Consider the following 42,290-nt stretch of genomic DNA (forward strand, 5'->3'; position numbering starts at 1 on the left):
GCTTAAGGACAATTTTAGTTTTTTTCAGCAGAAGTAAAAATCAAACCAAATAGACTGAAATGAAAAAACCGCCTCAAATTATGTTTTGAGACGGCTTCTCTTTTTAAAAACGGTAATTCGGAATTTAGGAGTTGTAAATTTTGTTGAATAAATCCTGATATTTTTCCATCACATTTTTACGTTTTAATTTGAGTGTGGGGGTCAGTTCTCCGCCCTCAATAGACCAAATTTCAGGAGTGAGTTCGAAACGTTTAATTTGTTCCCAATGACCAAATTTAGGATTGATACTGTCAATTTCCTGCTGGATTCGGGCAATTACTTTTTTGTTTTGAACGATGCCTTCGTGGGATGGATCTAAATCAACTTTATTTTTTTTTGCCCATTCGATAATAAAATCAAAATTTGGCTGAATAAACGCTCCGGGCATTTTTTGTCCTTCTCCAATAACCATAATTTGTTCTATGAAACGGGATTGTTTCATCGTGTTTTCAATCAGCTGAGGCGCGATGTATTTTCCGCCGGAAGTTTTAAACATTTCTTTTTTACGGTCGGTGATTTTCAGGAAACCGTCCTGATCTAAATTTCCAATATCACCAGTGTGAAAATAGCCGTCGGTGATGACTTCCTTAGTCAAAGCTTCATTTTTGTAATACCCGATCATCACATTAGACCCTTTACAAAGGATTTCGCCGTCTTCGGCAATTTTAACTTCCACATTGTCGATTACTTTTCCAACAGTTCCAATGCGGAAACCAAAATTTCTCATGTCATTTACAGCGATTACAGGAGAAGTTTCGGTAAGACCATAGCCTTCCATGACCGGAATTCCGGCTGCGGCAAAAATGCGGGAGAGACGGGGTTGCAAAGCGGCGCTTCCGGAAACCATAACTTCCAATTTTCCGCCAAGACCTTCCTGCCATTTGCTAAAAATGAGTTTTCGGGCAATTTTGAGTTGGAATTCATACCAAAATCCGTTAGCACCATAAGGTTCATATCTTGTGCCTAAATCAATCGCCCAAAAGAATAATTTTCGTTTGATTCCGGTTAATTCGGCTCCTTTGGCGTAGATTTTATCATATACTTTTTCAATTAGCCTTGGGACAGCCGTAATTACGGTAGGTTGAACTTCTTTGATGTTTTCGCCAATTTTTTCTATGGATTCTCCAAAATAGATGGAAACACCATAAAATTGGTACAAATACAAAACCATTCGTTCAAAAATATGACAAATAGGTAAAAAGCTCAAAGCCCTGCTTTTTCCTGCTTCAAAAGGAATTCTGGAAGCGCAGTTTAAAACATTAGATACGATATTTTGGTGCGAAAGCATCACGCCTTTAGGATTTCCTGTGGTTCCGGAAGTATAAATAATGGTGGCTAAATCTTCTGTTTGGATACTATTTTTTCGGTTTTCTACTTCTTCCTGATTGCTGCTGTCTTCACCCATTTGCAACAATTCTTTCCAGTTATTACAGCTCTCTATTTCATTAAAACTATAAATTGTTTTAAGATGAGGTAATTTGCTTTTGATGGCATTTATTTTTTTGAAAAGCTCTTCATCAGAAACAAAACAGTGGCTGGCTTCGCAGTGATTCAAAATGTATTCATAATCCTGTTCGGAAATCGTTGGGTAAATAGGAACGGTTTGAGCTCCGGTTTGCAAAACGCCAATATCAACAATGTGCCATTCGGGTCTGTTGTTAGAAGAGATGATAGCAATTTTATCGTCTTTTTTAATTCCCAAACGTAAAAGCGCTCTGGAAATAGTGTTGGCTTTTGCAATATATTCCTGCGTGCTGATTTTTACCCAAGCGCCATTTTGCTTAGAAGCTAAGGCGTCTGGAATGTTATTAAACTCATCTTGTTGATGATAGGGAAAATCAAAAATTCGGGTGATTGAGGTCATGAGAATGGTTTTGGATTGCTATGCAAAATAGGAAAAAAAAATGAGATTCTTTTTTTGAAAATTAAAAAAACGGGAGGATTTTATTTGTAATTAAAAGTGCCGCTAAGCAAGTGAATGAAATGATTTTTTAGATGAAGAATAATTATTTTTCCGTTCTAATTAAAAGTGATTTTACTTTTTGCCAACATTTTAATAATCATAAAAATGGATTTATTTGAATTATTTTTTTTAACTTAAAATCCGTTTTGCGATGATGTGGTTTTTTGATATAAAAGAATAATTTTTTTCTATTGTAAATTTTATTTCAATAGTTTTTTAATTGGTAATTTAGCTCAGCAACTTAAAAATAACATAAAATAAATTATTATGGAAAACTTAAAGGATTCAAATGGTATGGGCAAATGCCCGTTTTCAAGTGGTATCATCAAAGAAACTGCGGGCTCCGGAACGACTAATAATGATTGGTGGCCTAATCAGTTAAAATTAAATATTTTGCGTCAGCATGCTAATTTTTCAAATCCGATGGGAGAGGATTTTAATTATGCTGAAGCCTTTAAATCCTTGGATTTAGCAGCGGTAAAAAAAGATATTTTTGATGTGATGACTTCGTCTCAGGATTGGTGGCCGGCAGATTACGGACATTACGGACCGTTTTTTATCAGAATGGCGTGGCACAGTGCGGGAACCTATCGTATTGCTGACGGAAGAGGAGGAGGAGGTTCTGGTTCACAACGTTTTGCTCCTTTAAACAGTTGGCCGGATAATGTGAATTTAGACAAAGCCAGATTGCTTTTATGGCCTGTAAAACAAAAATATGGTAAAAATATTTCATGGGCCGATTTGATGATTTTGGCAGGAAACTGTGCTTTAGAATCGATGGGATTTAAAACTTTTGGTTTTGCCGGAGGGCGTGAAGATATATGGGAAACGGAACAGGATATTTATTGGGGAGCCGAAGGGAAATGGTTAGAGGACAAGCGTTATACCGGAGATCGTGAATTAGAAAATCCTTTGGCAGCGGTTCAAATGGGATTGATTTATGTGAATCCGGAAGGACCAAACGGAAATCCTGATCCTTTGGCAGCGGCCATAGATATCAGAGAAACTTTCGGTCGAATGGCAATGAATGACGAAGAAACCGTGGCTTTAATTGCCGGTGGACATACTTTTGGTAAAACTCACGGAGCTGCTGATCCTGGTCAGTATGTAGGGGTAGAGCCTGCTGCAGCTGGAATTGAAGAGCAAGGTCTTGGATGGAAAAATTCATTTGGAAGCGGAAATGGAGAGAATACAATTAGTAGCGGATTGGAAGGAGCCTGGACAACCACTCCAACCAAATGGAGTAATAACTTTTTCTGGAATTTGTTTGGTTACGAATGGGAATTATCCAAAAGTCCTGCAGGGGCACATCAGTGGAAACCGAAGCATGGCATGGGAGCCGATTCGGTGCCGGATGCGCACAATCCGTCTAAGCGTCATGCACCAACGATGCTTACAACCGATCTAGCCTTGCGTTTTGATCCTGTTTACGAGAAAATTTCAAGAAGATTTCATGAAAATCCGGATGAGTTTGCTGATGCTTTTGCCCGCGCCTGGTATAAATTAACGCATCGTGATATGGGACCTATTGCCCGTTATTTAGGTCCGGAAGTGCCAAAAGAAGAATTGATCTGGCAGGATCCGATTCCGGCAGTGGATTATAAATTGATTGATGCAAATGATATTGTTGCTCTTAAAGCTAAGATTTTGGATTCCGGACTGTCAGTATCCGAATTGGTCAGTACCGCCTGGGCTTCGGCTTCCACTTTTAGAGGTTCTGATAAAAGAGGAGGAGCTAACGGAGCGCGTGTTCGTTTAGCACCTCAAAAAGACTGGGCTGTAAATAATCCGGCGCAATTGACTAAAGTAATTGCTGTTTTAGAAAAACTTCAGGCGGAGTTTAATCAGGTGCAAACAGACGGAAAAAAAGTGTCTTTGGCTGATTTAATTGTTTTGGCTGGTGGTGCAGCTATCGAAAAAGCAGCTAAAAATGCCGGACAAAATATCGAAGTTCCTTTTACAGCTGGAAGAAATGATGCTTTGCAAGAGCAAACCGATGTGGATTCCTTTGCTGTTTTAGAACCCATTGCTGATGCTTTTAGAAATTATATGAAAACAAAATATACAGTTTCGGCTGAAGAATTATTAGTAGATAAAGCACAATTAATGACACTTTCGGTTCCTGAATTAACGGTTTTAATGGGAGGAATGCGTGTGTTGGATACCAATTTTGATCATTCTAAACACGGCGTATTTACCGAAACTCCGGAAGTGTTGACCAATGATTTCTTTGTGAATTTATTGGATTTCAATACGACTTGGAAGACGGTTTCCAATGCGCAGGATGTCTTTGAAGGGCGAGACCGTAAATCAGGTGCGGTAAAATGGACTGCAAGCCGTGTGGATCTTATTTTTGGATCTAATTCTGAATTGAGAGCCATCGCTGAGGTTTATGGCTGTGCGGATGCTAAAGAAAAATTTGTGAAAGATTTCGTGGCGGCCTGGACAAAAGTGATGAATTTAGACCGTTTTGATTTAGCTTAGTTATTATTTTAAAAGAAAATCCCGTTCCGATAGCTATCGGAACGGGATTTTTTTATTGGATTAAAATTTAGAAATTCGATTAAACGATTTTGTAAATTTTAGTGATGTCTTTTAATATTTCGTCAAAATCAATGTTTAGGTCAATTAATTTTCCGCTATGAATATCAAAAACCCAGCCGTACACTTTTAAGTTTCTTTCGCTGTTGGCTTTTTGAACTTCGGCAGTTTTAATTACATTGATACATTGTTCCTGAACGTTCAATTCAACCAATCTTTTGTATTTTTCATTTTCATCAGCAATCGCATCCAATTCTTCTCTGTGAATTCGGTAAACGTCTCTGATATTTCTCAACCAAGGATTCAAAATTCCCAAATCAGATTGTTGCATAGCTGCCAAAACTCCTCCGCAACCGTAGTGTCCGCAAACCACAATATGATTTACTTTCAAACTCCCAACAGCATAATTAATAACAGACATCGAATTCAAATCGGTATTAGGAACCATATTGGCAATGTTTCTGTGAACAAAAACTTCGCCTGGTTGTAATCCCATTACTTCTTCGGCAGTTACACGACTGTCAGAACATCCAATGTAAAGGATTTCAGGAGCTTGTCCTGCACCTAATTTGTCGAAATAAGTTTCATCAGCCTGTAATTGTTTAGCGATCCACTTTTTGTTGTTTTCAAAAATTTGTTTGATATCCATTTTCTTAATTTTTATTTCAAAGATAGTATCTAAATCTAATCTAAAAAAATTGCTTTTGTAATCTCACAAAAAAGATTACTTATTTGATATTGTTAACTAACCTTCCATTTTTGCCGAAAGTTCAAACCAGCGTTCTTCTTTTTCTTCTATTTTACCAATAATAATTTCTAATTCTTTTGCTTTAGCTTCAATATCCGTATCGGCAACTTTGCCATCTGAAAAAAGTTGTTCGATTTTGGTTTTGTCTATCTCTAAATCTTTGATTTCGCGTTCGATTTTTTGATATTCTTTTTGCTCGTTGAAAGTTAAATTTCCGGTTGGATTTTTTTGTTTCCAGTCTTTCTTTTCTGTTTTGGTTTCTTCTTTCGAAACCGTAACATCGGCACTATCTTCGTAAGCCCTGAAATCGGAATAGTTTCCGGGGAAATTTTCAATCACTCCTTGTCCTCTGAAAACAAATAAATGATCGACAATTTTATCCATAAAATAACGGTCGTGTGACACTACCAACAAGCATCCCGGATAATCCAAAAGGAAATTTTCCAGTACGTTCAGGGTTACAATATCCAAATCATTCGTAGGCTCATCCAGAATCAGGAAGTTCGGATTTTGAATCAAAACCGTACATAAATACAAGCGTTTCAATTCACCACCACTTAATTTTTCGACATAATCGTATTGCTTTTTGGCATCAAAAAGAAAGCGTTCCAACAATTGCGAAGCCGAAATAATCTTGCCTTTGGTCAACGGAATGTATTCGCCATATTCTTTAATAACATCAATAACACGCTGACCCGGTTTTGGATTGATTCCGCTTTGGGTATAGTAACCCACTTTTATGGTATCTCCCTTTACAACTCGTCCGGAATCCAAGGGTAAATTTCCAGTCAATAAATTTAAAAAAGTAGATTTTCCAGTTCCGTTTTTACCTATAATTCCAATGCGCTCGCCACGTTGAAAATCGTAATTGAAATTATCAAGAATAACATGGTCTTTGAATTTTTTCGAAATCTTATGAAGCTCAATAATTTTGCTTCCCATGCGTTCCATGTTGATTTCGAGTTCCACCACATTTTCTTTACGTCGACTTTGGGCTTTTTCTTTGATTAGATAAAAATCATCCTGACGCGATTTGGATTTGGTTGTTCGCGCTTTTGGCTGGCGACGCATCCATTCCAATTCTTTTACAAATAAGTTTTTTGCCTTGTCAATACTGGCATTTTCAGAGGTTATGCGTTCTTCTTTTTTGGCTAAATAATAAGAATAATTGCCTTTGTATTGGTATAATTTTCCGTTGTCTAATTCTAATATTTCATTACAAACGCGTTCTAAGAAAAAGCGATCGTGCGTCACCATGAAAAGAGTAATATTTTCTTTGGCAAAATAGGTTTCCAACCATTCAATCATTTCCAAATCGAGGTGGTTGGTAGGCTCGTCCAAAATCAATAAATCCGGACGATTAATTAAAATAATCGCTAAAGAAAGTCGCTTTTTTTGCCCTCCGGAAAGATTTTTGACTTTCAGTTTAAAATCTTCCAGTTTTAATTTGAAAAGGATTTGTTTGTATTGGGTTTCAAAATCCCAGGCATTGTGCTGGTCCATCGCATCAAAAGCCTTTTGGTAAGCTTCTTCATCCTCAGGATTTTCTAAAGCTTTTTCGTATTGCTCAATAACCTTTAAAGTTTCATTATCCGAAGCAAAAATACTTTCTTCAATCGTTAGTTCGTCTTGTAGATTATTATCCTGCGACAAAAACGCCATTCGTATGCCTTTTCTTAAAACTACTTGACCAGTATCGGGTTCTTCCAAACCATTGATAATGCTCATAATAGTGGTTTTTCCGGAACCGTTTTTGGCAATAAAGGCAATTTTTTGGTCTTTGTTGATTCCAAAAGAAATGTTATCAAAAAGGACTCTTTCTCCAAAAGATTTGGATATATTTTCGACAGATAAATAATTCACTTTCTACGTTATGCGTTAAAGATTAAGCGCTTTGGTATATTTCTAAACCAAAACTTTTGGCAAAAGTAAGTTATTCTGTTTCTATTTACGAATTATTTATAGAGATAGGAATTTAGAAAAGCTGATAAATCAATAAAGTGTATTTGCTGAGGAACATTTAAAATCGGTTTCCGGATTAGGGATTCATTCGTTAAATAATAATGAAGACCATCTGTAGTTGTGATTCCTTCTATTTGATGAAAAGGCATCTGAAGACTAATTCTTCGTTTATTTCCTGACAGAAAATCATGGTTTTTAAAATCATATAATAAATATAAAAATGGCTTTCCGAGCTTAGAATAGCCGCAAAGTGTGATTAGTTTTTTAGATTCTAAGTAAGTTGCTGCTGTAACTAAACCTTTTGTGTCAAGAGTTTGTTTTAATTGTGCAATATGATTTCCGGCTTGTTTGGGTATTGTGTAGATGCCGGTTTTATTTGATTTCCATTGTTTGCTGAACAAATAAATGCTGTCTTTGGAAACCACAAAAGCTTCGCAATCAAAATTGGTAGTATTAGGCTTTTGAATGCTAAAATCTTTTTGGTCGGAATAAGAAAAAACAATTGTATCAATGATTGGGGTGTTTGTCAGGAAAGACTTTTTTTCGATTCTTAATATGTGCAAATCAGTTCGATTGCCTTGATAATTGTTTCCAAAATCGCCTATATAAAGGTAACTGCTGTCTTGGGTGATTTCTTCCCAGTCGGTGTTGGTTGTCTTTTCTAGTTTGATTTTCTTTTTGATTTTTCCTAATGTATCCAATCCATAAATAGTGGTGTCGTGGTCGTCATTGTGTGTCCATAATAAATTATCGAAAGCAATTAGTCCCGAAGTTTCTTTTAAAGTATCGCTAAGTTTTTGAGTGGATTCGGCTTTGATTTTTACTTTTTTATATTGGCAACTGCCATCATTTAATGTGGCTTTTGGGTTGAAGTTTTTAGCCAGCGGATCGGTGCAGCCTGAAATTTGTGCCTGAATTAAAGAAGTTGTAATAAGGAAGGATATTAAAAACAGATTTCTCAAAGCGATTTTTTTTTTTTTAGAATATATTCAAAAGTAAATGATTTTGCGTGTTTCCTGTTTATTGGTAACCAAAAAGCTGTTTGAAATAAAAAAAACAATTTTTAGATTGGCAACCATAAGAATGTGTCTTTACTGCCGTTATTATGTTGGATTAAGTGAAATTATCGTAAAAAATAGCTCAGTTGCTAAGTTTGTATTTTTATCGAATTGGTAAAAAACAATAGGTTTCTGATTTGATTTTTGTTAAAATAGAGATTATTATTTTGAAAATGAGTTGCTTGTTATAATTAATACAGGAAAGATGCATTTTATCTAATTTATGTTTTAAGAATTTAGTAATTTCGCAAACAGAAATTAAAAAACCACCTTTTGGGTTAACAATATGGCAAGATTTGAATTAAAGCTTCCAAGAATGGGAGAAAGTATCGCAGAAGCAACCATCACCAATTGGTTGAAACAAGTAGGCGATAAAATTGAAGCCGATGAGGCTGTGCTGGAAGTTGCTACCGACAAAGTGGATAGTGAAGTGCCTAGCGAAGTTTCTGGTGTTTTGGTAGAACAATTGTTTTCAAAGAATGATTTGGTAGAAGTAGGACAAACAATTGCTATCATAGAAACGGAAGGAGAGGATGCCGGGAATGAAGAAAAGGAAGAAGAAGTAGCACCGGAAATAATAGCGGAAATTACTAAGGTAATGAATCCTGAAATTTTGGAGACCAAAGAGAATCAGCTTGTTCCATCTATTACCAATAGTGGTTCGGCGAAATTCTTTTCTCCTTTGGTTAAAAATATTGCTGCTGCGGAAGGAATTGATATGGCTGAATTAGAGCAAATTCCGGGGACAGGCAGCGAAGGCAGAGTGACTAAAAACGATATTTTGAGTTATGTCGAAAGTCGAAAGTCGAAAGTTGAAAGTGTTGAATTATTATCTCAACCAATAATTCAAAATCCAAATTCTGATATCCAACAATCAAAAACAGCTGTTTCGGTAAATGGCGGGGATGAAATTGTAGAAATGGACCGAATGCGCAAGCTGATTGCGGGTTATATGCTGTCTTCCCAGCAAACATCGGCACATGTTTATTCTTTTATAGAGGTTGATGTTACGAATGTTGTAAAATGGCGTGAGAAGCATAAAAATGAATTTGAGAAAAGAGAAGGTGAGAAACTGACTTTTACTCCAATTTTTATGGAAGCGGTAGCTAAAGCGTTGAAAGATTATCCGGGAATAAATATTTCTGTTGACGGGGATTATGTCATCAAAAGAAAAAATATAAATCTTGGAATGGCAGCGGCTTTGCCTAACGGGAATTTAATTGTGCCTGTAATTAAAAATGCAGATCAGTTGAATTTGGTAGGAATGGCTAAAGCGGTAAACGATTTAGGAAATCGTGCTAAACTTGGAAAATTAAAACCAGACGAAACAAAAGGCGGAACTTATACAGTAACCAATGTGGGTTCTTTCGGAAGTGTTTTTGGAACGCCGATTATCAATCAGCCGGAAGTGGGAATTTTAGCTTTGGGCGCTATTCGAAAAGTGCCTGCGGTAATAGAAACTCCGGAAGGTGATTTTATTGGTATTCGTCAAAAAATGTTTTTAACTCATGGTTATGACCATCGTATTGTTGACGGTGCTTTAGGAGGGATGTTCGTAAAAAGAGTAGCCGAATATTTAGAAGGATTTGATATTACAAGAACCATATAGTTTTTTGAAAATTTTATAAAAATACCCGATAGCTTTTGTAAGGCTGTCGGGTTTTCTTTTTTAAACTCTTGTTTAAATTAAATTCAAAACTTTATATTTGTCATTATATATTATAAAAATGGAATTAAAACTCAATAGACCTATTTGTTTTTTTGATCTTGAAACGACAGGGATTGATATTGGAAAAGACAGAATTGTAGAAATAGCAATATTTAAAGTTTTTCCTAACGGAAATAAAGAAAGTAAAACCTGGTTGGTGAATCCTACGATTCCAATTCCGCCTCAAAGTACCGCTGTACATGGAATTACCGATGAAAAAGTGGCTAATGAACCTACTTTTAAGGAATTGGCGCCACAGGTGTATCAGATGATAAAAGACAGTGATTTGGGAGGTTTTAATTCGGATCGTTTTGATATTCCGCTTTTAGCTGAGGAATTGCTTCGTGCCGGAGTAGATTTTGATATGAAAAACAGAGTTTCGGTTGATGTCCAGACGATTTTTCATAAAAAAGAAGAACGTACTTTGAGTGCTGCTTTAAAGTTTTATTGTGGGCAAAATTTAGAGAATGCGCATTCGGCAGAAGCGGATACGATGGCAACTTACGAAATTTTGAAAGCGCAATTAGAACGTTATCCGGATTTAGAAAATGATATGAAATCTTTATCTGAATTTACAACCCGTAAAAAAATAGCCGATTTTGCCGGAATGATCGCTTTTGATGAAAATAATGAAGAGGTTTTTACTTTTGGTAAACACAAAGGTGTAAAAGTAGATCTGGTTTTGGAAAAAGAACCCGGTTATTTTAGTTGGGTTCAAAATGCGGATTTTCCATTGTATACCAAAAAGGTTTTAACAGCCATAAAATTAAGAAAGTTAAATACGAAATAAGTAGAGAGTTGGAAGTTAGAAGAAGTCTGTTCTGGCTCTCAACTTCCAGCTCCCGACTCCTAACTCAAAAAAATGAAAATAATTTGTGTTGGTCGAAATTATGCTGACCATATAGAAGAATTGGAAAATGAACGCCCAAGTGAACCGGTAATTTTTATAAAGCCCGATTCTTCAGTGTTGTTGAAACAACATCCTTTTGTGATTCCTGAATTTTCGGAAGATGTACAGCATGAAGTGGAGCTTATTGTAAAGATTAATAAGGTAGGAAAGTATATCGATGCTAAATTTGCTCATAAATATTATGACGAAATTAGTGTAGGAATTGATTTTACTGCCCGTGATTTGCAAAATAAATTAAAAGAAAAAGGCTTACCTTGGGAAAAAGCAAAGGCTTTTGACGGTTCGGCGGTGATTGGTGATTTTTTGCCAAAAGCGCAGTTTAGTTCATTAGAAAATCTTACTTTTGAATTGAAGAATAACAATCAGACGGTTCAGGAAGGGAATGCGAATATGATGTTGTGGAAAATAGACGAGTTGATTGCTTATGTTTCGCAATATTTTACATTAAAAATAGGTGATATTATTTTTACCGGAACTCCAAAGGGAGTAGCAAAGGTACAGCCCAACGATGTTTTGGAAGGGTATTTAGAAGGACGAAAACTATTTAGAATACAAATAAAATAATGGCTTTAAATTACAACTTAGCAAAAGTATATGCAATCTCAGATAACGATCAGGAGTTTGTAAACGAAATTCTAACCTTGTTTGTAAATGATGTGCCGGAAGATTTGGCTCAAATAAAAGAAGGGATTAAGAAAAAAGATCATAAGCACGCCTATGCTTATGCGCACAAAATTAAGCCAACATTGGATTTGTTGGGGATGACGGTTGCTTTTGAAGAAATTCTTCAGGTGGAAGCCTGGACAAAAGCCGAGGGGAAACGCAAAGATATCGAACATACTTTTGATAGTATTAAAGCACAGGTGAAAGAAGCAATTAAAGAAATTAAGAAAGATTTCGATTTGTAATTTCTTTTCAAATACAAATGATATAAAAATCAACATTCAAGTTTTTTGAGTGTTGATTTTGTTTTATAAGCAATTCTAAATTATTGATATACAAAAAATGAAAGCAGCTATTGTTACCATTGGAGATGAAATTTTAATTGGGCAAATTATTGATACAAATTCCGGTTTTATTGCAAAATCACTCGATAAGATTGGGGTGGAAATTTGGGAAATGCTTTCTATTAGTGATGATAAACAGCATATTTTGGATACTTTTAAAGAATTACAAAATAAAGTTGATCTGGTGATTATCACCGGAGGTTTAGGACCAACCAAAGACGATGTTACGAAAAAAACATTTTGTGATTATTTCGAAGATGAATTGGTGGTTGATGAGGCGGTTTTAAAACACGTAACTCAGTTAATTGAAGGTTTTTTTAAACGTACCATTACTCAAATTAATAAAGACCAGGCTTTGGTGCCTTCGAGTTGTACGGTGCTTCATAATCAGGTGGGAACGGCTCCGGGAATGTGGATGCAGAAAGAAAATACGGTCTTTGTTTCGTTGCCGGGAGTTCCTTTTGAAATGAAATATTTGATAGAAAACGAAGTGATTCCTAAGGTTGTGAAAGAATTTAATCGTCCTTATATTATTCACAAGACAATCCTGACTTACGGACAAGGCGAAAGTATGGTTGCTGAACGTATTGAAGATTGGGAAAATAGTTTACCGGATTTTATCAAATTGGCTTATTTGCCTGCTCCGGGAAGAGTTCGTTTGCGTCTTACAGCCAGAGGAAAAGATAAAGAAGTACTGGAAAAGACTATTGATTCTTATGTCGCTTCTTTAAGTACGATCATTAATGATATTATTGTGGGTTTTGAAGAAGATGAAACTATTGAAGTTTTACTTGGAAAAAAACTCAAAGAACAGCAAAAAACAATTGCAACCGCCGAAAGTTGTACCGGAGGACAAATCGCAGCGAGTTTGTCTTCGGTAGCTGGAGCTTCGGCTTATTTTAAAGGGAGTGTGGTTTCGTATGCGACTGAAACTAAGATTAATGTATTAGGGGTTTCTGAAAAATTAATCAATGAACATTCGGTTGTAAGTGCTGAGGTGGCTAAAGCAATGGCTGAGAATGTAAAAAGGTTACTGAATACAGATTATGCGCTTGCTACAACCGGAAATGCCGGGCCAACAAAAGGGGATGAAAAAGCCGAATTGGGAAGTGTATTTATTGCTTTGGCTACGCCAAATGAAGTTGTTGTAGAGGAGTTTAACTTTGGTCAGCCCCGTGAAAAAGTCATAGACAGAGCCACTATTAAAAGCCTTGAAATGCTAAAGAAAGAAATTTTTAAAAATGTCTTATAATTTTTTTGTTAGAACCGTTTATTTTTCTTTTCTTTGCACCCTGATTTTGAATAACGATAAAAGTAAAGTATAATGTCAAGAGTTTGTGACCTTACAGGTAAAAGAGCGATGGTAGGAAATAACGTTTCTCACGCTATGAACAAAACTAAGAGAAAGTTTTCTGTAAACTTAGTTAAAAAGCGTTTTTATCTTCCAGAAGAAGATAGATGGATTACTCTTAGAGTAGCAGCATCTACGATAAAAACAATTAATAAAAATGGAATTGACGCTGTTTTGAAAAAAGCACAGTCAGAAGGATTTATTAAATAATTCTGTTTAATTCCTATAATAAATATATAGCAAGATGGCAAAGAAAGGTAATAGAATCCAAGTAATTTTAGAGTGTACAGAGCACAAAGCTTCAGGTGTTGCTGGTACATCAAGATACATAACAACTAAGAACAAAAAAAATACTCCGGACAGATTAGAGATTAAAAAATTTAATCCAGTTTTGAAGAGAGTAACTGTTCACAAAGAAATTAAATAATAATTAGCAATTTTGATTAAATCTCTAATCTGATTAGTATTAGAGATTTATTAAAATTCAAATAACATTTGAATCATGGCAAAGAAAACAGTAGCATCGTTACAAACATCTTCTAAGAGATTATCAAAAGCCATTAAAATGGTTAAATCTCCAAAAACTGGCGCATATACTTTCGTTGAAACTATTATCGCTCCTGAATTGGTTGATGAATTCTTGAAAAAGAAATAATTCATAAATGAATATATAGAAAAGCTACTTTCCTCAGGAAGTAGCTTTTTTATTTTCTATATTTACTCTTTGAAAGCGAAACGGGGCAATTATCCGATTGGCTTATTTTAAAACTGTACACACAATGAGTTTTTTTAAAAGAATATTTTCCTCAGAAAAAAAAGAGTCTTTAGATAAGGGGCTTGAGAAAACAAAAACAACTTTTTTTTCCAAATTAAGCAAAGCTATTGTTGGAAAATCTAAAGTAGATGATGATGTTTTGGATAATCTGGAAGAAATTCTGGTTACTTCGGATGTTGGGGTAGATACAACTCTAAAAATTATTACCCGAATCGAAAACCGTGTGTCAGAAGATAAATATTTAGGAACTTCTGAATTAAATCAGATTCTTCAGGAAGAAATTGCTTCTTTGTTATCCGAAACCAATAGTGGAGAAGCTACTGAATTTGTAATTCCAATTAATACCAAACCTTATGTTTTAATGGTGGTTGGTGTTAATGGTGTGGGGAAAACAACTACGATTGGAAAATTAGCTTATCAGTTTAAAAAACAAGGTTACAAAGTAGTTCTTGGTGCAGCTGATACTTTTAGAGCTGCTGCAATTGACCAGTTACAAATTTGGGCAGACAGAGTTGATGTACCTATTGTGAGACAAAATATGGGATCTGATCCGGCTTCTGTAGCTTTTGATACCTTACAATCAGCTGTGGCTCAGGATGCAGATATTGTTATTATTGATACTGCAGGGCGTTTGCACAATAAAATCAATTTGATGAACGAATTATCAAAAGTAAAACGGGTGATGCAAAAAGTGGTTGCCGATGCACCGCATGATGTTTTACTGGTTTTAGATGGTTCAACCGGTCAGAATGCTTTTGAACAAGCCAAACAATTTACCGCTGCCACCGAAGTAACGTCATTAGCGGTAACCAAATTAGACGGAACAGCTAAAGGTGGAGTTGTGATTGGTATTTCGGATCAGTTTCAAATTCCTGTAAAATATATTGGAGTAGGAGAAGGAATTGAAGATTTACAGGTCTTTAATAAATATGAATTTGTGGATAGTTTCTTTAAATAAAACATGAAAAATATAGCTCCAATTTATCTGTACATGATTAGTGTGGTTTGTTTTGTAGCGGCTAATCTTGTAAGAGACCAATACCTGAACTTGTATTATATTTTATTGATTGTTGGTATTCTTTCGTTTTTTATTGGTTTTAAAAATAGAAGCAAGAAAAGTTAATAATATTTAAGGCATTCATTTTTAGAAAAATAGTATATGAAAAAGCCTGCTATTAGTTATATTATAAACATGAAGATTCCAAAGATAATTCTTTGGTGCTATCTGATTTGGTATTTTTCTATTTTATCTATTTATTTTGAACCTTCATTAAGACTTTGGGCAAGTTCGCTCGGAATTTCCTTGATCATTGGTTTTGCACTTCTTTTATCGACAAACCAACAGGGTGTAAAACAGGATATTTGGATTAAAATTAGGCTTTTTCTATTTCCGTTTTGTGTTTCCAGTTATTCTGCTACGATTAAAGGTCACGATTTTATACTCCTTTTTCCAAATAACAGCAAACATCTTTTTATAGGGATAACCAATTGTTTGTTGTTTATTTTTTTTATTTGGATTACTAAGAGAGTTTATAAATTTTATGCCAAGAAGAAATATGAAGTTTATAACCAAATTTCTTGATTTTTATTTTCTTTCTGTTTCTTGAGGATTAATTATTTCTACTATTTACTGATACAAAGCATTTATTTTTTCCCATAAAACATTATCAAAATCTGATAAAGCCAAATTAACAATATCGGCTGCTTCCCCCATTCGGATAACTACCATTTTTTTGCTGGGAATTATATAAATTTTTTGGTCATTTTTGCCTAATGCCATAAACATGTCGTTTGGACCGTTTGGGATGATACTTCCAGAAAATTGTAATTGCGTTTGTGGCAAATGGTTTGGTAACTTAAAGTGTAACTCCTTTAAGGCTAAGGTTATATAAAATAGTTTAAGTTGGTCTGTGTTTTTTAGCTAAGTTAAGTTTAATACGCTTAACTTTGTTTGAGAAACAAAAGGTGTTTTTGTTTCGAATTTTTAGCCCTGATGGTAGCGGCATCCTTTTATGCCGGTGTTCGGCATGAAAGATATAGCGTCCCGATAGCTATCGGGAGCAGTACATGCTTCTAAAAAAAAATGATGATGAAAAATAGTTTAAAAATTCTTTTTGTATGCTTGTTTTTAGTGTCTTGTCAACAAAAAATAACTACGGAAGATATTCAAAAGTTAAATGGTTATTGGGAAATTGAGAAAGTGACTTTTGATGAAGGAGAGGATAAGGAATATAAAATGAATGAGAATTTTGATTATTTCAAAATTGCCAATAATGAGGGAATTCGTCGTAAAGTTCGTCCGCAGTTCAACGGAACTTTTCTGTTTAATGAGGATTATGAAAATGTAAAAGTACGTTTTGATAAAGATCATGTTTATTTAGATTATTCAACGCCTTATGCTAAATGGACGGAAGAGTTACTAAAGTTAACTGATGAGTCGATGCTGATTAAAAACGATCAAAATAAAGAATACGAGTATAAAAAAGCCGGACCAATTAATTTATCAGGAGAAGATGAAGCAGCCCAAAAGACTAAATAGTGAAAGTTCTATAGGAGATATTTTGAAGCAAATTATTCAGGGGAATAAATTGCAGTCGGGTATGGATGGGATTAATGTGAAAGAAGCCTGGCAAAATTTAATGGGAAACGGCGTTAACAGTTATACCCGAAATGTGGTTTTAAAAGGAAATACTTTGTATGTTGAGTTGACTTCGTCGGTTTTACGAGAAGAATTGAGTCACGGAAAATCGAAGATTATTAAAATGATTAATGAAGAATTACGTCGCGATGTAGTGAAAGATGTTGTTTTGAGATAGTGATTTATGATTTATGATTGTTGATTAACGATTTTAGATTTCATGTAGGGAAAAAAGAAAATCCAGTCTCGTTCTAAAAAACGAGACTGGATTTTCTTTTTTATAGATTTTTATCTGCTTTTTGGATTCTGAAATCTGCGTTCTAAATACTAGAACTGCTCTCTTCCTGCGAAGTGAAAATTACTTTCAATCATGGCATTTTCATCACTGTCGGAACCGTGAACAGCATTTTCTCCCATTGAGGTTGCGTATAATTTTCGGATAGTTCCTTCGGCTGCTTCGGCCGGATTAGTAGCGCCAATTAAAGTTCTGAAATCTGCCACTGCATTTTCTTTTTCTAAAATGGCAGCAACAATTGGTCCGCTGGACATAAATTTTACTAATTCACCGTAAAATGGTCTTTCGGCATGAACGGCATAAAACGCTTTTGCATCGGCTACTGTAAGTTGAGTTAATTTGAGAGATACTATTTTAAATCCTGCATTAGTAATCATAGCAAGGATGTTTCCGATGTGTCCGTTAGCAACAGCATCGGGTTTAATCATGGTAAAAGTTCTGTTGGTTGTCATTTTGTAATTTCTTTTTTATAAAAGTAGTTTTTTTAAAATGGATAGCACTTTGAATCTTTAATAAAAGCGTCATAAATCCCACTTCTTTTGTTAAATTTTACAATTCTATGATGTCGAATCGTTGTTCCAGTGGTTGGAGTTTTTCCGTTAATTTTGAAATAAGATGATCTCCGGCTTCCAGATAAAATTCTGAAAAATTAGCTTGGCGTTCCTGTAATCCCTGATTAGGAAATAATTCATTTTGTAAATCAGTTATTCGTGACAAGGTGTCTTTTAGTTTTATTTTTTCAGCTTTTAGCAAACGCTTTTCAAGTTTGTCCAATCCTTTTAATTGTTTTATTTCCTGAGCTTTTACAGCTCCGGCAAAGGACGGATCTGTTTTCGTGGTGATTTCGTTTAGGATACTGAATTGCTTTTGTAGTTGTGTTTTTAAAAGAGTCAAATCAATATCAAATTCCGATAGAACTTTAGTTTTTTCGTTGATTAAATCATTTTGTTTTGAGAATAAGTCATTCCAGCTTAGATTTAATCTGTCTGCTTTTTTAATTTGTTTTTCGGTAGCTAAAAGCACTGAATTACGAACTAAAAGTATTGGGAAACTTACTTTAACCGCGTCGAAAAAAGATTTTAATTCCAGCCAATAGGCAATTTCGCCGCCTCCGCCAATGTAGCAAAGATTTGGTAAAATAACTTCCTGATACAATGGACGCATAATTACGTTAGGACTGAATTTCTCAGGATTGCTTTCTAATAGATTTAAAATTTCCTGTTGGGAAAATTCAAGTTTTGTATTGTTTACCAAATATTTTCCATCCTGATAGATAATACGCTCACGCAAATTATCTTCAATATAAAACAAATTGATTTCACGAGGATTTACTTGGATGTTATATTCCGTAAGTTTTTCGGTAGTTGCAATTACATTTTTATGAGCCGTTTGCTGTAATAATTCTTCTTTTATATAAGGGATGAATTGATGTTTCAAACCGGTATCGTCGGCGTCAATAATCATCAAACCCTGATTCCCAAACAGCTGATTTGCCAAATAACGGGTTGCGTCGGCCAGATTATTATGATTTAAATATGCTTCTTTGAATAGTGTTTTGAGTTTTTCGGCATTGGTACTGGAGCCTAATTCCTGTTCGAATATTTCGAAAAAATCAGCGAGGCCTTCGGTTGATAATCTTCCAACTGGTCCTGAGCTGTCTTTATTCCAACGAAATTTTTTTCCTTTGAAATTAAAATAATTGATTTCTTCAAAATCATGATCTTCAGTGGCCATCCAATAAATCGGTACGAAATTATAAGCCGGATATTTTACTTTTAATTCATTTGTTAAATTAATAGTAGAAATAATTTTATATAAAAAATAGAGAGGCCCGGAAAACAGGTTTAATTGATGTCCGGTAGTTATGGTAAAAGTATTCTCGACTTTTAAAGATTCTATATTTTGTTGGGTTAAATGCGAAATTTCAAGTCCTGAATATTGTTTTTGTAACACAGCAACTAAGGTGTTTCTGTTGTCGTGCCTGAAATTATTTTGCTTTTCAATGATTTGCTTTTCGAAATTTTCAAGGCTTGGAAAGCGATTGTATAAGGATTGTAATTTTGAATTTTGGTTTAAATAATCATTCATCAAAGGAGAGAAATATCCTGAGTTTTGATAGCTGATACAGTCGTTGGGCATGTTTTTATTTTGTTTTGAGTAAAATTACCAAAAAATATTGGAACTAAATATTTGTAGCTTTCAAAAATAAGGAGGATTTTTGCAGGATTTTTAAATTTAATTTTTTGTTTATGAAAGAACAGTCAGCTAAAATAAATTCTTTAAAACATGTTCTTTTTGGTAGTTTAATCGGGACTACTATTGAGTTTTTTGATTTTTATATTTATGCCAATGCAGCGGTGTTGGTTTTTCCACAGTTGTTTTTTCCTGGAGCGGATAGTACCAATTCGACTTTGGAATCTTTAGCAACTTTTTCAATTGCTTTTTTGTCCAGACCGTTGGGTTCTGCTTTTTTTGGGCATTTTGGTGACAAAGTAGGACGAAAAGTAACTTTGGTTGCGGCTTTATTAACCATGGGGATTTCTACGGTTAGCATTGGATTTTTGCCTAGTTATGCCAGTATTGGAATTTTGGCACCTATATTATTAATGTTGTGTCGTTTTGGACAGGGAGTTGGTTTAGGTGGCGAATGGGGAGGTGCCGTTTTATTGGCTATTGAGAATGCGCCACCACACAAACGCGCCTGGTATGGTATGTTCCCACAGCTTGGCGCGCCGATAGGTTTGTTGCTTTCCGGAGGGACTTTTTTATTGTTGACTGATAATATGAGTGCCGAGGATTTTATGGATTACGGTTGGAGAATTCCTTTTATTGCCAGTTCGCTTTTAGTAATTATTGGTTTTTATATTCGATTGAAAATTACCGAAACTCCAGCTTTTGAAAATTCTAAAGAAGAGCAGCACGAAGTGAAAATCCCGTTTTTTACGTTGTTGAAATCGTATAAAAACCAGTTGATTTTTGGAACTTTTGCAGCCATTACCACCTTTTTAGTGTTTTATCTAATGACTGTGTTTACGCTGAGTTGGGCTACTTCCGATTTAGGATTTACGAAAAGAGACGCCTTGTTGATTCAGTTGTTTTCGGTGTTGTTTTTTGCGTTATTCATTCCTGTTTCGGCCTTAGTTGCTGATAAAATTGGTCGAAGAAAAATGTTGATTTATACCACAATTGCAATTGCTTTTTTCGGTTTTTTCTTTTCTTATTTTTTAAATTCGGGAAGTACGTTTTTAGTAACTGCTTTTGTGTGTATGGGAATGGCTTTGATGGGCTTTACGTATGGACCTTTGGGAACTTTCCTTTCCGAATTATTCCCGACAACCGTTCGTTATTCCGGAGCATCCTTAACCTTTAATATGGCCGGAATTCTCGGTGCTGCATTTGCTCCCATGATTGCTATTTGGCTGGCTTCTAATTATGGTTTGACTTATGTGGGCTTTTATTTAGTGACCGCAGCATTGATTTCCTTAGTTTCGTTATTGGTGATTAGCAAGCAGGAACATAAGTTTTAAATATATTATAAAAGTTAAAAAGAGCGCAAAGTCGAATGGATTTTGCGATCTTTTTATTTATCGCTTTAGACTAAAATGTCCTTTGTATTCCTGTCCATTTGCTCTTGTCACAATAAACCAGTAATCTGTTGATGGCAATTCCTGATTGTTAAACAGACCATTCCAACTTGAATTAGGGAATAATTCTTTTAATAATTTACCATAACGATCAAAGATTCGAATTCCAGTATTGGGTTTTAAATAGGCAAAATCAATAGTCCAAGTGTCATTGTATCCGTCGTTGTTTGGTGTAAAGAATTTTGGGTATGGAAGCTCATCTACAAAATTAATGCAATCTCCAGTAGTGGCTTCGAGAATAATTATGGATATAGGAATTCTATCACTTTCGCAATTGTTTATGGTTTCTGAAGCGTAGTAGGTAATTCCGTTTTCAAGTAAAGTGAAATCCGATAGAGGTATGGAAGAGGAAGCATTCTCAAACCAATTGATGTTTTGTCCCGAAATGGCTATGTCACTAATTTTTGCATTTTTTTGGATGCAGAATGTTTGAGGTGAAGTAACAGTAGGGGGTTGCGTATCCTGAATTGTTACAGTAATGGCTAGTCTTTCGCTTTCACAATTGTTAAGAGTTTGTGTAGCATAATAGATTTTTCCATTTTCTAATAAAGTTGTTTCGTCTAGAATATTTCCATTAGAAAGCTCATCATACCAAGTAATATTAGAACCCGAAATACTAAGATTGGCAATAGTCGCATTTTCATCAATACAAAATTGTTGCGTTTTACTTCCTATTGGTAATGGAGTATTGTAAACTCGAATTAAAATAGGAGTTCTGTCACTTTCACAACCTATAGTTTGTGAAGCGTAATAGGTTTTATTGTCTTCTAATAAGGTTGTGCTTGGTAAACTGGATGCAGAAAAATTAGTATCGTACCATTTTATGTTTTGTCCAGAGATTTGAATATCCTCTAAAGTTGCATTTTTATTTTTACAGAATGATTGCGTTGCAGTTGCAGTTGGAGCAGGAGGGGTATTAACAATTGAAACTTGAATTCCTAATCTTTCACTTTCGCAATTATTCATCGTTTGCGAAGCATAGTAAGTTCTACCATCAACAAGAGAAGTCGTTTCGCTTACTAGAGAACCATTGGTTAAAGCATCATACCATTTTATTAAATTTCCTGTTACTTCAATGTTTGCAATAGTAGGATTTGTGCCGGTACAAAAAGACTGATTGGTATCAGCTGTTGGCATCGGAGTATTTTGAATATTAATTAAAACAGCGACTCTTTCACTTTCGCATCCGTTTATTGTTTGCGAAGCATAATAAGTGGTACCATTTTGTAATGAAGTAGTATTGGAAAGTACATTTCCATCGGTCAAGGTATCGTACCATTTTATGCTTTGACCAGAAATTACAATATCGCTAATTGTTGCGTTTTGTTGAAGGCAGAAGGTTTGAGGAGTATTAATTATTGGAATAGGTTGGCTAGTAATAGTTACTGTTTGATTTTGATTAACAGCATTTCCATTTCCATCATTATAATTCCAAATAATAGTATAAGTTCCAGGTAAATTGTAGGTTAGCGGACTTGTAGTTGTAGCTGTAATTACTCCAGCACATGTATCAGTAGCCGTTGGGACTGTGGTTATAATTGTATTACAATCTCCTGTTATTGTTGGGAGAGTGGCAAGATCAGGAACTGGAGCTTCTACGTCTCCAACAATTACTTCTATAGTTTTAGTATCATCACAGCCTCCTGTTCCAGTTATTAAACAACTATATTGTCCACTATTTTGAGCAGTTGCATTTATTATTATTGGGTTTTGTTCGGTGGATGTAAATCCGTTTGGACCTGTCCATAAATAATCGGTACCTCCGGATGCTTTTAGTTCTAAATTGTTTCCAATACAGATTGGGGAGTTGCTTGAAATAATTGGAGTAGTTATAATATCTTCCGAAAATTTCATTAAAAAATAGTTTTTTTCACCCAAAATGTTAGATTGGTAGGAATTTATATCTGCAATATCTTCATTCACACTTGACAGTCCTGCTACAAAAATAGAGCCGTTGGAATCTAAAGTCATTTTTAAAGAATTATCATTACCAATATACGTTCCCCAAGCAAATACTCCTTGTTTAGAAAATTTACCAACATATCCTATATAGGTTCTGTTTCTGTTTGGCTTGTAAGAACATAGGTTAGTTAATTTTAGATCCAATGAGTAATCAGCATTTCCACCACCTATATAAATTGAATTGTTCTCAAATATTATAGAATAAATAACAATACCACCTACGTAAGTTCCCCACATTCTTTGCCCTTGACTATTTAATTTTGCCAAAAAACCTTTAAAAATAGCTGAGTTTGAACTTTCAAAACTACCTGTTGTTGCAATATTATCATTACTGTATGATTGTCCGCCTATATAAATATTTTCTTCATTATCTACTTCAACTGATTCAATATTTTCAATTGGGGAAGTACCTCCGTAATAACTACCCCAAATTCTTTCGCCAGCTAATGAAAATTTACAAATATAACCATCTCCTAAATATAAAGGATTTTGTTGTTCTTGAAAAACACCCGAAGTTGTCATATTATTTGTGCTTCCGGTAGATCCTCCAGCAACTAAATAAGAATCCTTTACTACTATGGCATTTAAGTTATCAATTCCATCACCACCTACATAAGTACTCCAAATTAAATTACCATTTTCGTTGAATCTGGCAATAAATCCATCCGAAAGAGATGAAGATGTATTGACTGAATTATTTAATTGCGTTTGAAAGTTGCTATTGAATGCAATATTTGTTCTACTGGATGTATTTCCTATAATATAAATATTATTAGTTTCTATATCCAAGTTATTAGCATAATCACTATTTTCTCCGCCGAAATAAGTCCCCCATTGTCTAATACCGTTACTATTGAATTTTACTAAAAAAGCATCAACTATGCCTTTCATATTTGGTTGAAAAGAACCTAAAGTGCTGATGTTTGTTTCTGAAGATGTATTACCTGTAGCTAAAACATTATTTTGTGAATCAATTTTTATTGCTTTTATATTTGTTCCTGATGTCCCTCCATAATAAGTACCCCATAATCTATTACCATTTGAATCAAATTTAAAAATAATGCCATTTGTAACTGAATTAATATAAGTAGAATTTACTATTGTTTGATGAGCCCCAGAAGTAGCATAAGATGAGTTTAAAGTAGTAGTGGCGCCAGATACATAAGCGTTGCCTAAAGAATCAGTTATTAGATTAACCCACCACCATTGTGCACCTGGAGAATTACCAAACTCATCTCCATAAAAAGTCCCCCACAACCTCACAGGAACAGGATCAATAATTATCGTTTTTCCATTTACAGAATTGGATGTGTTAAATCCATAAACATTGTTTTTTATTTTTTTGTAACCTACATGAATTGATTTCTTTGTCATTCCGTCTTCCGTCCAGCTGGCAGGCAGAATTTCTTCCATTGCTCCAAAACGAACATTCATTTTGATTTTATTATCAACTAATTCTGTTTTGGCGCCATTAAATTTCAATTGAATATCTGATATTTTTCCACTTGGATGCACCACAAAGTTATATTCAACTGCTTTTACGCTGTCTTTTGGTATGGAGAAAACGACATCAATATTAGGATAAATATTCTTGTATGTAATTTGTTGGTATTGATGTACATTGACAATGCCTTCAGGTTTATTAGGAACATTGTAATAATTGTCATAATCTTTAGATTCCTCATTAGAAATCAATTCTACATTGGGATTTGAATTTACAAAATCAATGTCAATTCGATGAAAGGTATATTCTAAAGAATAATCAGGTGCTTTTTTGTCGTTTTTTGCTATTGATGAAATTGAGTTGTTTTCTTCGATACGATGTTTTACAGGGATTTTTTTAGTTTCATAAATGTCATAAGAAAAACCATTTTGCTTTAATTGTACATTTAAACCATTGGTATTCAAAAGAAATTTTACCGCATTATTGGGTTTTCCATTTTGATCTATAATTTGACCTTTGTTTTCTTTAAAACCTATGGAACCATTTTTTTGTTGCCCAAATGAGGGAATAATAAATAATAATAAAAGCAAAAGTAAAATGTGTTTCATTTGATAAACTTTATGAATGCAAATGTAATTTATTTTCTACAAACTATAAGTTTTGAGCTATCTAAAATAAATCTCGGTATAAATTTGGAGTTGATGAAGGCACTATATTAATTTTTATGTAAACTATACAAATAAGGCTTATTTTTGCACAAAATATTTTTCCTTTGAAAACCAAACTTTTCCTCATCACTCCGCCTTTTACTCAGCTGAATACACCGTATCCGGCAACGGCTTATATTAAAGGATTTTTAAACACCAAAAATATCGATTCCGTTCAGGCTGATTTGGGTATTGAGGTGATTTTGAAATTGTTTTCGAAAGAAGGTCTTATAGATTTGTTTCAGTCTAATAACCAACAACCAACAACTGACAACTGTAAAAGAATTTTTGCTTTACAGGACGAGTATATTAAAACGATTGATCCGGTAATTGCTTTTTTGCAAGGAAAAAATCCAACTTTAGCACTCCAAATTTGTCAGGAAGATTATTTGCCGGAAGCATCCCGTTTTGCACAATTAGAGGAATTGGATTGGGCTTTTGGAACAATGGGAATGCAGGATAAGGCGAAACATTTGGCAACTTTGTATCTCGAAGATATATCTGATTTTATTGTGGAATGTGTCGATGCTAATTTTGGTTTCAGTCGTTATGCTGAGCGATTAGGTCGAAGTGCGAATTCTTTTGACGAATTATATGAAGCCTTACAACAAGAGTCTACCTATATAGATAGAATACTTTTTTCTATTTTAAAGGAAAGAATTGAAATAGTTCAGCCGAATTTATTCCTGATTTCAGTTCCTTTTCCCGGAAATTTATATTCGGCTTTTAGATGTGCACAATGGGTGAAAAAACATTATCCTGAAATTAAAATTTCGATGGGTGGCGGTTTCCCCAATACTGAGTTGCGTTCCCTTTCGGATGTCCGTGTTTTTGAGTTTTTCGATTATATCACTTTGGATGATGGTGAATTACCCGTAGAGGAACTTGTAAATGCTGTCACTTCGAGCGCAGTCGAGAAGTTTTATAAACGAACTTTTCTTTTGGAAAATGAAAAAGTGGTGTATAAAAACAATTCGGCTAAATCAGATTACAAACAATCGCAAGTGGGTACTCCAGATTATTCCGATTTGTTGTTGGATAAATATATTTCAGTAATTGAAATAGTAAATCCGATGCATCGTATGTGGAGTGATGGTCGATGGAACAAATTGACCATGGCTCATGGTTGTTATTGGGGAAAATGTACTTTTTGTGATATTTCCTTAGATTATATTAAGGTGTATGAACCTGTTGCTGCTAGTTTACTTTGTGATCGAATGGAGGAACTGATTGCTCAAACGGGACAAAATGGGTTTCATTTTGTAGACGAAGCGGCTCCCCCGGCTTTAATGCGTGCTTTGGCATTGGAAATTTTGAGAAGAAAATTATCTGTTACCTGGTGGACGAATATTCGATTTGAAAAAAGTTTTACTGCCGATTTGTGTATACTGCTTAAAGCTTCGGGTTGTATAGCCGTTTCTGGAGGCCTTGAAGTAGCATCTGACCGATTACTTAAATTAATAGATAAAGGAGTAACGGTAGAACAAGTGGCTAGAGTGACTCGTAATTTTACTGAAGCGGGTGTTATGGTTCATGCCTATTTAATGTACGGTTATCCAACACAAACCATTCAGGAAACAGTGGATAGTCTTGAAATGGTGCGCCAATTGTTTGAAGCAGGTGTTTTGCAATCGGGTTTTTGGCATCAGTTTGCCATGACGGCGCATAGTCCGGTGGGTATGTATCCGGAAAAATTTGGTACCGTTAAAGAAACCAAAGCCATTGGAACTTTTGCTAATAATGATATTAATTATAAAGATTCAACTGGTGTCAACCATGATCAATTTAGTTTTGGGCTAAAAAAATCATTATTCAATTATATGCATGGTATTTGTTTCGACTATGATTTGCAGGATTGGTTTGACTTTAAGATTCCAAGAACGAAAATCCATCCTGAGTTTATTTTTGATGCTTTGCAAGTAGATCATCATCTTCATACAAAGCCTACCGCTAAAGTAGTTTGGATAGGAGGAAAACCTACTCTGGAATATTTTACCAAGACTAAAAAAGGACGCTCCTGGGAAATGGCTGCTTTAATTTTTCATGATAAAAAAGAAAGTTTTACTATTCAAACTAATAAAGCCGAAGGGGAATGGCTGGCTGAGATACTTCTAAAAATGGCTGTTTCGAATTCCAAGATATATTCTTATCAGGAATTAAAAACGGACTTTGAATTAGAGTTGGAAGATTTTGAGTTGTTCTGGTATTCTAAGGCGGTAACTGTTTTAAGAGAACATGGATTGTTAGTCTTATAAATAATTTCAATTTTCTGCTTATTTGAAGTGAATTACTGTAATGTTGCAGTGTGAACCTCCTTTTAGGAGGTTTTTTTGTTTTTATAAGTTTTTAAAGAATTTTTAAAAGTGTTATTTTTTGTTTTACCCCTATTTTTTTAAGGGGTGGTGTTTGTTTATTTGATTTAAAATTGGATTTTTGTCATTTTTTTGAGTTGTTTTTTGAATTTAGTGTCTAATTTTTAAGGGGTGATGTGTTTTTTACTGTGAGAATAATTAGTTTTTTGATGTTAAAAAATAATAAAAACGTATTTTTTTTTATCCGAATCCTGTTTTTTGATAAATCGACACTTAAAATCGAAAAAAGTTATATTTTTTCATTTTGATAAATTTAAAAGTTGATAAATTTGCTTCAAGAAAGAGGTTAAAAATGTATTAAAAACTGAGAATAATATGTTAATATTTCTTTTTGAGTAAAAATAATTTAAAATAACCAAAACAAAATTCAACATGAAAAGAGTAATTTTTATTTTAGCTTTAGCACTGACAGGAAGCGTGACATTTGCACAAGACACACCGTTAGAAATTTCAGGTTCTGCTGATCTTTACTATAAATATGATTTTGCAAAAATGTCTAACATAGGGACAAGTTTTGCTTCTGATCAGAATTCTGTTTCTTTAGGTATGATTGATATCGCTTTGAAGAAAACAACGGGTAAAACTTCTTTCGTGGGTGAGGTTTCTTTTGGACCTAGAGGACAATATCAATCGATTTTAAATACTCCAGGAGTAGTATTTGATGATAATGGTGATGTTATTGCGTCAACAAGCGGTGAATCATTCAATATACAAAACTTGTATGTTACTTATGCAGTTACAGATAAATTAAGCTTCACAGCGGGGTATATGGGGACTTTTATTGGTTATGAAGTGATTTCACCAGTAGCGAACTTCCATTATTCGACTTCTTATTTGTTTACTAACGGACCATTCCAAAATGCAGGGGTGAAAGCGAATTATGCTTTTTCCGATAAAGTAGGTTTGATGGTTGGAGCATTCAATGATAATTGGAATGTTTATTCGGCTGATCCTATGAAAGGTTTGAATGCAATTGGAGCTCAATTGTCTTTAACTCCAACAGAAGGAGTAAGTGCTTATTTGAATTTTATGGATGGTTCAGTTGCTGGTACAATTGTAGATTTGACAGCTTCTTTCCAATTATCTGATAAATTTAAATTAGGTTTAAACGCAGCTGATTGGTCAGGAAACGGAGATAAAGTAGGTTATACTGGAGTAGCTTTGTATCCATCAGTAGCTGTAAATGATAACTTTGGTTTAGGTTTACGTGCGGAATATTTTAAAGCAAAAGAAAACAGTGCTATGTATGGTTTATCAGCTGATAACTCTGTAGCAGCTTTTACTTTATCTGCTAATTATAAAGCTGGTGGTTTGACAATTATTCCTGAATTCAGATTGGATTCTGCTAAAGATGATAACTTCTTTGATTCAGATATGATGGCTACAAAATCAGCAACGCAAGCTTCAGTTGCTTTAGTATACGGATTCTAAAAAAACAAAACCAAAACCAAATTACATTACAATATAATTTTTTTTACTGCCAAGGTACAATTCGATTGTGTCTTGGCAGTTTTTTTATGTCTAATTTTTGTCTTTATATAACCCGTTGGGTGAAATTATTAAAAACGTCAGTTCGCGTGTTTTTTGTATAGTGAAACGTAACAAAAAATGTCCCGATAACTATCGGGACGAGAAACGTTTTTTAATGAAATTTTTCTTGTTCTCGATACGATTTTCTTCCCGAGGCTTCGGGAGAAAATCACTCGAACTAACGAAAAATTATCATTGAAAACTAATTTCACCCAACGGGTTTTATATAATAAAAAAGAGCTTTGAATTTATTTTCAAAGCTCTTTTCGTTTTAAGAAACTGTTTTTTATTGTTTTAAGTAAATAGAATAAATCGTGTTTATGGTATTTTGATCTAAAACAGCATTTACTTCTTCGGGCATATAGTGCAGTTTAAAAGCAGTTATGGCTGCATTTAAGTTTTTGGTGTTGTAGCCAATAATTCGCAAAGCCTGTTCCGGATTAAAATCAAAGGGGGCAAGAGGAAGGATGTCGTCTTTCCAAATTCCAAAACCATTTTCGGCTAAAGTTTTCCATGGAAAAAAAGCGCTGGGATCTTTTTTTCGGGTTGGAGCAATGTCTGAATGTCCAATGATGTTTTGAGCCGGAATATTATAGTCTTTTTTTAATTTGCTTAACAAAGCCATCAAACTGGTAATTTGTGGTTCCGAAAAAGGCTCGCTGCCATTATTGTCTATTTCGATGCCAATAGAAGCCGAATTAATATCAGTATTTCTCCCCCAGGAACTTACTCCGGCATGCCAGGCGCGTAGATAATCGTTCAGCATTTGGACAACATGACCGTCTTTGGCCACGACATAATGTGCGCTTACCTGAGTACTTTCTTTGGTAAAGGTTTTTACGGTTTGCTGAATGGAATCCTGTGCGGTATGATGCAGAATGATAAAATTGGGTTTGCGAAGATTAAAATTAACAGTGCTTATCCATTCGGTATGGATGCCATTGTCTAATTGGGTGGAGCCAATTTTAAAAATACTGTCTTTGAAAGTATATAATTGTTTGGTATATGCACTATCAATGCTTATTGTTACTTTGTTTACAATAGGCAGTGGTTCCGGTTCTTTAACAGAGATTTGTTCTTTAAAGCTTTTGAGTTTTGTATTATATTCCTTTTCGCTTTTTTTATAAGGATTTGTCGAACAGGAGGAAATGATTATTGCTGGAATTAAATAGATGAAATATTTACTCATTGCTGTTTGATTTTTATTAAAAAAGGAAAACCGTTTAGTCTTCCTTTTTCTTTTTCTTCTTTTTCTCTTTTTTGTTGTTTCCGCGCTCTTCTTTCAGCGCTTTATATTTTTGTCTTTGTTCCTCATTGAGGTATTCGTTTACCTTTCGTTCGTTGACTTCAAAAAGAGCTTTTATTTCGTTGGATTTTTCTTCCTGGCTCAATTTTTCATCTTTCATAATCGCTGTTTGCGATTTGATAATGTCGGTATATACATTTCCGATGGCTATCGTTTGCAGTTCATCCAGATTTAATTCTGGTTTTAGCTTTTCCATTATTTTTCCAACTGTAACTTCTGCTGGAATTTCTTTAGGTTTCATAGCATTTTGTTCCACCTGACTCATGCCCATGCCGTAATTATTCCCGTATCCATTTCCGTAGCCGTTTCCATAACCGCCATAACCGTATTGGGCAAAAGAATTAAAACTTATTAATGTAAACGAAAATAAGAGGAAGAATTGTATCTTTTTCATGTTAAAGTTTTTAAAAAATGGCTAAAAGCATTTAAGCTGGCTCACCGTATAAATCGTATTCAGTCGCGTCGATGATTTTAATCATTGCAAAATCGCCTGTTTTTAAATAGAATTTAGAAGCGTCAATTAATACTTCGTTATCAACATCCGGACTGTCAAACTCAGTACGACCCACAAAGTGATTTCCTTCTTTTCGGTCAATAATACATTTGAAAGTTTTTCCAATTTTTTCCTGATTTAAATCCCAGGAAATTTGAGATTGCAATTCCATGATTTCATTAGCACGGGCTTGTTTTACATCATCCGGAACGTCGTCTTCTAACAAATAAGCGTGCGTGTTTTCTTCATGTGAATAAGCAAAGCACCCCATTCGGTCAAATTTCATTTCCTGAACAAAATCTTTCAAAATTTCGAAATCTTCTTGTGTTTCTCCCGGATAACCTACAATTAAAGTGGTACGGATAGCCATTCCCGGAACAGCTGCTCTAAAGTCTTTTAATAATTGAGTAGTTTTTGCCTGAGTAGTTCCGCGACGCATTGATTTCAAAATAGAATCTGAAATGTGTTGCAATGGAATATCGATGTAATTACAGATTTTTGGTTCGCGTTTCATTAAATCCAAAACATCCATAGGGAAACCGGTAGGGAAGGCGTAATGCAAACGAATCCATTCGATACCTTCTACTTTAGCAAGTGCTTCCAGTAATTCGGCTAAATTTCTTTTTTTATAAATATCAAGTCCGTAATAAGTTAAGTCCTGAGCAATTAAGATTAATTCTTTTACACCGTCTCTGGCCAAACCTTCCGCTTCTTTGACTAATTTTTCAATAGGTTGCGAAACGTGTTTTCCGCGCATAATCGGAATAGCACAAAAGCTGCAAGGTCGGTCGCAACCTTCGGCAATTTTTAAATAAGCATAATTTTTAGGAGTTGTAGTAAGTCTTTCTCCTAATAATTCATGTTTATAATCGGCGCCTAAAGCTTTTAATAATTGAGGTAATTCGGTAGTTCCGAAAAACTGATCGACATTAGGAATTTCTTTTTCTAAATCAGGTCTGTAGCGCTCCGATAAACATCCGGTTACGAAAACTTTGTCAACTAAGCCTTTTTCTTTTTTGTCAGCATACTCCAAAATCATGTTTACTGATTCCGCTTTTGCATTATCAATAAAACCGCAGGTGTTGATAACGATAATATTGCCTTCTTTTTCGGCTGGTGCTTCGTGTTCAACTTCTTTTCCATTGGCACGAAGTTGCCCCATTAATACTTCGCTATCGTATATGTTTTTGGAACATCCAAGGGTAATTACGTTTATTTTGTTCTTTTTTAAAGACTTAGTTCTCATAGAATTGTAAATTGGATGGCAAAATTACGTTTTTTTATTCAAATTGTCCCGATAGCTATCGGGATTGTTGCTATTTAACTATTTTTTTATGGTGCTATTTGTGGTGCTTTAAGAAAGTACGGATGATTTTTTAGAAATGTATTTTTAAAAACAAACAACCGTCTTGTTTTAGAAAAGACAAGACGGTTGTTTGTTGGGATTCTGAGTGTTTTATAATTCAAATAATAAAGTAAGTGTAACCGTGTTGTTAATTGAATTTACAGCAGCACCATCGGTAAGTCCTTGGCTAAAGAAACCTTGATTCGAATTTCTTTTTGCGTAAGCATAAGATAAGTCAGCTTTTGTTCCGCCAAAATTGTATCCTAATCCGGCAGAATAGCCGTGTAAGTCGCCAATGGTAGTCTTGTTTTTGTATGGGCTTTCCTGAAAATGATACCCGGCTCTTAAGCTTAATCTTTCTATTTTGTATTCGCCTCCTACACGAACTTCACTTGTATTGGCTAACGTTTTGTCCATTTCGTTATTTAAAACCTGATAATAGCTGTCGTATTCTGGTTTGAATTTAGTCTTGCTATAGTTTTTAAGACTGTAATCAATGCTTAAAAGACCTGTTTTTCCAAAAATATAAGCGAAACTTGTGGTGAATTTTCCTGGAGTTTGTAGCTTGTAAGGAGCGTAAACATTGGTGATATTTGGATTAATTACATCAGGATCGAGAGAGCCGGAAGTGTTAGAGCTTACCGCAACTACTGATTGGGTTAATTCGTCATTCAATTTGTACCATGTTGGTGATTCGTAAGCCAGACCTATTCTTGCTTCCGGAGTGATTTTTCCAATAATTCCAAGTTGGAAAGAAAAACCGGAACCGTAAGTATATAAATCATTGTTGAATTGCACTTTGTTTACTCTGTAGCTGTCGGGATCTGAAGGTAATGGGTTGTTGTTGTCTTCATAAAAAACAGATGATTGGGTATAATCGATAAAATGAGAGTTTAAGTTGATACCAATATAAAATTTATCATTGCAGGCTGCGGCAGCGTTAAAAGATAACTTCCCGTTGTAGCCATTTGTGGTAATAGTATTTTCCTGGTAATAATTTCCTCCTTCCGCAATGTTAGAAATATATTCGTTAGGATTGGGGTCGTTGTTTGCAGGGTCAATAATGTAGGATTTAAAAGCTAAATAAGCTTGTTGGGATGCATGATCTAGATTTCCATAATTTTGACCAGCAAAATCGTTTAAAGGAATTCCGTTAGCATAACTTAAAAAATAATCTCCGATTGAATTTGTTGGATTGACTCCAAAAGTGCCAATAGTATTGTTGAAATTATTTTTGTTGTCATAATTGATAGCTAAGGAAAATTTATTCCATCCGTCATTACTTCTGTTGTTGTTAAAAACAAATACAAGTCCGGCTTGGTTAACATCGAAAGAATTGTCATTTTCGGTATTGGTTGAACCAAAATATGAAGCTTTATTTTTGGTGGTGGAGTTGCTTATGGTTATGCCCATTTGGTTATTTGCAAATATAGCAGAACCGGCCGGGTTGACATTTATAGAAGAAAGATCTCCTCCTAAGGCTCCAAAAGCACCGCTCATCGCTCTGAAACGGGCGGTACCATTGATGTTTTCCTGACTAAATCGTACAGCGTCACTAATCTCTTGTGATTGCGCAATACCAAAAGAGCATACAGATATAATTAAAAATAGATTTTTTTTCATTGTAGTGATTTTTAACGATTAATTATCTTCGACTTCCTCCTGATGATCTGTAGCTACCTCCGCTACTGCTGCCTCCGCTGCTTCCTCCATAAGATCTTCCGGTGCTGTATGAAGATGAAGAAGATGAAGGGCTGTTGTAGCTTCTTGAAGGGCTATAACTTTCACTTCTGGAATAAGTTCTGCTTTGTTGGGTATTGTTGTTTTGATATTGTGTATTGCTTCTTCTGTTGGTTTGTGTACTGTTAGAATTATTGTACGTTCTGGAATTTGTAAAAACAGGTGTTCTGATACTTTCTGAATAACGTCTGGTTGGAGAGTAATTTCTCGTTGGGGAATAAGTGCTGTTACTGTAGCTTGAATTTGTAGCGCTTGATCCTCTGCGGCTCGGATTGTAAGAGTAGTTTCTTCTGCCTCCGTAATTATTGTTTCCGTAGTAATAGTAGTAATTGTTGTAACCATAATACGGATAGTTCCATCCGTAATAACCGTAGCTATATGGGTAATTCCATCCCCAATTATTCCATCCCCAGCCGTAATTTAATCCCCAGTTGTTCCAGCCAAATCCGTAGTTCATTCCCCAATTGTTCCAGCCCCAGTTATTCCATCCTAATCCGTAATTCATACCCCAATAATCAGGGTAAACATTAACGATTGTTCTGGTTTGATTGCTTCCCCATCCGGCATAACTTATAGAATTATTCTCAGTAGAATCAAAATCACTGTAGTGGTCGATATCAGTAAAGATTTCGCCGGAAGACGGATTTTCGTTTTGTAGCGAATTAAAATAATCTTTGTAGTAATTGTCAGAAACAGTATTTCTTTCGGTGTTTCTATTGTAAGAAGCTCCGTAGATTCCGTCATTTTCGTAATAAGAGCTGTTTTGAAAAGAACCACAAGAAACCATAAAAAGGCTTAGTAATCCAATATAAAGATAATTTTGCGCTTTTTGTAATGAAAAAATATTAGTTTTCATATCTGTTGGGTTTTTTATTGTTGCACATTACAAAAATAGTTAGTTTTGCCAAACTATTTAGTTAAATAAAATTAAACAAAATTTGTGCCAAAATATATAATATGAGTAAGAACCTTACTACACGATCAGAAGATTATTCAAAATGGTATAATGAACTGGTTGTAAAAGCTGATTTAGCCGAGAATTCAGGAGTTAGAGGTTGCATGGTTATTAAACCTTATGGTTATGCTATTTGGGAAAAAATGCAAGCTGAATTAGATAGAATGTTTAAAGAAACAGGACATCAAAATGCCTATTTTCCATTATTTGTCCCTAAAAGCATGTTTGAAGCCGAGGAAAAAAATGCCGAAGGTTTTGCAAAAGAATGTGCGGTAGTGACGCATTACAGATTAAAAAACGATCCGGATAAGCCTGGAAAGCTTATTGTTGACCCAAATGCAAAGTTGGAAGAAGAACTTATTGTTCGCCCTACGAGTGAGGCTATTATTTGGTCAACGTATAAAGGCTGGGTGCAATCTTACAGAGATTTACCTTTGTTAATTAACCAATGGGCTAATGTGGTACGTTGGGAAATGAGAACCCGTTTGTTTTTAAGAACAGCTGAGTTTTTATGGCAGGAAGGCCATACAGCTCACGCAACCAGAAAAGAAGCGATTGAGGAGTCGGAGAAAATGATGAATGTTTACGCAGATTTTGTGCAGAATTTCATGGCAATTCCCGTTGTAAAAGGATTGAAAACCGAAACGGAACGTTTTGCGGGAGCTGAAGAAACCTATTGCATTGAAGCTTTGATGCAGGATGGGAAAGCGCTTCAGGCAGGAACATCACATTTCTTAGGTCAAAACTTCGCGGAAGCTTTTGATGTGAAGTTTGCTAATGCCGAAGGAAAGCAGGAATATGTTTGGGGAACTTCATGGGGAGTTTCTACAAGATTAATGGGAGCATTGGTGATGACGCATTCAGATGACCAAGGTTTAGTATTGCCTCCAAATTTAGCTCCAATTCAAGTAGTAATTGTACCTATATATAAGTCGGATGAACAATTAGCTCAGATTTCTCAGGAAGTTGATAAGTTAATTGCCGATTTACGTAAGTTGGGTATTTCGGTAAAATTTGATGACAGAACGACTCAAAAGCCAGGATTCAAATTTGCGGAATGGGAATTAAAAGGGGTTCCGGTTCGAATTGCTGTTGGTCCAAAAGATCTTGAAAACGGAACTTATGAGGTAGCCCGAAGAGATACTTTGACGAAAGAAGTGAAATCTAAAGAAGGAATTGCAGCATTTATTAGCGAATTATTAGAGCAAATTCAGTTAGATTTGTTCAATAAGGCGTTGAATTATCGTGAAACTCATATTACTGAGGTAAACAGCTTTGAGGAGTTTAAAGAGGTGTTGGAAAACAAAGGAGGCTTTGTATCAGCGCATTGGGATGGTACGGCTGAGACTGAGGAAAAAATTAAAGAATTGACAAAAGCTACTATCAGATGTATTCCTTTAAGTGCTGTTGAAGAAGCGGGAAGCTGCGTGTTTACTGGGAATCCGTCTAATAAAAGAGTGTTTTTTGCGAAGGCATATTAAAAAAATATATTTTTTTTTGACAAGCTATTGTGCAATTAAAAAACAGTTGTATCTTTGCAACCGCAATACAGAAATGCACTGCACAATGTAACGCAATGGTCCGTTCGTCTATCGGTTAGGACGCCAGGTTTTCATCCTGGTAAGGGGGGTTCGATTCCCCCACGGACTACAAAAAATATTGAAAATACAGTTCCGCTAAATAAGGAATTTTGGTCCGTTCGTCTATCGGTTAGGACGCCAGGTTTTCATCCTGGTAAGGGGGGTTCGATTCCCCCACGGACTACAAGTTAATTGAGGAAGATAGAATGCTTAACTTTCTTAGAGGAATAATGGTCCGTTCGTCTAGGGGTTAGGACGCCAGGTTTTCATCCTGGTAACAGGGGTTCGATTCCCCTACGGACTACAAAATTAGTTGTGAAATAGTTTTATGAAATAAATGTCAAGTGTCTCAGATGTTTATTTTATTAGTTAAAACCAAAGTGATTGCATTGTAAAAGATGTTGTTGTGGGAGGTTTTTCTTTTTTAGCTAATAGTTTAAAATAATTATTACAATTAAAAAAAAGTAAAATGGCAAATCATAAGTCAGCTTTAAAAAGAATTAGAAGCAACGAGAAAAAAAGAGTATTAAACAGATACCAACACAAAACTACACGTAATGCAATCAAAGCTTTGCGTTTAGCTACTGATAAAGCAGATGCTTCTGCTAAATTAACAAGTGTTATTTCTATGATTGACAAGTTAGCTAAAAAGAATATTATCCACGATAATAAAGCTTCTAACTTAAAATCTAAATTAACTAAGTTTGTAAACAAATTGTAATCTTTACAATTTTATAATATAAAGCCTCCTTGAAAAAGGAGGCTTTTTTTATGCGCCAAAATTTGAGTAAAAATTTGCAGAAAGCGAATTCTAATGTTTTTCTAATGTAGCGCTTTGAATTAAGTCTTAACTTGCAACCTCAAAATTTTATGAGGATGCTGAATAGTATTAGACATAGTATTTTATGTAAATGTTTCCGGTTTTTTTTGCTGGTGTATTTTCTGTTGAGTATTATTAATATTTCGGGAAATTTGTATCATCATTGTAGTCATGAAACTAAAATTTGTAGTTTTTTTGATAAAATGTTTAAATGGAATAAATATTCAAATGAATTAGAAGAGACTAAAACCAAAGAAGCTAAGGGGGTGAAATTTGTAAAAGAAATTTCTGTACTAGAGTTTTTGATACCTTTTGGTACTTCTTTGAATAGTTATTTTTTTCAAAATACTTTGAGTAAGAAATTTAATCTTGATAATCCGGTCTTTTTGTTTGGATTTTGTCGAGAAATTCACTTACCGCCTCCTCAATTTTTTGTGTAATTTTTTTGAGTTTTGGAAGTTTTTATGCTTCCTTGCATATGGTTTTCTATATGTTTATTATTAATTCTTGTATTTATATAAAAAATGACACCTTTAAAACGATTTTATAATTTACTTAAATTAGAAAAGCGAGATGTATATCAAATTATTTTTTACGCTGCTTTTGCTGGTTTGGTGAATCTTTCTTTGCCTTTAGGAATTCAGGCGATTATTAATTTTATTCAAAGCGGGCAGCTTAGTGTGTCCTGGATTGTTCTGGTGATTCTGGTAACTATCGGAGTGGGATTTGGGGGCGTTTTGACAATTTTGCAATTGCGAATTGTAGAAAATCTGCAACAACGGATTTTTGTGCGTTCTTCATTTGAGTTTGCTTACCGAATGCCGCTGATTAAGTTTAAAGAATTATATTCGGAATATGCTCCTGAAAAAGCCAATCGCTTTTTTGATACTTTGATGGTGCAAAAAGGGACTGCTAAACTTTTGTTGGATTTTTGTACCGCTTTTCTTCAGGTTGGTTTAGGGATCATATTATTGGTTTTGTATCATTCCTTTTTTATGGTAATTGGACTTCTTTTTGCGGGTATTTTGTATGTGATTTTTAAATTTTCGTATAAAGACGGTCTGGAAACGAGTTTGAGTGAGTCAAAATTTAAGTATAAAATAGCGGCTTGGATTCAGGAAATTGCCCGCAACCGTGAAAGTTTTAGAAAAAAGAGAGCTTTCGAATATGCTTTGGATCGAAATGATGCTTATGTGAGTAAGTATATTGATTTTCGTGAAAAACATTTCAAGGTAATGCGAAAACAATATGTTCAATTGGTTGTTTTTAAAGTTATTGTTACGGCGGCTTTATTGTCAATTGGTGGTTTTTTGGTAATTCATCATAAAATGAATATCGGGCAGTTTGTAGCAGCAGAAATTGTTATCGTGTTATTGATTAATTCGGTTGAAAAAATCATTTTTGGTCTCGAAGCTTTTTATGATGTTTTGACTTCATTAGAAAAAATTGGTCAGGTTACGGATATGGAAATGATGTCTATTCCTCAAACTTCAGATATTAATAAAACAGGACTAACTATTGAAACCGATAGTATTATTTATAATTATCCAAAACACAATAAAAAATCCCTGAAGAATATTAATTTAAAAATAACTCAGGGGGAGAAAATTTTGTTGCAGGGAACAAACGGGGCAGGAAAAAGTACTTTGTTGCGTTTGCTTTCGGGATTGTTAGAGCCGGAAAGTGGGGCGATGTATGTGACGGATAATTATATGAATAGGCTCGATGAAAATACTTACAGAGCTCAGTCGGGGACTTTTTTAAAAAGCGATACACTTTTTGCCGGAACCATTAGAGAAAATATTGTCTTTGAGAATGAAACTATTGATAATGATGAGTTGAAATGGGCTTTAGATAATGTGTTCCTGACGCCTTTTATTAAAACTTTTTCAGATGGACTTGAAAATCAAATTCATCCAGATGGTAGTGAACTTTCTGATTCTGATATGCAGAAAATTCTTTTGGCAAGAAGTATTGTGCATAAGCCGAATGTATTGTTTTTAGAAGATCCTGTTGATAAAATGGATCGGGAAACGGCTGCTAAAATTGTTGACTTTTTATTTTCTAAAGATAATAATTGGACGGTAGTGGTAACTTCTAAAAATGAAATTTGGAAGGATAAATGCGAAAGGGTGATAACGATTGATGATGGGAAGATTATAACTGATATTAAAAAATAATTATGCTTAATATATCTAAAAATAATGATGTACTGATTACTCCGGGGAGATTTAAATCTATAAATAGTGTAGCTCGTAAACCGCATTATAAATTTTTAAATATGGTGGTTATTGGTTTTTTACTGTTTGGTGTTTTTTGTCTTTTTCTTCCATGGACCCAAAATATTTCAGGAAGTGGTTCGGTTACGACTTTAAAACCGGATCAAAGGCCGCAGACAGTTCATAATACTATTGCCGGAAAAATTGAAAAATGGTATGTTCAGGAAGGTGATTATGTAAAAAAAGGAGATACTATTCTTTTTATTTCGGAGGTAAAAGAAGATTACTTAGATCCAAATTTGGTTGGGAATACCAAGCAACAGGTTGATGCTAAAAAAATGGCTTTAGAATCTTACGGTGATAAAGTGAATTCTCTGGATGTTCAGGTAGAATCTCTTATTGCCGAAAGACAACTGAAATTACAACAGGCTGAAAATAAAATTAAGCAATCGCTTTTGAAGATTAAAAGTGATAGTATGGATCTTGAAGCTATAAAGACACAGTTGAAAATTGCGCAAACGCAATATAGTCGTTCTACGGCTTTGAATAAAGAGGGTTTGAAACCCTTGACTGATGTAGAACAAAAAAGATTAAAACTTCAGGAATCAGAAGCATATATTGTTACGCAGCAGAATAAACTTTTGAGTAGTAAAAATGAACTGATTAATGCCCGGGTTGAAATAAATAGGATTAAAGCGGAGTATTCTGAGAAAATTTCGAAATCAAGAAGTGATAAGTTTACGGCTTTAAGTACACAATATGATACTGAAGCGCAGGTGAATAAATTACGCAATCAATATTCTAATTATGCTATTAGAAGCGGGATGTATTATATCACAGCTCCACAAAGTGGTTATGTTAATAGAGCTTTGTTGGCGGGTATTGGAGAAACAATAAAAGAAGGAACTTCTATTGTGAGTATTATGCCGGCATCTTATGATATTGCTGTAGAAACTTATGTAGATCCTATCGATTTGCCTTTAGTACAGCGAGGAGCTAAGGTAAGAGTTTGGTTTGATGGTTGGCCAAGAGTTGTTTTTTCAGGTTGGCCGGGATTGTCTTATGGAACTTTTGGAGGTCGTATTGTGGCTATTGAGAATTTTATAAGTTCGAATGGAAAATACAGAGTGCTTATTTCGCCTGATGGTAAAGATCATAAATGGCCAAAAGAATTGAGTATTGGAGCAGGTGCGCAAAGTATTGCTTTGTTAAAAACGGTTCCGGTTTGGTATGAAATATGGCGAAATTTAAATGGTTTTCCGCCAAATTATTATAAGTCAGATGAAAAAGATGCAAATGCAAAAGAGAAAAAATAAATTGAAAGCTATTCTGCAATGGTTGTTTGTTTTTTTGCTGTTTCATAATTCTGTAATTTATAGTCAGGACTTTAATAAAGAAGTTTTGAGTTATAGTGAGTTTTTAGGTTATGTAAAAAAATACCATCCGTTAGTAAAACAGGCAAATCTTCAAATTAGTAATGCTGAGGCAGCTTTAATGGTTGCACGAGGAGGATTTGATCCTAAAATTGAAGTAGATTATAATACCAAAGAATTTAAAGGAACCGAATATTATTCGTTGTTAAATAGTAGTTTTAAAATTCCTACCTGGTATGGAATCGAAGTCAAAGCTGGTTTTGATCAGGCTGACGGAACATATTATAATCCGCAGAATAAAACTCCCGATGCGGGATTGACGTCAGTCGGGTTGAATATGGCTTTAGGTCAGGGATTATTTATTAATCAACGAATGGCTGATGTGAGAGAAGCTAAATTACAATTGAAATTGAGTGATGCACAACGAAAGCTCATTGCGATTGAAGTATTGTATAAAGCAAGTGAGGCTTATTTTGAATGGAGAAAAAGTTTTAACGAAGCTGAATTGTATAGTAAGTATTTAGGTTTTGCTTCTACACGTTTTGAAGGAGTAAAGAAACTGATAAAATTAGGAGATTATCCGGCAATAGATAGTGTGGAAACTGGAATTACAGTTCGAAACAGATGAATCTGGAAAATGGGAAATTGAAGTTGGCTAAAGCAAAATTATACCTGTCTAATTATTTATGGATTGAAAATGTTCCGGTAGAGTTGGGGGATTTTGTTAGGCCGGAAGAAAATTTAATAGAAACTCTGGAGGAAACACTTAAAACGGATGAAATGATGCTGGCGGTTGAGAGTTTAGAATCACATCCTAAAATTCAGGCTTTGGAAACCAAAAAATCAATGTTGGAAGTAGGGAGGCAATTAAAAGCAAATGCCTTGCTGCCTAAAATAAATGTTGGTTATAATTTTATTGCAGAACCACTTTCTTTGAATTCTTTCAATTCCAGTGACTATAAATTTAATGTTGACTTTAGTTTCCCAATTTTTTTGAGGAAAGAACGTGGTGGACTCAAAATGGCAAAACTTAAAATTCAGGATTTAGATTTTGATATACAGCAACAGCAACTTGAATTGAAGAATAAAATAAAAGCGCAGCAAACGGAGATTACTTCGTTAAGGAAGCAAAAAAGTGTTATTGATAATCTGGTAAAAGATTATATGGTTATGCTTGCTTCGGAAGAACGAATGTTTTCTTTCGGAGAAAGTTCGGTTTTTTTAATTAATTCGAGGGAATCAAATTTGGTAAGTGCCAAGTTGTCTCAAATTAATATCGAAAATCAGTTTTGTATATCTAATGCCGAATTGTATAAAATCCTGGCAAATCCGGATTAAAATAGAATAAGAGTGTAGTTGTTACTATCCGTTCCGAAGTATTTTGGGACGGATTTTCTTTTTTTATTAGTAGCTGTTTCTTGTCTAAAGGTCGTCAAGAAAGGATTTTCGTTCCGATAGCTATCGGAACTATCAGGGCTAGTTTGTTTGTTTTAAAATGGGGGTTTCTATTATATATAGTAGTGTAAAGCTTCATTAAGATTGGTGTTGTCATTCTGTTCTGAGGAATCGGGAGTCGAGGAATTTGTGTTATAGTTACTTTTTAATTCTTCCAAATTCCTACAAACATAAAAAACTTCAAAATAGAAAATCTTTGTTATCAGGCTATTAAAAAATAGTGAGTAAAATAGTTTGCAAAAGGTGTTGTGTAATTGAATAAAGGTGTTACTTTTGCACCCGCAACAGCGAAAACGTTCTGATAGACATACTGAAAAGCGAAAGAGAATTTAAGAAGAAATTTTTAAAAA

At 34.6% G+C, this 42,290-nt stretch carries 35 protein-coding genes, 3 tRNA genes and 1 pseudogene; 26 read left to right on the top strand and 13 right to left on the bottom strand.

Going from position 1 to position 42,290, the window contains the following annotated elements; all coding sequences use genetic code 11:
* Positions 1-124: 124 nt before the first annotated feature.
* Positions 125-1,903, bottom strand: a complete 1,779-nt coding sequence (locus B6A10_RS14590) for an AMP-dependent synthetase/ligase (RefSeq protein WP_188221447.1) — start codon at positions 1,901-1,903, stop codon at positions 125-127.
* 366 nt (positions 1,904-2,269) lie between these two features.
* Here B6A10_RS14590 and katG point away from each other — a divergent pair, with 366 nt between their 5' ends.
* Entirely contained in the window at positions 2,270-4,486 is a 2,217-nt protein-coding gene (gene katG / locus B6A10_RS14595; protein WP_188221448.1) for a catalase/peroxidase HPI, read from the top strand.
* A 79-nt stretch (positions 4,487-4,565) separates the two neighbouring features.
* Here the strand turns inward: katG and B6A10_RS14600 are convergent, their stop codons facing one another.
* From B6A10_RS14600 to B6A10_RS14610, 3 genes are all read right to left on the bottom strand, one after another.
* A complete protein-coding gene (locus B6A10_RS14600; protein WP_026714097.1) occupies positions 4,566-5,192 on the bottom strand; it encodes a carbonic anhydrase in 627 nt (208 codons plus the stop codon).
* Positions 5,193-5,288: 96 nt separating this feature from the next.
* Complete coding sequence (locus B6A10_RS14605) at positions 5,289-7,154, bottom strand: ABC-F family ATP-binding cassette domain-containing protein (RefSeq protein ID WP_188221449.1); 1,866 nt, start codon at positions 7,152-7,154, stop codon at positions 5,289-5,291.
* A 92-nt stretch (positions 7,155-7,246) separates the two neighbouring features.
* Positions 7,247-8,215, bottom strand: coding sequence for a T9SS C-terminal target domain-containing protein (locus B6A10_RS14610; protein ID WP_188221450.1), 969 nt, complete (start codon positions 8,213-8,215; stop codon positions 7,247-7,249).
* Positions 8,216-8,597: 382 nt separating this feature from the next.
* Between B6A10_RS14610 and B6A10_RS14615 the strand changes: the two genes are divergently transcribed.
* The 11 genes from B6A10_RS14615 to B6A10_RS14665 all read left to right on the top strand — a co-directional run bounded on the left by B6A10_RS14615 (position 8,598) and on the right by B6A10_RS14665 (position 15,644).
* Positions 8,598-9,920 carry a dihydrolipoamide acetyltransferase family protein gene (locus tag B6A10_RS14615; protein WP_188221451.1) on the top strand — a complete coding sequence of 441 codons (1,323 nt, stop codon included), beginning with the start codon at positions 8,598-8,600 and terminating at the stop codon, positions 9,918-9,920.
* 118 nt (positions 9,921-10,038) lie between these two features.
* A complete protein-coding gene (locus B6A10_RS14620; RefSeq protein WP_188221452.1) occupies positions 10,039-10,809 on the top strand; it encodes a 3'-5' exonuclease in 771 nt (256 codons plus the stop codon).
* Between the two features lie 72 nt (positions 10,810-10,881).
* Positions 10,882-11,493 (top strand): fumarylacetoacetate hydrolase family protein, encoded by a 612-nt coding sequence (locus B6A10_RS14625; RefSeq protein WP_188221453.1) that lies wholly within the window; start codon positions 10,882-10,884, stop codon positions 11,491-11,493.
* Complete coding sequence (locus B6A10_RS14630) at positions 11,493-11,837, top strand: Hpt domain-containing protein (protein ID WP_055090302.1); 345 nt, start codon at positions 11,493-11,495, stop codon at positions 11,835-11,837. Before B6A10_RS14625 ends, B6A10_RS14630 begins: the two co-directional genes overlap by 1 nt.
* A 97-nt stretch (positions 11,838-11,934) precedes the next feature.
* Positions 11,935-13,188, top strand: coding sequence for a competence/damage-inducible protein A (locus tag B6A10_RS14635; protein ID WP_188221454.1), 1,254 nt, complete (start codon positions 11,935-11,937; stop codon positions 13,186-13,188).
* Between the two features lie 72 nt (positions 13,189-13,260).
* Positions 13,261-13,497 (top strand): 50S ribosomal protein L28, encoded by a 237-nt coding sequence (gene rpmB / locus B6A10_RS14640; RefSeq protein WP_026714105.1) that lies wholly within the window; start codon positions 13,261-13,263, stop codon positions 13,495-13,497.
* Between the two features lie 34 nt (positions 13,498-13,531).
* Positions 13,532-13,714, top strand: a complete 183-nt coding sequence (gene rpmG, locus B6A10_RS14645) for a 50S ribosomal protein L33 (protein ID WP_011963553.1) — start codon at positions 13,532-13,534, stop codon at positions 13,712-13,714.
* Between the two features lie 75 nt (positions 13,715-13,789).
* The gene (locus tag B6A10_RS14650) at positions 13,790-13,942 is read left to right on the top strand and encodes a DUF4295 domain-containing protein (RefSeq protein WP_081810544.1); all 153 of its coding nucleotides are present in this window, start codon (positions 13,790-13,792) and stop codon (positions 13,940-13,942) included.
* A gap of 124 nt (positions 13,943-14,066) precedes the next feature.
* Complete coding sequence (gene ftsY, locus B6A10_RS14655; protein ID WP_026714108.1) at positions 14,067-15,020, top strand: signal recognition particle-docking protein FtsY; 954 nt, start codon at positions 14,067-14,069, stop codon at positions 15,018-15,020.
* Between the two features lie 3 nt (positions 15,021-15,023).
* Positions 15,024-15,185 carry a hypothetical protein gene (locus B6A10_RS14660; RefSeq protein ID WP_188221455.1) on the top strand — a complete coding sequence of 54 codons (162 nt, stop codon included), beginning with the start codon at positions 15,024-15,026 and terminating at the stop codon, positions 15,183-15,185.
* A 36-nt stretch (positions 15,186-15,221) separates the two neighbouring features.
* Positions 15,222-15,644, top strand: coding sequence for a hypothetical protein (locus B6A10_RS14665; RefSeq protein WP_188221456.1), 423 nt, complete (start codon positions 15,222-15,224; stop codon positions 15,642-15,644).
* Between the two features lie 45 nt (positions 15,645-15,689).
* Here the strand turns inward: B6A10_RS14665 and B6A10_RS14670 are convergent.
* A pseudogene (locus B6A10_RS14670) lies at positions 15,690-15,914 on the bottom strand (serine hydrolase domain-containing protein); the annotation flags it as partial.
* Positions 15,915-16,151: 237 nt separating this feature from the next.
* Between B6A10_RS14670 and B6A10_RS14675 the strand changes: the two are divergent.
* Both B6A10_RS14675 and B6A10_RS14680 read left to right on the top strand, forming a co-directional pair.
* Positions 16,152-16,601, top strand: coding sequence for a hypothetical protein (locus B6A10_RS14675; RefSeq protein ID WP_188221457.1), 450 nt, complete (start codon positions 16,152-16,154; stop codon positions 16,599-16,601).
* Positions 16,576-16,878 carry a DUF721 domain-containing protein gene (locus tag B6A10_RS14680; RefSeq protein ID WP_188221458.1) on the top strand — a complete coding sequence of 101 codons (303 nt, stop codon included), beginning with the start codon at positions 16,576-16,578 and terminating at the stop codon, positions 16,876-16,878. The genes B6A10_RS14675 and B6A10_RS14680 overlap by 26 nt, the downstream gene beginning before the upstream one ends.
* Before the next feature lie 149 nt (positions 16,879-17,027).
* On the opposite strand, the gene B6A10_RS14685 is transcribed toward B6A10_RS14680, so the two are convergent.
* Both B6A10_RS14685 and bshC read right to left on the bottom strand, forming a co-directional pair.
* Positions 17,028-17,447 (bottom strand): nucleoside-diphosphate kinase, encoded by a 420-nt coding sequence (locus B6A10_RS14685; RefSeq protein WP_055090311.1) that lies wholly within the window; start codon positions 17,445-17,447, stop codon positions 17,028-17,030.
* Between the two features lie 97 nt (positions 17,448-17,544).
* On the bottom strand, positions 17,545-19,134 hold the full coding sequence (gene bshC, locus B6A10_RS14690) for a bacillithiol biosynthesis cysteine-adding enzyme BshC (RefSeq protein WP_188221459.1): 1,590 nt from the start codon (positions 19,132-19,134) through the stop codon (positions 17,545-17,547).
* Between the two features lie 110 nt (positions 19,135-19,244).
* On the opposite strand from bshC, the gene B6A10_RS14695 reads away from it, so the two are divergent.
* Entirely contained in the window at positions 19,245-20,522 is a 1,278-nt protein-coding gene (locus B6A10_RS14695; protein WP_188221460.1) for an MFS transporter, read from the top strand.
* Between the two features lie 57 nt (positions 20,523-20,579).
* Here the strand turns inward: B6A10_RS14695 and B6A10_RS14700 are convergent, their stop codons facing one another.
* Positions 20,580-24,653, bottom strand: a complete 4,074-nt coding sequence (locus B6A10_RS14700) for a DUF7948 domain-containing protein (protein ID WP_188221461.1) — start codon at positions 24,651-24,653, stop codon at positions 20,580-20,582.
* A 164-nt stretch (positions 24,654-24,817) separates the two neighbouring features.
* Here B6A10_RS14700 and B6A10_RS14705 point away from each other — a divergent pair, with 164 nt between their 5' ends.
* Both B6A10_RS14705 and B6A10_RS14710 read left to right on the top strand, forming a co-directional pair.
* Positions 24,818-27,007, top strand: a complete 2,190-nt coding sequence (locus tag B6A10_RS14705) for a B12-binding domain-containing radical SAM protein (RefSeq protein WP_188221462.1) — start codon at positions 24,818-24,820, stop codon at positions 27,005-27,007.
* A gap of 489 nt (positions 27,008-27,496) precedes the next feature.
* Positions 27,497-28,555: a porin gene (locus tag B6A10_RS14710; RefSeq protein WP_188221463.1), complete on the top strand. Its 1,059-nt coding sequence runs from the start codon at positions 27,497-27,499 to the stop codon at positions 28,553-28,555.
* A 385-nt stretch (positions 28,556-28,940) separates the two neighbouring features.
* On the opposite strand, the gene B6A10_RS14715 is transcribed toward B6A10_RS14710, so the two are convergent.
* The 5 genes from B6A10_RS14715 to B6A10_RS14735 all read right to left on the bottom strand — a co-directional run bounded on the left by B6A10_RS14715 (position 28,941) and on the right by B6A10_RS14735 (position 34,394).
* Positions 28,941-29,843, bottom strand: a complete 903-nt coding sequence (locus B6A10_RS14715) for an N-acetylmuramoyl-L-alanine amidase (protein WP_188221464.1) — start codon at positions 29,841-29,843, stop codon at positions 28,941-28,943.
* 34 nt (positions 29,844-29,877) lie between these two features.
* A complete protein-coding gene (locus B6A10_RS14720; RefSeq protein WP_188221465.1) occupies positions 29,878-30,354 on the bottom strand; it encodes a hypothetical protein in 477 nt (158 codons plus the stop codon).
* 31 nt (positions 30,355-30,385) lie between these two features.
* Positions 30,386-31,699 carry a 30S ribosomal protein S12 methylthiotransferase RimO gene (gene rimO / locus B6A10_RS14725; protein WP_188221466.1) on the bottom strand — a complete coding sequence of 438 codons (1,314 nt, stop codon included), beginning with the start codon at positions 31,697-31,699 and terminating at the stop codon, positions 30,386-30,388.
* 210 nt (positions 31,700-31,909) lie between these two features.
* The gene (locus B6A10_RS14730) at positions 31,910-33,421 is read right to left on the bottom strand and encodes an OmpP1/FadL family transporter (protein WP_188221467.1); all 1,512 of its coding nucleotides are present in this window, start codon (positions 33,419-33,421) and stop codon (positions 31,910-31,912) included.
* Between the two features lie 22 nt (positions 33,422-33,443).
* On the bottom strand, positions 33,444-34,394 hold the full coding sequence (locus B6A10_RS14735) for a hypothetical protein (RefSeq protein ID WP_188221468.1): 951 nt from the start codon (positions 34,392-34,394) through the stop codon (positions 33,444-33,446).
* 101 nt (positions 34,395-34,495) lie between these two features.
* Between B6A10_RS14735 and proS the strand changes: the two genes are divergently transcribed.
* The 9 genes from proS (at position 34,496) to B6A10_RS16375 (ending at position 41,823) form a co-directional block, all read left to right on the top strand.
* Positions 34,496-35,974, top strand: coding sequence for a proline--tRNA ligase (gene proS, locus B6A10_RS14740; protein ID WP_055090332.1), 1,479 nt, complete (start codon positions 34,496-34,498; stop codon positions 35,972-35,974).
* A gap of 97 nt (positions 35,975-36,071) precedes the next feature.
* Positions 36,072-36,143 (top strand) — tRNA-Glu (locus tag B6A10_RS14745).
* Positions 36,144-36,185: 42 nt separating this feature from the next.
* Positions 36,186-36,257: transfer RNA gene (locus tag B6A10_RS14750), tRNA-Glu, on the top strand.
* Between the two features lie 48 nt (positions 36,258-36,305).
* Positions 36,306-36,377: transfer RNA gene (locus tag B6A10_RS14755), tRNA-Glu, on the top strand.
* 165 nt (positions 36,378-36,542) lie between these two features.
* Complete coding sequence (gene rpsT, locus B6A10_RS14760; RefSeq protein ID WP_026714122.1) at positions 36,543-36,794, top strand: 30S ribosomal protein S20; 252 nt, start codon at positions 36,543-36,545, stop codon at positions 36,792-36,794.
* A 623-nt stretch (positions 36,795-37,417) separates the two neighbouring features.
* Positions 37,418-39,073, top strand: a complete 1,656-nt coding sequence (locus tag B6A10_RS14770; RefSeq protein WP_188221470.1) for a peptidase domain-containing ABC transporter — start codon at positions 37,418-37,420, stop codon at positions 39,071-39,073.
* Between the two features lie 2 nt (positions 39,074-39,075).
* On the top strand, positions 39,076-40,428 hold the full coding sequence (locus B6A10_RS14775) for an HlyD family secretion protein (protein ID WP_188221471.1): 1,353 nt from the start codon (positions 39,076-39,078) through the stop codon (positions 40,426-40,428).
* Complete coding sequence (locus tag B6A10_RS16370) at positions 40,409-41,113, top strand: TolC family protein (protein WP_238929418.1); 705 nt, start codon at positions 40,409-40,411, stop codon at positions 41,111-41,113. The genes B6A10_RS14775 and B6A10_RS16370 overlap by 20 nt, the downstream gene beginning before the upstream one ends.
* Positions 41,110-41,823, top strand: a complete 714-nt coding sequence (locus tag B6A10_RS16375) for a TolC family protein (protein ID WP_238929419.1) — start codon at positions 41,110-41,112, stop codon at positions 41,821-41,823. Before B6A10_RS16370 ends, B6A10_RS16375 begins: the two co-directional genes overlap by 4 nt.
* Positions 41,824-42,290 lie beyond the last annotated feature (467 nt).

Origin of the sequence: Flavobacterium pokkalii (assembly GCF_014596575.1) — a bacterium.
GTDB classification, from domain to species: domain Bacteria; phylum Bacteroidota; class Bacteroidia; order Flavobacteriales; family Flavobacteriaceae; genus Flavobacterium; species Flavobacterium pokkalii.

What these genes read in the sequence shown, in the direction of transcription:
- rpmB (WP_026714105.1), top strand. Translation starts at nt 13,261, where the DNA reads ATGTCAAGAGTTTGTGACCTTACAGGTAAAAGAGCGATGGTAGGAAAT.
- B6A10_RS14770 (WP_188221470.1), top strand. Translation starts at nt 37,418, where the DNA reads ATGACACCTTTAAAACGATTTTATAATTTACTTAAATTAGAAAAGCGA.
- B6A10_RS14715 (WP_188221464.1), bottom strand. Translation starts at nt 29,843, where the DNA reads ATGAGTAAATATTTCATCTATTTAATTCCAGCAATAATCATTTCCTCC.
- B6A10_RS14695 (WP_188221460.1), top strand. Translation starts at nt 19,245, where the DNA reads ATGAAAGAACAGTCAGCTAAAATAAATTCTTTAAAACATGTTCTTTTT.
- B6A10_RS16375 (WP_238929419.1), top strand. Translation starts at nt 41,110, where the DNA reads ATGAATCTGGAAAATGGGAAATTGAAGTTGGCTAAAGCAAAATTATAC.
- B6A10_RS14710 (WP_188221463.1), top strand. Translation starts at nt 27,497, where the DNA reads ATGAAAAGAGTAATTTTTATTTTAGCTTTAGCACTGACAGGAAGCGTG.
- B6A10_RS14615 (WP_188221451.1), top strand. Translation starts at nt 8,598, where the DNA reads ATGGCAAGATTTGAATTAAAGCTTCCAAGAATGGGAGAAAGTATCGCA.
- B6A10_RS14700 (WP_188221461.1), bottom strand. Translation starts at nt 24,653, where the DNA reads ATGAAACACATTTTACTTTTGCTTTTATTATTATTTATTATTCCCTCA.
- B6A10_RS14590 (WP_188221447.1), bottom strand. Translation starts at nt 1,903, where the DNA reads ATGACCTCAATCACCCGAATTTTTGATTTTCCCTATCATCAACAAGAT.
- B6A10_RS14730 (WP_188221467.1), bottom strand. Translation starts at nt 33,421, where the DNA reads ATGAAAAAAAATCTATTTTTAATTATATCTGTATGCTCTTTTGGTATT.
- B6A10_RS14665 (WP_188221456.1), top strand. Translation starts at nt 15,222, where the DNA reads ATGAAAAAGCCTGCTATTAGTTATATTATAAACATGAAGATTCCAAAG.
- B6A10_RS14660 (WP_188221455.1), top strand. Translation starts at nt 15,024, where the DNA reads ATGAAAAATATAGCTCCAATTTATCTGTACATGATTAGTGTGGTTTGT.
- proS (WP_055090332.1), top strand. Translation starts at nt 34,496, where the DNA reads ATGAGTAAGAACCTTACTACACGATCAGAAGATTATTCAAAATGGTAT.
- B6A10_RS14680 (WP_188221458.1), top strand. Translation starts at nt 16,576, where the DNA reads ATGAAGCAGCCCAAAAGACTAAATAGTGAAAGTTCTATAGGAGATATT.
- B6A10_RS14620 (WP_188221452.1), top strand. Translation starts at nt 10,039, where the DNA reads ATGGAATTAAAACTCAATAGACCTATTTGTTTTTTTGATCTTGAAACG.
- bshC (WP_188221459.1), bottom strand. Translation starts at nt 19,134, where the DNA reads ATGCCCAACGACTGTATCAGCTATCAAAACTCAGGATATTTCTCTCCT.
- B6A10_RS14600 (WP_026714097.1), bottom strand. Translation starts at nt 5,192, where the DNA reads ATGGATATCAAACAAATTTTTGAAAACAACAAAAAGTGGATCGCTAAA.
- B6A10_RS14650 (WP_081810544.1), top strand. Translation starts at nt 13,790, where the DNA reads ATGGCAAAGAAAACAGTAGCATCGTTACAAACATCTTCTAAGAGATTA.
- B6A10_RS16370 (WP_238929418.1), top strand. Translation starts at nt 40,409, where the DNA reads ATGCAAAAGAGAAAAAATAAATTGAAAGCTATTCTGCAATGGTTGTTT.
- rpmG (WP_011963553.1), top strand. Translation starts at nt 13,532, where the DNA reads ATGGCAAAGAAAGGTAATAGAATCCAAGTAATTTTAGAGTGTACAGAG.
- B6A10_RS14635 (WP_188221454.1), top strand. Translation starts at nt 11,935, where the DNA reads ATGAAAGCAGCTATTGTTACCATTGGAGATGAAATTTTAATTGGGCAA.
- B6A10_RS14775 (WP_188221471.1), top strand. Translation starts at nt 39,076, where the DNA reads ATGCTTAATATATCTAAAAATAATGATGTACTGATTACTCCGGGGAGA.
- B6A10_RS14625 (WP_188221453.1), top strand. Translation starts at nt 10,882, where the DNA reads ATGAAAATAATTTGTGTTGGTCGAAATTATGCTGACCATATAGAAGAA.
- katG (WP_188221448.1), top strand. Translation starts at nt 2,270, where the DNA reads ATGGAAAACTTAAAGGATTCAAATGGTATGGGCAAATGCCCGTTTTCA.
- rimO (WP_188221466.1), bottom strand. Translation starts at nt 31,699, where the DNA reads ATGAGAACTAAGTCTTTAAAAAAGAACAAAATAAACGTAATTACCCTT.
- B6A10_RS14630 (WP_055090302.1), top strand. Translation starts at nt 11,493, where the DNA reads ATGGCTTTAAATTACAACTTAGCAAAAGTATATGCAATCTCAGATAAC.
- B6A10_RS14675 (WP_188221457.1), top strand. Translation starts at nt 16,152, where the DNA reads ATGAAAAATAGTTTAAAAATTCTTTTTGTATGCTTGTTTTTAGTGTCT.
- B6A10_RS14735 (WP_188221468.1), bottom strand. Translation starts at nt 34,394, where the DNA reads ATGAAAACTAATATTTTTTCATTACAAAAAGCGCAAAATTATCTTTAT.
- B6A10_RS14685 (WP_055090311.1), bottom strand. Translation starts at nt 17,447, where the DNA reads ATGACAACCAACAGAACTTTTACCATGATTAAACCCGATGCTGTTGCT.
- B6A10_RS14720 (WP_188221465.1), bottom strand. Translation starts at nt 30,354, where the DNA reads ATGAAAAAGATACAATTCTTCCTCTTATTTTCGTTTACATTAATAAGT.
- rpsT (WP_026714122.1), top strand. Translation starts at nt 36,543, where the DNA reads ATGGCAAATCATAAGTCAGCTTTAAAAAGAATTAGAAGCAACGAGAAA.
- ftsY (WP_026714108.1), top strand. Translation starts at nt 14,067, where the DNA reads ATGAGTTTTTTTAAAAGAATATTTTCCTCAGAAAAAAAAGAGTCTTTA.